This is a genomic window from Algoriphagus kandeliae (genome assembly GCF_004571135.1).
GTDB lineage: Bacteria > Bacteroidota > Bacteroidia > Cytophagales > Cyclobacteriaceae > Algoriphagus > Algoriphagus kandeliae.
This window is the reverse complement of sequence record NZ_SPSB01000004.1, coordinates 747588-805258: the sequence shown is the minus strand read 5'-3', so window position 1 is coordinate 805258 and position 57671 is coordinate 747588. Positions and strand designations below refer to the sequence as shown.

The following is a 57671-nucleotide window of genomic DNA, read 5'->3' as shown; positions in this document are numbered from 1 at the left end:
GTAGGAAACTATTCAGGTAATCTCTTGGCTGCAAAAGTAGACTAACAGGAGTGACAGATGCTATAAATGCATAGGCCAAAAGCAGGAAAATCCAGGCTTTATAATCCAAAGCAAAAGGAATGAGCATCCCCAAGTAAACCGAAAAATACATCAAGACTACCCCTATGACAGAGATAATCAAAAAGGCTTTTTTTCGATTACCAACCAGTCGGTTGACAAATCCAAAAGCTACTGCAAGGAGAATAAATAAGAAGGAAGCCGATGCTACACTCGGGTTGGTGATGAAGGTCTTAGCGATAATGTCTGCAAAAACCCCAATTACCAGAATTAATGTCGAGAAGCTGAAGATGACGAATAGCTGTTTTCCCTGAAGGCCTATTTGATTTCGGATTATGACCCCAATAGATTTTCCTTCTGTGCGAAGTGATGCAGCCATACTTCCCAAGTCATGGACTGCTCCAAAAAATATTCCCCCCACCAAAATCCAAAGAATGGCAGGAATCCATCCAAATGTCACGGCTATGATCGGTCCAACAATTGGTCCTGCACCAGCAATCGAGGCAAAGTGATGCCCCAAGACTACAATTGGTTTGCTAGGCTCATAATCAACCCCGTCCCGGAGCTTATGGGCTGGAGAAGGGTTTTTGTCATTCAATCCAAATTTCCGGTACACGAAATTTCCATAAAATCTGTAAGCCAGAATCAGGATGATGGCAGAAAGGACAATAATAATGGTGTAGCTCATGGGCTAGGTGATTTTGGGTCTATGCGAAGCTTGCCAGAATGCCTGAAATTAAGAAAATATTTAGGATTTTGTGGGTAAAAATCACCGGGTTAGAAGCCAGTTTGAATTACATAAAGGGTCATCGCTTGATAAGTTCTGTTTTCATTTCATGGATTTAAGGTCTAAATTTGTTTCTTTAACTTTTCTAACCCAGAAAAAACGAATATGGCGTGGTTTAAACGAACTGATAAAGGGATTAAAACCTCAACCGCTGAGAAAAAGGATGCTCCTGATGGGCTTTGGTTTAAAACCCCGAAAGGAAATATCATTCATACGCGGGAGCTTAAGAATAATTCCTATGTGTGCCCGGATGATGATTATCACGTGAAAATCGGTTCAGCCGAGTATTTTGAAATCCTTTTTGACGATAACAAATTCATCGAGCTAGATGCAAATATGACTTCAGGGGACCCTTTGAAGTTTACTGATACCAAGCCTTACCCGGTTCGAATCAAAAGCAGTATCGAAAAAACCGAATTGAAAGATGCTGTGCGAACAGCCCATGGTAAAATGAATGGGTTGAATATCGTCATTGCCTGTATGGATTTTAATTTCATCGGTGGATCCATGGGTTCTGTGGTTGGAGAAAAAATTGCCCGAGCGATTGATTACGCATTGAAACACAAAGTTCCGTTCTTGATGATTTCCAAATCAGGAGGAGCCCGAATGATGGAAGCCGGGTTTTCCTTGATGCAGATGGCAAAGACCTCTGCGAAACTGGCTTTATTGGATCAGGCAGGGATTCCTTACATTTCACTTTTGACGGATCCCACTACCGGAGGAGTTACCGCTTCTTATGCAATGTTGGGCGATTTTAATATTGCCGAGCCTGGTGCTTTGATTGGATTTGCGGGACCTCGTGTTATTCGAGAGACGATCGGTAAAGATCTTCCAAAAGGTTTTCAAAGTTCCGAGTTTGTATTGGAACACGGATTTTTGGATTTCATTGTCGATAGACGGCAGTTGAAAAACAGACTTACAACTTTGCTAAACCTCTTGAACAATTAATCAGTTATGATCTTATAAAAAAGCAGAATACCCCCTCAATTTTATTGGAAGGGTTGAATGCTTTTGATGATTAATAAATATATTTGTGCGCCTATAAAAAAGGCATTTAATCCATAAGAATAGAAAAACCAAAATTTCATGGGTTCAGTAATTATCACGTCAATCGTAGCATTTACCCTGATCATCTTGTTGCTGGTTTTTATCCTCCTTTTTGCTCAGTCCAAACTGGTCAACTCTGGAGATGTGAAAATCGTCATCAACGGAGATGAAGGCAGCCCTATCATCGCTTCGGCGGGTACTAGCTTGCTTTCAACTTTGGGTAATCAGAAGATTTTCCTTCCTTCAGCATGTGGAGGGGGTGGTACTTGTGCGATGTGCAAGTGCGTAGTAGAAGAAGGAGGCGGTGAAGTCCTTCCAACCGAAGTTGGTCACCTTAGCCGAGCAGAGCAGCAAGGAAATGTCCGATTGGCTTGCCAGGTGAAGGTAAAGCAGGATATGAAAATCCGCGTTCCGGAAGAAATTTTCGGAATCAAGAAGTGGGAATGCGAAGTTATCTCCAACTATAACGTTTCTACCTTTATCAAGGAATTTAAGGTAAAACTTCCTGAAGGCGAGACACTCGACTTCGAATCCGGAGGTTATATCCAAATTGACGTTCCACCAATCACGGTTAATTTCAAAGATATCGACATCACTCCGCATCCTGAGTTGGGTCACCCAGCAGATGTATACAAGAGTGATTGGGATAAATTCGGATTGTGGGATTTGGTAATGAAAAATGACGAGGAGCTTTTCCGAGCTTACTCCATGGCCAACCACCCAGCTGAAGGGAACATCATCATGTTGACTATTCGTATCGCTACTCCACCATGGGATAGAGCGAATAACAAGTGGATGGATGTGAATCCAGGGGTATGTTCCTCTTACGTATTCTCTAGAAAGCCAGGTGATAAAGTAACTATTTCTGGTCCTTACGGTGAATTCCACATCAATCCAACTCAGCGTGAAATGATCTATATCGGTGGTGGTGCTGGTATGGCTCCATTGAGATCTCATATCTTCCACCTATTCCATACTGAGAAAACTCATCGTAAGGTTTCTTACTGGTACGGAGGACGTTCTAAGAAAGAACTATTCTACGTACCTCATTTCCGAGCGATCGAAAAAGACTTCCCTAATTTCAAATTCTACATCGGACTTTCTGAGCCCCTTCCAGAAGACAATTGGAAGATCAAGAAATCCCTCGATGATGAAGAAGGTGACGGTTATGTAGGATTCATTCACCAGGTATTGTATGACAACTATCTGAAGAATCATCCAGAGCCAGATGAGATCGAATACTACCTTTGCGGACCTCCTTTGATGAACGCAGCGGTATTAAAAATGCTCGATGATCTAGGAATTCCGGATGAGAACATCCGATTCGATGACTTCGGAGGATAAAACAAAAAAGTCTGTCTCAAAAACTGAGACAGACTTTTTTTATTATATAAAAGGATGATAAGCCTTTTTAAAGAAGCAGTCTTCGGTGGATGCTTCTTTTTGATTATTTTTAAAATCTAACACACCCGTATGAGTATTCAGTCTTTTTTTGAACCAGTTGCCGAATTTCTTTGGCAGAAAAAATATCCAGATAACTCTTTTTTCAAACAGATCCATTGGTATGGCGAGGAATTCCCCGATTTAAAGGGAATTCAAATAGCTCTTGTTGGATTAAAAGAAACAAGAGGAGTCCAGCATTCAAAAAGTGCCGAAAGAGGTGCTTCAGAAATTCGGGAAAAACTTTACTCGCTGAAAAGAGGAATTGGACCTTATCGGGTGGCAGATTTGGGTGATTTGATCCCTGGAGAAAATCTTCAGGAAACCTATGAGAGAATCCAAAAAGTCGGGGATTACCTAATGAAAAAACAAGTATTGCCAATTTATCTGGGAGGAACGCATGATCTAGATATTGGTCAATATTTGTCCTATGAGAAAATGAAAAAATTGGTCAGCCTTCTGACTGTTGATGCCAAATTGGACATGGAAGAGGAAGGGCCAATGGCCGATAAACATACCCAAGAAATCATTCTTCACCAGCCTAATTTTCTTTTTACTTATTCCCATTTAGCCTATCAAAGCTATTTAGTAGATCCCACACTAATTAACGTCATTGAGAAGTTGTATTTCGACCATATGCGATTGGGTATGGTTCGAAAGGAGTTTAAGGAAATTGAGCCTATAATTCGAAATGCGGATTTATTGAGTTTTGATCTGTCAGCCATCCAATCTTCAGATGCTCCGGGTGTGTTCGAGGCGAATCCTTTTGGCTTAACCGCGGAAGAAGCATGTCAAATCTGTTGGTTTGCCGGGATGAATGAAAAATTGAGTTCATTCGGTCTCTATGGATACGAACCTTACTATGATGATGCCCAAAATAAAACAGCCATGGTGGCTGCAGTGATGATTTGGTATTTTATCGAAGGGTTTTATTCAAGAAAGGACAGCTTGTCATTTAAAAGCAGTGACTACATCAAGTACACGGTTTCTCTTGATTCCAAGCCAAATACCTTGGTTTTTTACAAAAGTAAGCGAAGCGGAAAATGGTGGATGGAAATTCCCCATGGAGATAAAGATCATTTTGAGCGTGGGAGTTCTACCGTTCCTTGTAGCTATTCCGATTACCAAACTGCCCAAAAAGGAGAGATTCCTGAGCGTTGGATTAATGCCCAGATCAAATTGCTTTAATGAAAACCTATACAAGGCAGCAGCTTGCCCTTCGAAATGGGCAAGACAAACCAGAGGTATGGATTGCTTTTCGCGGAGTGATTTATGATGTGACTGATTCCCGACTTTGGAAAACCGGAAAACATTATGAGCACTGGGCTGGGCAAGACCTTACAGAGGAATTAAATGATGCGCCTCATACGGAACAGGTTTTTGAGCGATTCAAACCTATTGGAAGATTGATTTAATATGATATTAATAGCAGATAGCGGTTCCAGTAAAACAGACTGGAGAGTAATTCATGCCAATGGCCAGATTTCTCAATTTCGTGGAGTGGGATTTAATCCTTACTACCAGACTTCAGAGCAGATGGCTTCTCAAATGCAGGTTGACTTTTTATTGAATCTTAAGGAGGAAATTAGGGAAATCCACTATTACGGAGCGGGTTGTTCAACACCGGAACGCAAAGGTGAAGTGGCAAAAGCCTTATCCACTGTTTTCCCAACAGCATCAATCGAAGTAGATCATGACTTAGCAGCTGCGGCTCGGGCTACCTGTGGCCATGATGCGGGAATTGCCTGTATTCTAGGAACTGGATCCAATAGTTGTGATTATGATGGAAATAAAATCATAGCCAATAGACCGGCTCCAGGCTATATCTTAGGGGATGAAGGAGGTGGAGGCTACATAGGCAGAAAACTTCTTCAGGATTTTATTTATGAGGATATGCCTCAGGAAATCAGGAAAGATCTAGTTGGTCAATTTCAATTGACTCAAGCCATTATTCAAGAAAATGTTTATCGAAAACCTTTTCCCAACAGATATATGGCAAGTTTTTGCCGGTTCATTACCGAGCATAAAAGCCACCCTTATTGTTATCGGCTTTATTATGACTCATTTATGGAGTTCTTTGAAAAGCATATTTGCCGATATGATAATTTCCAAAATAAACCTGTCAACTTTGTAGGCTCTATTGCCTATTACAACAGCGATATTCTTCGCAAAGCTGCTTCTGATAAAGGTCTTCATGTAAAATTAATAATCGAAAGCCCAATCGCAGGTCTCACACTATACCACCAAGAAATGCTATGAAGGTAACTGAAACGAGTTCTTTATACGATAATTTGGAGCAAATGTCCATCGAGGAATTGCTTCGAAATATCAATCAGGAAGACCATAAGGTGCCCAAAGCGGTCAAAGAGGTAATTCCGAAAATTACTGCTTTGGTGGAAAAGATTGTTCCTAAAATGCGAGAAGGGGGAAGGCTTTTCTACATAGGAGCAGGGACCTCTGGGAGATTAGGAATTTTGGATGCTTCTGAATGTCCTCCTACCTATGGAGTTCCTGATGATTGGGTGATCGGATTAATTGCAGGAGGAGATGCCGCAATTCGAAAAGCGGTAGAAAATGCTGAGGATGACCCAAATCAGGCTTGGCATGACATTCAGGAATACGGTTTCAATGAATTGGATACTGTCATTGGAATTGCAGCTTCAGGTACTACTCCTTATGTAATCGGTGGGGTAAAGAAGGCGAAAGAGAAAGGATTGCTGACAGGCTGCATTACCTGTAATCCAGATTCTCCATTAAGTAAAGAAGTTGAGCATCCTATTGAAGTCATCGTTGGGCCAGAATTTGTGACAGGAAGTACCCGTATGAAAGCAGGGACAGCTCAGAAGTTGGTTTTAAATATGATCTCCACCACGACAATGATCAAATTGGGAAGAGTCAAAGGTAATAAAATGGTGGATATGCAGCTTTCTAATGCCAAATTGGTGGAGCGGGGTACACGAATGATTATGGAGGCCACAGGTTTGGATGCTGATCAAGCAAAAGAATTATTGTTAAAGGAAGGGTCTGTTAGAAAAGCTACCCAAGCTTATTATCTAGGAAAGAAGTAAATCTTTTGCAACTTATTTGATAAAAAGCCTGTATCTTTGCGGGCTATTTAAGCCATTGAATTTCAATTGCTTATTTTAAAAATTAAATACAGCAGTGATGCTGCATACTTATGAGAAAAAACAATTCGAGAAAGCCTTTTTTCAATCAAGAAAAGGAAGGTAAAAAAGAAGAGAAATCTCAGGATTTCTCAGGATTTGAGTCCAAAAAAAGATTCTTTGGATCCTCTGAAAAAAAGGGCGGTCCAAAAGGAGGTAAATTCGAAAAGAAAGGCGGAAAGCCTTCTTTCAAAAAGAAATTTGAGGAAGACGACCGACCAAAATTTTCAAAAGATTCCAAGCCAGGTAAGCGATTTTTTGGAGAAGAGGAATCCGGTAAAGGAAGACCTCAACCGAAGGAATCCAAGTCTTCGGGGCGAGTTTATTTGGGAAGGGGAAAAGATCAAAAGCCTATTTATGGCGATAAATCCGAAGGTTTTTCCGGAAATAAACCTACCAAAAAGGGCTTCGGCAAGAACAGACCTTCTAGAATCCAAAATCAGGATTTAATAAGGCCAGAATACCAATTCGAAAATGTTCCCAAGGGTAAAAAGAATCAAGATCAGGACGAAATTCGCCTGAATAAATACATTGCAAATTCTGGAATTTGTTCTCGAAGAGAGGCAGATGAGTTGATCGCCCAAGGTCTTGTTTCTGTGAATGGCAAGGTGGTGACCGAATTGGGATTGAAAGTCCATCGAAATGATCGGGTTGTTTATAACGGCAAACGAATCAATCCTGAAAAGCCGGTTTATTTGCTATTAAATAAACCAAAGGATTTCATCACCACAACGGATGATCCTATGGAACGGAAAACGGTTATGAATCTGGTAGAGAATGCATGTGAGGAGCGAATTTTTCCTGTTGGAAGGCTGGACCGAAATACCACTGGGTTATTGCTTTTTACCAATGACGGGGAATTGGCTGCCAAGCTTTCGCATCCTTCAAATGAGATTAAAAAGATATATCAGGTTACCTTGGACAAGCCTTTGACTAAAAATGATGAAGAGGCGATTCGGGAAGGTTTAACCCTTGAGGATGGCCCCGCTCCAGTTGGTGACTTGCAGGTACTTTCTTTGGATAGGAAGATTTTGGGGTTGGAAATCCACATTGGAAGAAACCGTATCGTGAGAAGAATATTTGCTCACCTAGGTTATGATGTGACTGCTCTTGACCGTGTATTATATGCAGGTTTGGATAAAAAAGACCTCAAGCGTGGACATTACCGCTTCCTGACTGAAAAGGAAGTCATGCGATTGAAATATTTCACCTAATGAAAAAGCTCCTTTTAAAGGAGCTTTTTTTATGAATGAATTATTAAAATTTGAGTCGTTCTTTAAACAGTCGGTCTTCTTCTTCCAGCAGGAATCGATTCGGATGAAGTTTTAGCAAAACCCTTTTAGAGCTTGAACCAAATCTTTTTTTGTCATGATTCCAGCTTTTCGCCATAGGATTTTTCCTCTTTTGAAAAGTACATAATGGGGAATGGATCGAATCCCGAATTGCTGAGAAAGCTGTGGGTGTTTATCGACATTAATTTTGAGTAATTTGATCTTCCCACCCAATTCGTCTAAAGCCATATCCAAGACTGGATTCATGGTCTGACAGGGCCCACACCAGTCAGCATAAAAATCCACCAAGATGGTATCTTGACTTTTTTGGATCAGTTCTTTCGGATTTTTTTTAGGCATAGGTGAAATAAAAAAGCCGGCTCATGAATAACAAGAACCGGCTAAAATTAAGGTTCAAATTTGATTAGTTTCCAGCTGGAGGAGTAGGTAATTGGATTCCCAATTTCGCCAATACCAATTCAGTGAATTTGTCTTCCTCTTTGGTGTAAAGCAAGATAGGTGCTTGACCCGCTGTCTCAGCAAATACATGTGTATAATTGTTTTCAGCGGCAACGGCATTGATCGCATTGATTACTTTAGTTTGTACTGGCTCAAGCAATTCCTGCAATTTTCTCTGGTAAGAGATCTCAGCATCTTGCTGATACTTTTGAACATCCTCCTGTAGTTTTGTCAATTCTGCTTCCTTGGCTGCACGTGCATCGTCAGTCATAGTAGGAGCAGCTTGCTGATAAGACTGTACTTGGCGCTGGAAATCAGCAACTTTTGTTTGGATATTAGTTTGAAGCTGAGTTTGGTAATCTTGAAGGTCAGCTCCGATTTGTTCCATTTCTGGCATCAAATCCATAATAAACTCCACATTGGTATACCCAATTTTCAATTCTTGTGCCTGAGCGGCGAATCCTACGCAAAGCAAAGCGATTGCAGAAAGGATAACTTTTACTTTCATCATTTGTGTTCTATTTAATTGTTGTCTTCAATTCCCAGTTCATCCAGGACAAATTCTGAGTAATCATGTCGTGGATCGGTATAAATAATGCCCGAAGGTACGGAAGCTTTGTCAAATAATACAGCCAAGTTGTTTTTTCGGGATACCCGCTCGATGGCATCGTATATTTTTGACTGCAAAGGCTGTAGAAGTTCGGCCTGCTTTTGGAAATACTGACCGTTTATTCCAAATATGCGGCTGCTGAATTCCTGAGATTGCTTTTCTTTTTCCCAGATTTCACCAAGTCGCTTTTGGTACATTTCTTCTGTCAGGAGGACTTCTTCCGCCTTCAGCTGTACGTACATTTCTTTTATTTCAGCGTCCAAATCCTGTGCCTCTTTCTTCCAGGCATTGCTTAGCTTTTCAAGCTCTTGTTGTACGATTTTATAGTCCGGATGTTTATTTAGAATATATTCCGAATCGATATATCCGAACTTTTGAGCCATTAACTGGCTAGAAATCAGCGTGAATCCAAATAAAAGGGCTATGGTCAGGAATCTTTTCATGTTCAAGTTATTTTATAGAGCCATGATAAAACGAACCAAGGTCTCCGAAAATTTTGACATAAATTAACCAATACACGCCATATTCCTACTATCTGAATTGCTGCCCGATAGTAAAGTGAAACTGTGGACCGCTTCTTCGTGTCTGTCCTGGAATCGCATCAAAGCCATAGCCCCAGTCAACTCCAAGCAAACCAAAGGCTGGCATAAAGATCCTAGCACCAACCCCAGCTGATTTTTTCAAATCGTATGGATTGAATTCTTTATAAGATCCCCAGTTGTTTCCAGCTTCAGCAAAACCAAGTACAAAGATGGTAGCTGATGGATTTGGAGAAACTAGGAATCGAAGTTCCATCACATATTTATTATAGACTATACCACCGTAAGGATCGGGATTTTCAGTTCCCCGGGTATCTCTACCTGGAGTAATAGATTGGTTTTCGTAACCTCTCAAACCTATGATTTCTTGACCTAAAGCAAAGTTATTAAAGGTCATACCATCACCACCCATCACAAAACGCTCCAAAGGAATGATTCCGATTCGGTCACCATAGGATCCCAAGAATCCCATGTGGGCACGAGCACTAGCTACTAGCTTGTTTGATCCGAATAATGGAGTATAAATACTTGCATCAAACATCCACTTGTGATATTCTAGCCACTTGTATTTTTCCTCATCCGGAGACTCCGCATCGATGTTTTTATTCAAGGAAGTGTATGGTGGAGTCAGTGCAGTAGACAACATGATATTGGATCCAAATCGTGGATAGATCGGGTTGTCTACGTTATTTCGAGCAATGGTATTATTAAATGTAATACTATTGGAACGACCTGTTGGATAGCTTAGACCGAAGGAAGTTCCGAATCGATCAAACTCATAAACCTGGAACTGTAGTGAATTTGAAATACTGAAATAATCATCCGGCCAAGTCACTCTTCTAGCCAAACCTATGGTTGCTCCGGTAATTTTGAAGAAACCTAATTCGTTTCCAAAGTTGGCAGAGTTAAAGAAGTCTACCTGTCGCTGTACAGAGTGGTTAAAGCTAATGCTCAGGGCGTTTGGCTTTCTTCCTCCAAACCAAGGTTCAGTAAGGGAAACGGAATAGTTCTGGAATGTTCGTCCGTTTGCTTGAACACGCAACGATAGTTTTTGACCATCACCTACTGGAAGCGGATCCCATTTGTCGAAATTACCGATGTTTTTGATGGAGAAGTTGTTGAATACAAGTCCAACTGTACCTACGAAGCCGTAGAATCCACCCCAACCACCGGAGAGTTCAATCTGGTCATTTGGTCTTTCTTCCAGCTCAAAAGTGATATCTACTGTAGCTGCCTCAAAGTTTGGTCTAAGGTCTGGATTGATCTTTTCCGGGTCAAAATAACCCAATTGGGAAAGTTCACGAATGGTTCGAACTAACAAGGCTCTGTTGAATTTCTGTCCAGGAAGAATTCGGATTTCCCGCATTACCACGTGGTCAGAAGTCCGCTCATTTCCTTTGATATTGACGGAGTTAACTGTAACCTGAGGTCCTTCAAAAATCCGCATCTCCAAATCAATGGAGTCTCCAACTACGTTAACTTCAACCGGTTGAATATTGAAGAAGAGGTATCCGTCATCTTGGTAAAGGGAGCTGACATCGTCTCCTTTTTGAGGGTCATAATTCAAACGCTTATCTAAGCGTTCTTTATCGTAAACATCACCTTTTTGAATGCCTAATTTGGCTCTCAGAACCTCATCCGGATGGATGAAGTTTCCAGTAAATTCAATGTTTCGATAGTAATATTTTCTGCCTTCCTCTAGCTCCAAATCAATGTTGATCTCGTCCTTTCCAAAGGCATAGACTGAATCCGATACAATTTTTGCATCGCGGAATCCTTTGGTTTGGTAAAAGTTGATCACATTGTCCTTGTCATTTCGGTATTCCTTTGGAATGTACTTAGAGCCGGCAAAGAAGTTCAGCTTGAAGTTTTTATTGATGTAAGTTTTTACATCCTCTCTTGAAGCAGAGTCAGTGTATCGAAGTGTATTTGCAACATCAGAAGGGGAAGCCTCAGTCATTCTGGAATAAAAGTCTCTGAATACGCTAACTCGTGCATGTTCCTTGGTCTTTTTCAATTTACCTTTGACCTTGGAATCGGGGATTTCCTCATTTCCAAATATTCGGATTTCATTGATTTTAACCTTGCTTTTTGGATCCACATCGAATCGAAGCAAAACACTGTTAGGCAAGGTGGTGTCTCGGACCTGATTGACTTTTACTTCAGTGTTCAAGTAGCCTTTGTCCACAAAATATTTTTGAATATTTCGTTCTGCCGTATTCAATACATCTTCACGGACCACTCGTCCCCGGATGTTGACTTTATCCCGAAGTTCACTTTCCTGGGTTTTGTTGATTCCAGTGAATTCTACCCTGGAGAATCTTGGACGTTCGGTCAGTTCCAAAAGCAAGTAGATATCTTCTCCCTCGATTTTGGTCACTAAAATTTTTACATCTCCGATAATTCCTTGATTCCAAAGCTTCTTCAATGCATTGGAAATGGCGTCACCCGGAACCTCAATTCGGTCATCGACTTTGATACCTGCAAGAGAAATAATGGCGTTTTCATCCAGAGTGGAAAGTCCCACTGCCTTGATTTCGGCAACTCGAAAAGTCTGGGGTTTGGAATAATTCAATTCCAAAATATCTACTGGCTTGGCTGTGGCAAAGCGGGATTGTCCCAGTCGAATCTGTGACATCGCCGTACTTGCCCAAATCAGACAAAACAGAATCAGTAAACTTCTTTTCATCAAAACTTAAGATTTAATCTGCTCACCAGTTTTACCAAATCTACGCTCTCGTTGTTGATAGTCTAGAATGGCTGCGACTAGGTGTTCTCTTCTGAAATCCGGCCATAGCACAGGAGTAAAATGCAACTCCGTGTAGGCCAATTGCCAAAGCAGAAAATTGCTGATACGAAACTCACCACTTGTCCGAATCATTAATTCTGGATCCGGAATTCCGGCAGTTTCTAAATGGTCGGCAACAACCTGTTGGTTGATATCTTCCACTTTCAATTTTCCTTCAGAGATTTTTTGAGCAATGCGCTTGGTCGCTTGGGTAATTTCCCACTGTCCACTATAGCTCAAAGCCAAGATCACTGTGAGACCATCATTTTGGCCTGTAGTTCTTTTAGCTTCCATGAGTTTTTCATAGGCAGCGGAAGGAAGGCTGTCTAGGTCTCCGATGCTTTCCAGACGAATATTGTTTTTCATCATCATGGGTACTTCATCGGTAATGGTCTTGACCAAAAGCTCCATCAAACCATTGATTTCTTCCTGTGGGCGGGACCAGTTTTCGGTAGAAAATGAAAAGAGGGTAAGGAATTTTACACCCAAGTTTTCAGCACCTTCGATGGCGTCCTTTACTGCTTGGATGGCATTTCGGTGACCGAAGATCCGCATGGCGCCTTTTTTCTTCGCCCAGCGGCCGTTGCCGTCCATGATAATTGCAATATGTTTTGGGATTCGCTTTAGGTCTAAAACTTCCTTCATTACTTCCGATCCGGGTGCCTTCAATTTTGGAGGTACAAAAATGCTATTTCTTTTCCAATTATTTAGCCTAAGGATCAAATAATTAATAGGCGTAGCATTTTGTACTTTGGATCGTGTAGCTCAAGCTAACTCCCAAAAAATAGTACCAATCCTTGTCATAGGGGTTTCCAAAGTTGATCCCGAAAGGAATATCGGGATTTGCCGGATCTTGAAAACGGGGAATAGGGGGCGAACTTCCATCGATCTTGTCGATGTAATCTGTAAATGTGGCTCGAATCCCAGCTTCAACCTGTAAAGTCCAGCGGTCATCTAGCCGATACTTGATTCCACCACCAAAAGGGATGACTACCGAGCCTAGATTGTAGCGTTCGGATGCATTGTAGGCAAAGGTATTTCCCTTCATAAAGAAATGGGAATAACCGATTCCAAAGAATGCATACGGAGACCAGAAGAATTCGGAGTCATTTCTCAGGAAATCTAGGAAATTGAATTCCATTATCGCAGTTCCTTCTAAAACGCCTCCTCTAAATCTAGCATCCCGACGCTCAGCAGGTAAATCCAAAGGACGGACACTATCAGTTGCCCGAAGTGTTCCAGCGGTAATTCCTACCCGAAGTGACCAGACATTGTCAAAATTTCTCTTGCCAAACAACGTGCCGTGAAGACCTAAATGGTCCAGGTCAATATTCCGTAGGATATCCCCGGTGTAAGCCGTTGTACCCAATCCTCCTCCGACTTCATATTTCTGAGCATGAGCTTGGGAAAAAATCCCCAACCCAAAAATCCAGAAAAGGAATAAAAAGGAAGAAATCTGAAAATTGACCTTTTTCAAGACGATGCAAGTTATGAAGTACCTAACGTTTAAAAAACGCCGTTTGGTATCTACTGGGTTAATCTTTGTTAAGCTATTTTTTAAGATTTATTTGAACTGGAAATCAATTTCTCATGTCAAATCCCCAATTCAATTTATGCCTTAAGGTATCAAAAAAATCGTAATTGGGGAGCTTGACCAACTTGGCGAAGAATTTTTCCTTTCGGATTTTAAATTTCATTTCTGAAGAAACTGAGGTGGATCGCGAGTCTAATGAGATTAGAAAACGCTCTGCTCTTCCTTCAATTTCAAAGCTAATTTCACTTTCATCCGAAACGATGATAGGCCTCACATTCAAATTATGGGGACTTACCGGAGTAATGACAAAATTTTTAGCCGAAGGCGAAATCAAAGGGCCCCCGCAGCTAAGGGAGTATCCTGTAGAACCTGTTGGAGTTGCTACAATCAGTCCATCTGCCCAATAACTGTTCAGGTAGCGTCCATCAATGTAGGTATGGACCGTAATCATGGAAGAGGTGTCTCGTTTGTGAATGGTGAATTCATTCAAACCGAAATTCAAGCCATCAAACAATCGCCTTTTGGTTTTTAGTGAAACCAAACTTCGGTTTTCAATCTGAAAGTTTTCAGTGGCTAAGTGTTCTACAGCTTCATCGATTTTATCGGTGGAGACAGTTGCCAAAAAGCCCAATCGGCCTGTATTTAATCCCAAAATCGGCGTTTCTAATTCTCCAACTTGACATACCGAATCCAGCAATGTCCCGTCGCCACCAATTGAAATCAAAAACTTCATGGCATCCATGTCTTTTGGATTTTCCAAGACTTCGAACTTCAGTCCAGTCTTGCCATGCATTCGAAGATTTCGATCAAATTGCTGAGTAACAAAGATTTCGAATCCGTGATTTTCTAAAGATTTAAATAGAGCCCGTACGTCTTTTAAGAATTCATGCTTTAAGGACAGGCCATGCAGCGCGATTTTCATACGCTAAATATCTAAAAATCTCAGCAAGTTACCGATTCGGTCTTCTTCACTGCTGATTTGGGTTTCTTCTTGGTAATGGTCTAAAATTTTGTAGCCAAAGCGCTCTAAGGTGGCTTTAATATACCGCAACTCAGGCTTGTCAAGCTTGAGGGTCAATTTGATTTTGTTTTCATCAAGCGGGTCACTGCTGATGAAAGAACTCAAAATTTTAGTGTTCTCGGTTTCAGCCAAACGGGCAATCTCAGCTAAGCTGTAGTCTGTCATATTCATGGACAAAACCAAAACAGATCCCTGGGATTGGATAGAAAGACTGTCAGCGATAGCAGCAATGGCATCTTCCATGGTGACTACTCCCATGTAAGCCATTTCCCGATCCAAGACTGCTACGATATTGGAATCTTGCTCGGAGCTTACCCGCAGCACATCGTAAATATGCTGATCTGAATACACCCAGCAAGCTGGCATATCCAAGGAAATTTCTTCAACCTTTGCATCAGGATTATTCAAGTCGAAGATGGTCTCTTCACTCAAAAAACCTAGGAATTTTCCTTTGTCAACCACAGGCAGAAAGTTGGTACGAATCTCCTGCATCCAGCCCAAAGCCATCTTAGCCTGATCGCTTAGCTTGAGTGGAGGGATGAGATTATTGATGAATTCGTAGGCCTGCATGAAGGAAAGATAGGAAATGATTTGAAATGTTAAAACGTACTGAAGCTTAATCTTGTTCCCCAGACCGAAATTCTGAGTTGATTAAAACAGCCAATTATTAAGGATTCCAAGCAAAATTCCGCCCAAAATGATCCAGGGAGAGGAGATTTTGGTGAATTGTAAAAGAGAATAGGCGCCTAGGATCATGAGAATGTTCAAAAAATTGGCTTCCAAAGGCTCGAAAAGCAAATACGCCGCAGCGATTAGCATTCCGCATGAAACGGCATTGATTCCCTCCAAGGCAGCTCGTACGGGCCGATATTTTTTAAGTTGATCCCAAAACCGGATCACAAAGAATATCATGAAAATCCCCGGAAGAAAGATCCCCGCCGCAGCAATTAAGCCTCCTGTTAAGAATCCGATTAGACCATATTCCCTCATGGAAAGAGCTCCCACGAAAGAAGAAATACTAAAGGTTGGGCCAGGGATTCCCTGAGAAATTGCATAACCTGTCAAAAATTCTTCCGAAGAAAGGAAGTTTTTGAAATCTACAAATTCGGCATACAGGTACGGTACTAAGACTTGTCCTCCTCCGAAAATCAAACTTCCATTTCGATAGAAATTCTCAAAAAGCAATACGGGTTGGTATCGGGTCAAGGCACCCAAAACAGCAGCAAGAATCAATACTCCTCCCCATAAATAAAAATTTGCCCATTGAATTCTTAGAGGCTCATCTTGTTCTAGTTTAGGCTGTTTTTTATACTTGATGGAAGTGCTCAGTCCGCCGATCACCAAGAGCACTGGGAAAACAAATGGGGAACTGTAGAAAAATGCCACAAAGGTGGAAATCAAAACCAAAACCATGGCTTCGGTGGTTTGAACCATTTTACTGATGGTTTTTTGCGCAGCAAAAATGATAAAACCAATCGCCATAGGTTGAATGAATTTGGCGAAGTTGAGGGCATCCGGGCTGGCTTCCTGCAAAAAATAAATCAAAGCAGCTGCCGCTATCATGATCAAGGTAGCTGGAATGATCCAAACCAAAAGTGCCAAATAAGCTAGATTTGGTCCTCCCACTCGAAAACCGATAGCCGAAATCAATTGAGTGGATGATGGGCCGGGGAGCATATTACAGAGTGCATTGAGCTCCCAGAGCTCATCTTCGGTGATGTAGTTACGGACCTTTACCATTCGCTCGAGAAGCATGGCTAAAAATGCTTGAGGTCCACCAAAAGCAGTAAGAGAAAGGGCCAGAATGTCCTTCAGAAATAAGTAATATCTGACCCTTTTTATTGACATCGCTTATTTTCTCAGTCCCAATTCACGAAGTCGCTCCTCTAAGAATTCTCCTGCTGTTGCATCTGTAAACTGCTTCGGGTTTTCATCGCTGATGCAGCTTTCCAAGCAGGTCAAATCCATTTCTGAACGTGGATGCATAAAGAATGGGATTGAAAATCGACTGGTATTCATCAATTCACGCGGTGGGTTGACTACGCGGTGAATCGTGGATTTCAGTTTTTTATTTGTCAATCGCTCTAACATATCTCCTACATTCACCACCAACTGATCGGGGAGGGCGGTAATTGGAATCCATTTTCCGTCTTTACGTAGCACCTGTAATCCATCAGCACTTGCTCCCATCAATAAGGTGATCAAGTTGATGTCCCCATGCTCGGCGGCACGTACTGCATCCTCAGGAACCTCCTCAGGGTTTTCGATAGGGAAATAGTGGATTTGGCGAAGAATGGAATTTCCATAGGCAACTTTATCCTCAAAGTAATCCTGAGGTAGGTCCAAGCTTATTGCAATTGCCTGCAACATGGATTTTCCTGCTTTTTCAAGCGTTTGATAAGCTTCAATTGCCACATCTTTGAACTCAGGGACTTCTTCCGGCCAAACATTCTCCGGATATTCCTTTTTCACGGGATCTTCATCGGGGATGAAGGAAAGTTCCTGTCCAACATGATAGAATTCTTTCAAATCTCCGGTATTTCTACCTTTAGCATGCTCTTTTCCTTTTCCGGTATAGCCTCTTTGATAACCGATTTCAGGTCTTTCATATTTAGATTTTACTTCATCAGGAAGAGCAAAATATTTCTTAATGGCAGCATAAAGTCTGTCCTGTAAGTCTTGGCTTAGTCCGTGGTTTTTGATCGCTACAAAACCAATATTTTCGTAGGCTGCGCTCAATTTCTTGACAAAAGCCGCTTTCTGTTCGGGTGTGCCCGAGGTGAAATCCGCTAAGTCTAGGCTTGGAATTTCATCGAAAAGGATGGACATATTTTAGTTGATTTAGATGATAATGAGCATAATTTTTGTCCAAAAATAATACCTTTAGTTTCAAATCCCTCACTATGAAAAAAAACCTGTTTGCACTTTCCATATTGGGCTTAGTATTATTTTCTTGTTCAGAAAATCGCAAGAAGATCAATGAACAGGTCGTTGGACCAGCCCAAGTTGATTCAGCTACGGTAGTCAGCACGAGTCCAAATGTAGCCTTTTTTCAATACGAGGAATTGCCGGACTATCCGGATGCTATCTTGGAATTGTTTACTCCTTTGGGCAATCAGATTTTCAAGCCTGGAAAAGTCCCATTTGAGTTCAATATCAAAAATTACCCTTTTGAAGAAGAAGCTTCAAATCGATTCAAGCTTTTTATGGTCTTGAATAATAATGATCCAATTGGCTACCGAAGCCCAATCTTTCAGCAAGAATTAGAGGAAGGAACTTATCGGGTAGTTGCTTTTTTGGTAGATGAATCAGGATTTGCCTTGAAGAATTTTGGGAATTACGTAGACCGTGATTTTCAGGTGGGTGATTCTAGACCCTTTCCCTATTCTGCTGAGCCGTATTTGGCAGTGAATTATCCAAGAAATCAAGAATTGATTGAAGATGGAGAAGAATTGGTGGTGGACTTTTTGGTTTTGGGTGGAGATATGAAACTTGATGATCTCGAAGTGAAAATCGAAGTAGGTGACTATCATTATGAGATTGATCATATGGCACCTGTTCGTGTGGATAATCTTCCCTCAGGTGAATATCAGGTGAAAATTTCTCTTTTAAGAAAAGATGGAACCGAGCTGGAAGGACCATTCTCTTCGGTTTCTAAGACGGTCCTTGTCCGATAAGTCCTTATCTTTGTGCCTCAAAAATTCCAAAAGTATTCATGCTATTAGTTAATCATATTCGTGATCAATTTGATGTGGTTTTGGCTGGCTTGCAAAAGCGGAATTTCCCTGATGCATTGGCGGTATTGAATCAGGTGCTTGCACTCGATGATCAGCGAAAAACTACTCAAACCCAACGGGATCAGCTTCAGGCCGAATCCAATAGCATTTCCAAGGAAATCGGAATGCTCATGAAGTCTGGAAAACGAGAAGAAGCAGAGCAAATAAAAGCCCGAACTGCCCAGCTCAAGCAGGAAATCAAGGACTTGGATGATCAAAACTCCAAAGCTGAGGAAGAATTAAAAGCCCTTCTATATACAATTCCGAATATTCCTCATTCTTCTGTTGCTTCAGGAAAATCTGCAGAAGACAATGAAGTTGTTTTGGAGCATGGTGTTATCCCGAACCTTGGTGAGGATAAATTGCCTCATTGGGAGCTGATCAAAAAATATGACATCATTGACTTTGATCTAGGGGTGAAAATCACCGGTGCAGGCTTCCCTGTCTACAAAGGAAAGGGAGCAAGATTACAGCGAGCTTTGATCAATTTCTTCTTGGATGAAGCCTTGAAAGCTGGGTTTTTGGAAGTACAGCCGCCTATTTTGGTAAATGAAGACTCTGGCTATGGGACAGGCCAACTTCCGGATAAAGAAGGGCAGATGTATCATGCTACTGCTGATAATTTATATCTGATTCCAACGGCGGAAGTACCTATTACCAATTTGTATCGGGATGTGATTCTTTCGGAGGAGGATTTACCGATTCGAAATGTAGGCTACACGCCATGTTTCCGACGGGAAGCCGGAAGTTGGGGCGCGCATGTTCGGGGTTTGAATCGATTGCATCAATTCGACAAAGTAGAAATCGTACAAATCACGCATCCCGATAAATCCTATCAGGCATTGGAAGAGATGATTTCCTATGTACAGGGATTATTGCAAAAGCTGGAGCTCCCATATCGAGTGCTTCGACTTTGTGGAGGAGATATGGGCTTTACTTCTGCTTTGACTTACGATATGGAAGTATTCTCAGCGGCTCAGGAGCGATGGTTGGAGGTGAGTTCTGTTTCCAATTTTGAAACTTACCAAACCAATCGTCTAAAATTGCGATTCAGAGGCGAGGATAAGAAAACCCAATTGGCTCACTCGCTGAATGGATCAGCTTTGGCTCTTCCACGAATTGTAGCTGCTATTTTGGAAAATAACCATGGACCGGATGGTATTCAAATGCCAAAAGTCTTGCACCCATATTTGGGATTTGATAAGATTTAATTGACGATTTGGGCTGGCAGCACATTATAATTTAAAACCACATAGAAACATAAGTAGCATAGTAGATACTGGCTGGAAATAAGAGGTTTAAGCTTTAGTTTTCGGTCAAGAACGGATATCAAAAAGCTATGTGCCCTATGATTCTATGTGGTGAAAAAAAAGACATAGCGACATAGAAAATAGAGTTGATTAGGGCTGGGATTGAGCGTTCTCCATTTAACCATTTCAAACAATGAAAAATATCCTTGTTCTATTTTTTCTGATCCTTATCTCGGGTAGTGTTTTTGCCCAAGAGCAAACAGATCGGGAATTGATTCAAGCTACGGTTCAAAACTACTTTGATGGGATGATTCAGCGAGACCGATCCAAATTGGAAAAGGCTTTTTTGCCGGAGGCAAGATTGATAGGATATAGAGGAGAAAATCTGACTATCACGGATTTTGAAACTTGGGCAGAAGGAACTGCTAAAGGAGATCCTCGCGATCCAGCTGCACATAAAAATGAAATCGTATCCATTCGAGTACAAGGGAATACTGCTTCAGTTGAAACTGAATTGTATTGGCCAGGAATCTATTATTATGATTTTCTTACACTTATTAAGGTAGAAGGCAAGTGGAAGATTGTACACAAAAGCTGGTACGAGCGAAAACTTTAAACTTTAGCTTGCCTCTTTTAGGTAAAACTCTCCCGCAGATACTTCGGCAGTGTAATTTTACATTTACCGTATTAGCTATCTCGAAAATAATTTAATGGGTACTTTCTAAAGTAGCAGTGAATAATGAAATTAAAAGTTCAAAAATTTATCAAGAAATTCCTTTTAAACTGAATTAAATTACTTAAACAATAAAACTGGGTTGCTTAAAGTAAAATTTATACCATATATCATATTGTTTTCATCAATAGTAAAGTCGGAAATATAATTATCTAAAATTAACTTTTCCAAGGACTGTGTTTTTGTATCGAATACATGAATTTCATTGCCCAATAAAACTATTTCCTCGTCTTTGATATTTGTTCCAGAATAAAGTAAATAGAATTTCCCATCTTTTTCTTTTATGCTGATATACTGGAAGTTTCTTTCCTTATCCCATCTAAATCTACCCGTTGACTCTATAAACTCATCTTTATATTTTGGTTCTAGGTAGTTGAAGAATTCTTTTCTGTTTAATGTTTCTAAATTATATAAGGATATTCTTTGTTCATATAAATTACCTTTCAATAAATATTTTTTGTTAGTTGATATTCCAAATTTCCCTTCAAGTTGTATTCCAAAGAATTTACTAGGTAGGTTTGGGAATTCAACTTTTTCTGAATAATAAAAAAGAGTGTCTATTACATTGGAATTTTTAAAATTGATTAACTCCATATCTTTATCAAGTGATATTCCAATAAAAGATGATTTAAAAGGAAATATAGGGAAAATCCTTTGGCCGTTCGATGGTAACGTTTCGGTAATTAATTTTAGTTCTTTAAAATTAGACCTTTTGAAGTCAACCAAATTAAAATATTTTACAGAATTTGAACCTCCGTCCTGTATATAAAGATTTGAAGTAGTATGATCTAGATAGAGGCTTATTGGTATTTGAATTTCTTCTGGACCATCTCCAAAATTAATTCCTTTATAAACTGTTTCTCCAGTGGATTTATCAATTATTTGAATTACATGTTCATTTCTAAAATTTAATAGAATTAGATAATCTTCAAAAGATTCTACAAGATAAGCGTAATTGATTAATTGATTCTTCAATAAAGGTGTTCCATATTTATAAGTAATTTCACTTGTAACAAAAATATTCCTTTCTTTAGATGATTTTGTACATCCGAAAACAACTAATAGAATGATAATAAATTTTTTCATAATTTATAAAGAATAGGGAACAAATAAAATTTGTTCCCTATTTAAAATTTTAATTTAACTTTCTCTTCTACCCCAAATTGTTACAATATCCTGGGCATAAATAAAGGAACAAGCCACATTTATTTTTTCTGTACAATTTTTATCCCTGCAACTTTCGAAATTTTTATTGGGTCCTGCATCACAAGGGTTTTCTTCTCCTGCTAAAGATTGAGCTATATTTTCAACTGGGGAAATAAAAAGACATAGTAGTCCTAAAGCTGTCACGCCTATTAATTTTTTCATTTTTCTAAGAATTAGATTTAAAATTTGATTTTCAAAAGTTTAGGCCTAAAACTATTTTCTCCTCCAAGATAAAAAAATGAAACTTAGTTGTCAAGAAAAAAAACGAGTAAAAAATTAAATTTAGTTATAACTTTTTGAAAAACAGGAAAATAAAATTTTAATCCGGAGGTAATTTTTTTGAATTTAGCCAAGGATTTAATCTAATTCCTCTTAGGCTAATCCTTCTCTTAGATACTTAGCGGTATAATTTCCCTCTTCCTTTGCCAAATCTTCTGGGCTTCCTGCAAAAGTCAAATGTCCTTGCCTCAGGTACTAAATCAATGACTTAACTTTTTTCTTATTTATCCGATAATTTTTCGCTTATTGATTTCAATTGAGGAATAAGCTTCGAAATATAATCTTTGTAATAAGCTAAATCTTTCTCCTCAGGAATTAATCTTTTTCCAGAGTTGGCTTGAAACTGTTCGTAAAGGCTGATTTTTGAGCCTAGATCCCTTTTAATTTGATTTAATAAATTAGGATTCACCAAAGCATGGGAATACCAATATTCGGGATCATAAGCAACCATGCTTTCCAATCCCACAAAACCAAATCCTTTTTCCAGCGACGCTAAATCTTGTTTGGACTGAACAAACTGAAAGTCCTCGAAAAGAATTTTCTCCACAATCGTGACTTCCCTTCCTTTTCGATAAGGTCTTGGATTTCCGATATTGATGGGACCGAAAAGTTTAGCTTTTAATTCTACCTCGCTCACAAAGACTTTGTCACTAGAATTTTCAAAAATGACTGAAAGACAACCTCCCATCTGCCGTTCTCGCCCATTTCGGTTTTTCGGAAAGGCGATGTAGTTATACTTGGAGAAGTTGATAGAGATACTTTCTACAGATTCTCCTGCATCATCCAAAACGATTTTTCCTTCTCCTATGAGGAATAGGTCTGAATTTGCCTTTACGCGCTCCTCGTCTTTTGATTTAAACAGGATGATTTCTTTTCCATTTTCCAAGTCATACTGGAAATCGTAGAATTTGAGATTTGAAGAGGATAAAGGCCAAGAATATTCAAAAGCATGCAATAATTCTCTCGCATAAAAAGGCTTTATAAAATACTGATCTGACCTTTCTGTGCTGGGTAAGGTATTCCTTGCAGGAATCGTATCTCCTATCGTCCAGTCCCAATGATGACTTCTCCTCAGTTCTAGGGGCACTAGAAATTGGTAAGCGCTGCCTCCTTCCCACCCTGCTTGGACAAATTCATAGGGCTTCCATTTTTGACTCTGATAGTTTAGAGAAATGCCACTCGCTTCGAAAAAATCCACATACTTTTCATGCTGTTGGACAGCATAATAACCCCTGAAATTTGATAGGAATGCCTCCTTGTTAAAAGCAGGCTCAAAGCTTTTATTAAGGTTTTTGAGCTGATCGATAGGGTTATGAAAGGATCGGATTTCAATACTTTCCAGTTCAATTTCGACCCTTTCTAGAAGAATTACTATTTCTGCATTTGGCTCGACCTTGAAGGCCTTGTCTTGGTAAAATAAACTTCGGATAAAAAATGTGATCCCTTCCTCCAAGGTGATATTTCCAATGCTATCGGTTATTCCGTAAACAGTTCCATTCTCAGTAAATATGGGTAAAAAAGGAACGGGGCTTCTTTTTTCATTTTCACCCTTTTCCAGTATGGAATACTGATGCTTCTTTTGCCCAGATTCTTGACCATACAAGGATTGTGAACCCAGAAGTAAGGCTGTAAAAGTTGCAAAAGTTGACAAAAGAAGGGTTGACGTTTTCATTCTGATAATTTCAATCTATAGACGACAATCTTTTCTTCCCGTTCAAATTGCTTATTGTATGAGCCGTAGAGGTATGGTTCCTTGTATCCGAAGTAATTAAAACCCTTCGGAACAGCTTGGTCCAAAAGCAAGGTATCATTTCTGTAAAGCTGAATCCCATCTTCTATCGCGCTGTTTTTAGTATAACCTCGTACCAATAGCTCTCGCTCCTCAATAAAATCTAAAGTAGTATAGTAGTTGACTTTTGGGCGAAGTTCTTCCCGGCCTAGATCAAACTCAGTCACATCCAAAGCGTTCAGATCAGGGTAGTTGGTCATCATGTCTTTACCAGAATGACCAAATGCATACTGAAGCATGCCATCAGCTGTAAACTTGTACAACAGGCTGTCTGCCTCAAAACCCTGAACAAAAAAACGGTTTTCAATCGGAGCAACCGCAGTTCCCATCAAATAGGATATAAAATTACTTTCTGAATAAATAGGTGGATAGCCTCCTGAGATTTGTATTTTCCCATTGCTCAAATCAAGTATTCCTAGGTTTTTGGCTTCCTCAAAGTAACTTTTATTTAGAATGTAATTGTAATCGGGATGGGTAGAGGATATCTGAATTATCACTCTCTCCTCTCCAAACCAGGAAGGTTTTTGAAATTCATAATGGAGTTCGTAAATGCCTGAGTATTCCGGTTTGGGGTTTTTCAACAATTCATCATAAGGAGTATTTTCATGGTAAAAGTCCAAGTTGCCTGTTTGGGAAATAGTCCAGTTCTTATCGACGACATAATAGTCATAACTACCGCCTAAAAGGAAAAGCCCCTGATCTCCAGGAGCCATTGCGACAAGTCCTCCCTTGATTTGATTTGGTCCTTCTCCGGTACCCATTTGTGTTTCTTTTAGGCTCAGATCGTCTGAAAAAACATAAAATATTCCAGTTTTTTTATCTGCGAGAATAATCTGGCCATTAAAAATTTTCCAAATTCCACTTCCTGAAAAAATGACCTCTTTATTCTCAAGAGAATCAATATCTAAGGAAATATTGCCGATATCAGCACTTCGATGATATTCGATCTCTTCTCCATTAAATTTCACAATTTCAGATGGAGTACAGGATAATGACATACTGAAAATAAAAGCCCCGATCAAAAACTGCTGTTTTGATAAAATTGACATTAAAGAAGCAAAATCGAGGCTTTTCATAACTTTAACAATTAATAGAATATAAACCGCAAATACCCTGTCCGGATTCAAACTCTGCACATTTTGGTCTTAGTGAAATATGATTTCCTGATCCACAAATTTTGTTTCCGTCATCATCATTTTTACACCGACATTTTAGAGTATTTGAATCAGGTATTTCTGGTAAATCTATATCACCTATACTTTGTGCCATGGTAGAGACCTGAAATAGATTGGAACCAAGCTGAAAAAGAGGACTTTCAGAAGAAATGTTAAATGGTATTCCAAAAGTGAATAATACCACAATGGAAAACATGAAAATTCGAGATTTTTTGACGAGTTCCTTTTTCATTTTTCTCTGTTTTAAGTAAGAAAATTGATTAATCGAGAAAGTTTAGGCCTAAAACTATTTTCTCCTCTAAGAAAAAAAATGATGCTTAGTTGTCAAGAAAAAAAACGACAAAAAATTAAATTTAGTTATAACTTTTTGAAAAACAGGAAAATAAAATTTTAATCCGGAGGTAATTTTTTTGAATTTAGCCAAGGATTTAATCTAATTCCTCTTAGGCTAATCCTTCTCTTAGATACTTAGCGGTATAATTTCCCTCTTCCTTTGCCAAATCTTCTGGGGTTCCTGCAAAAGTCAAATGACCTCCTTTGTTTCCCCCCTCTGGACCCAAATCGATCACCCAATCGGCAGAACGGATCACTTCTGTATTATGCTCAATGATAATTACCGAATGACCCTGATCGATCAATGCATTGATGCTGTGTAAGAGCTTGCTGATATCGTGGAAGTGAAGTCCAGTAGTCGGTTCGTCAAAAATAAAGAGCACCTGATCACCGGATTTGGTACCACCTTTTCCAAGGAATGAAGCTAATTTCACGCGTTGAGCTTCCCCTCCGGAAAGGGTATTGGAGCTTTGTCCCATCCCGATATAGCCTAATCCAACTTCCTGCAAAGGTTGAAGCCGATTGATTATTTGGGTTTTTCCCTGAAAGAATTCCATCGCTTCGTCTATGGTCATTCCCAAGACCTCGGAAATATCCTTGTCCTTGTATTTCACATCGAGGATTTCATTCTTGAAGCGTTTTCCCTTGCAGGATTCACAGGTTAGGTGGATATCTGCCATAAACTGCATCTCCACAGTAATCGTCCCCTCTCCCTGACAAGCTTCACATCGGCCTCCGTCTACATTGAAAGAGAAAAATGCAGGTTTGTATCCTCGTTGCTTAGAAAGTGGCTGATCTGCAAAAAGTGCCCGAATGGCATCGTATGCCTTGACATAGGTGACAGGATTGGATCTGGATGATTTTCCAATCGGATTTTGATCCACAAATTCCACTTGGGTAATCCGCTTGTAATCCCCTTCAATTCGGTCGTATTTTCCACTCTCATCAATGACGGTTCCGAGCATTTTGCCTAAAGCAGGATAAAGAACTTTTTTGATCAGCGTAGATTTTCCAGAACCGGAAACACCTGTCACGACGGTTAAGGTGTTTAGCGGGAATTGTACGGTGAGATTTTTCAAATTATTCTCTCGAGCCCCTTTGACGATAATGGAGTCTTTCCACTTTCGGTTGCCATTCTTTTTCCAGATTTGCTCTTCTCCACGAAGGTATTTGGCGGTATGCGTTTGGGCCGAGGCCATCAAATCCTGAATCGATCCTTGGAATAATAATTCCCCGCCGTGTACTCCGGCATCAGGTCCGATGTCGATGATTTGATTGGCAGCTTTCATGACTTTTTCCTCATGCTCCACCACAATAACGGTATTTCCCATATCCCGAAGGGACTTAAGTACTCCTACCAATCGATCCGTGTCCCGTGGGTGCAACCCAATACTCGGTTCGTCCAAAATGTACATGGAGCCAACCAATGCAGAGCCTAGGGAAGTTGCCAGTTTGATACGTTGATACTCCCCACCGGAAAGGGTAGAAGTCAATCGATTCAGCGTCAAATATCCAAGTCCAACCTGATCCATAAATTCCAATCGACTGACAATTTCCTTTAGCAGCCGGTTGGCCACTTTAGTCTCATGATCACTCAGCTTTAGATTTTGAAAAAATTCCAAAGCCTCATCAATAGGCATCAAAACTAAGTCTGTAATTGACTTTCCATCGATTTTGACATACGCAGCATCCTTACGCAAGCGAGTGCCACGACATTCCGGACAGGTAGTTCGGCCACGGAATCGGGAGAGCATCACCCGATATTGGATTTTATGGGTTTTGGTTTCGAGTTCTTTGAAAAAGTCATTCAAGCCCCGGAAATAGGAATTTCCTGTCCAGAGTAATTCTTGATCCTTTTCTGTCAGTTCATTATAAGGACGATGAATTGGGAAATCAAATTCGATTCCTTTTTTCAATAGCGGTTCCACCCAAGAGCGTGAAGTCTCTCCCCGCCAAGGAGCGATCGCTCCCTCGTAAACGGAAAGTTCCTTGTCTGGAATTACCAAGTCCGGATCAATTCCTAATACACTTCCAAAACCTTCGCAGCGCTTGCAGGCACCATAAGGATTATTGAAAGAGAAGAAGTTGACCGAGGGAAGCTCGAAGCTCATCCCGTCCAACTCGAATCGGTCGGAAAATTCACGGGTTTCTTGGTCTGGGATTGTGATTTTACAATCTCCATGTCCTTCGAAAAGAGCCGTTTGTACCGAGTCAGCTATCCGGAACTGATTGTCCTCATCGTCTTTTCTCACAGAGGCTCGGTCGATCAGAATTTCATAATTTCCCTTCGGGATTTTTTTCTCTTCCAAAAGATCTTCCACAAAATAAGCATCTCCATCAATCAGGATTCGGGTATAGCCTTTTTGTAAAAGTAATTCCAGCTCCTGTTCGATTTTCCTTCCCTTGGCTACTTGGAGCGGACAGGAAATCATGACCTTGGAACCTTCCTCAAAGGATAAAATAAAGTCCACAATATCCGTGACGGTATGGTGCTTGACTTCATTTCCTGAAATGGGCGAAAAGGTCTTTCCCACGCGGGCAAAAAGTAATTTCAAATAGTCGTAGATCTCGGTAGTCGTACCAACTGTGGAGCGCGGATTTTTGGTAGTGACTTTTTGTTGGATTGCTATAGCTGGAGCTACTCCCTTGATGTATTCGACCTCGGGTTTTTCCATTCTTCCGAGAAACTGACGGGCATAGCTGCTCAAGCTTTCCACGTACATGCGCTGGCCTTCTGCAAAAAGGGTGTCAAAAGCCAGGGAAGATTTACCTGAACCAGAAAGTCCGGTGATAACCACAAAGTTGTTTCTCGGTATTGCAACACTCAGGTTTTTTAGGTTATTGACCCGGGCGTTTTTGATAATGATGAATTTCTTTGGATCGAGAGATTCGAGGTCTTTTGTATCAGTCAAGGTACTCAAAGTCATAGCTGGCAAAGTTAATGAGGAAACCCAAGAAGTCATGGGAAAGTTTGATACACTGTATTCGCATTGCAAGTAATAAATACTAAACAATCTTAATTCGTTTCCTTCACTGCGAGACCTGCAGGGCGAAGCAGTCTCCCAGATTTAGAGGTAACTTTCAAGAGATTGCTTCGTTGTCGTTCCTCTTACTCGCAATGACGGCCAACTTTGACTTTCCTCAAAACTCCCACCTTGTAAACACCCCAAAGTTTTGGGCAGTCTGCCTTTCTGTTCCGTATGCATCCCAATTAGCGCCGATTCCAAATCCGAGTGGCCCTTTTTTCAATCCCGCTCTTAGGTAAAGAAAGCTTCGCTTATGTGCAGTTTCAGAGATACCCTGAATGTACATCAACTGTATTCTCGAGTAAATAGACCAAGTGTCATTTAATCGGGGTTTGTATTCATAAATTCCAAAAATTTGTCCATTGGCCCCCTGATTTGATAGCATATTGACAAAAGTCAATGCAAGGACTTCACGATTGGCAAAGACATGTTGAACACCGGCCATTGGCATGAATCCTACTTTTGAATTGGCTTCTGCCCCTGCAGCCAAGCTAAAACCACTTTTCCCGAGCTTGTAAGTTACCTGTACGGGTGCCACGATAGAGTTTCCCAGCGTTCGTTCCCGATCATAGTTTTGTGCAAAAATACTGATTGCTACCAAACTGAACTTGCTTGTTGGGCTGAAGCTCCGCTTGACGATCAGTTGAAAATCCAGTCGCTCATTTCCAAACATGATTTCAGCTGGAATTGGGGTATGGGAGGTTTGAGCTTTTGCTAGTTTAGAAGAAGAAACAAAGACGGCTAGGTAAATGAGGGCTTTTAGAATGGGCTTTAGTTTCATTTTGGATGTTTTTAATATAGAATCCAAAACTACTGGAGCTGTGCCTCCCAAACATTGCTCTAGATCAATGTTTTAGCTAGAGTTCAGCTTTTAGCCTACTCAGAGTAAAAGGTGTAATTCCTAAATAAGAAGCAATCAACTTACTCGGTAGTCGAGACAGAATTTTCGGGTATTGTTCGAGTAGCCACTTTAATCTTTCAAGTGCACTGTAGCTTTGAAAATTATATATTCTCTTCTGAGAAGTGATGTAAGCATTCTCAAGCATATTTCGATAAACTCGGTTGATAGGAGGAAGGCTTTCGACCAAATCTAAAAAAATGGATTTGGGGATATATAAGAGTTCGGTTTTTTCATTTGCCTGAATATACTCTTCGGATGGCATACCGGTAATGAAACTGGTAAGATTGGTGGCAAATTTGTTTTCAAACGCAAAGTAGCGGATCATTTCTTCTCCTTTCGGATCCACTTTGAAAAGTCTTAGGGAGCCTTTCAGCACAAAATAATTGAATTTGCATATTTCTCCTTCTTGGAGCAAAAACTCATTTTTTTTGACTTTTTTGAAATTGAATGAATGCTCAATTTGGTCCTTTACCTCTTTGTCCAAAGGATGAAGATTTTCGATGTATAAATGAAGAGGGCTAAATTCGTTCATTTTTAAGATAGCGTGACGATGGAAAGGGGGTATGCCCCTTCCTACAAGATATTCACCTTTACTGGATTCACCTAAATTAAACTCTGGCAAAATTTTACCCTACTTTACCACTTTCACACTTTCACACTTTCCAACTTTTATCCTTTTCTTCGCAACATGGATTTTCAATTTTTCATCGATGGACTGTCCGAAGGCCTTAAAGCTATGACTTGGCTGGAAGGGATAGCTGTATTTTTTGGAATTGCTTCGGTTTTTTATTCCATGCGGGAAAATATTTTGGTGTATCCGACTGGCATAGTTTCCACACTGATTTATGTATGGATTTGCCTTCAGTACAAGCTCTATGCGGACATGGGAATCAATGCCTATTATTTCAGTATGTCCATCTATGGTTGGTATGTGTGGACTCATCCTAAAGAAGATCAGCAAGTTCTTCCTGTCACTTGGCTCAAACCTTCAGGCTGGGTTACTTCTGCTTTGATTTTTGTGGCTTCCTATGGGATTCTTTCTTTTGTACTCAGCAATTTTACAGATTCAGACGTGCCTTATTGGGATTCATTCACCACTTCCTCTGCTTTTGTTGGGATGTGGCTGATGGCAAGAAAAAAAGTAGAAAACTGGATTTTTTGGATCATAACTGATTTGGTTTCTGTTCCTCTTTATTTTTACAAAGGGCTGATTTTAACGTCTTTTCAGTTTTTATTTTTTACCGTTTTGGCAATAATGGGCTTATTTACCTGGATCAAATCAGCTAAACACTATGCCGAATCCTAAACGCGTACTCATTTTAGGACCGGAGTCCACCGGGAAAAGTACCTTGGCCTCTGATTTGGCGGTTCATTATGATGAGCCCTGGGTGCCGGAATTTGCGCGAGAATATCTCGATATGCTGGATCGGGAATATGATTTTGGAGACCTTTTGCGAATTGGGAAAGGTCAAATGGCTTTGGAGGATGAGAAAGCGAAAACAGCCCAAAAGTTGCTCTTTTGTGATACGGATTTGCGGGTTATACAAGTCTGGTCTCAGCATAAATTCGGAGAAGTTCATTCTTGGATTTTGGAGGAATTGGAAAAACGTGCCTATGATTTGATTTTGCTGACAGATATTGATTTGCCTTGGGAGCCTGATCCTTTACGGGAGCATCCCGAACCTGAAATGCGGGAATATTTTTTGAATTGGTATGCAGATATCGCAGCGAAAAGTGGTTTTCCTTGGGAAAAAATCAGTGGTTCGCGTAGCCAACGCCTGGAAAAATCCATAGATTTAATCCAAACCCACCTCTTAAATTAATTCACTATGACCGCACGATTTCTTCTCGCGTTTTTGTTTTTGGGACTTTTTTCTTGCGAAAAAGCCGAACAAAAACCTCAAAAACCCAATATTGTCCTGATTCTTGCCGATGATCTAGGATATGGAGAAGTAGGATTCAACGGTCAAAAACTGATCAAAACGCCAAATATGGATGCTTTGGCAGCGAGCGGAAGGATTTTCACTAATCATTATACTGCGGCTCCAGTTTGCGCTCCTGCGAGGGGGATGATTTTAACAGGTTTGCACAGTGGGCATGCTTACATTCGGGGCAATGATGAGTGGCGAGAGAGAGGAGAAGTTTGGGATTATGCCAAAGCTGCTACAGATCCAAATTTGGAAGGGCAACGACCACTGCCAGCTGAGACTTTGACGATTGCCAAAGTGCTTCAGCAAAATGGATATAAAACTGGAATTGTGGGTAAATGGGGTTTGGGAGCTCCTTTGAGCGAAGGAATCCCAACCAATTTGGGTTTTGACTACTTCTTTGGATACAATTGTCAGCGGCAAGCTCACAATCTCTATCCGCCGCATTTGTGGGAGAATGAAGCAAAGGTCTCACTAAACAATGAGATTGTCGTTCCAGGGACGAAATTGGATGAAGGTGCAGACCCCATGGATCCAACTTCCTATGCTCGCTATCAGCAAGAGGAATATGCTCCTGAAGTGATGCATGAAAAGGCTTTGACTTTTTTAGAGGAAAATTCAGATCAGCCTTTTTTCCTCTATTATGCGTCTCCATTACCGCATTTGCCTTTGCAGGCCCCACAAGATTTGGTGGAGGAATATGTGGAGATTTTTGGGGAAGAAGCTCCTTATGATGGTTCGAAAGGCTATTTCCCAAACCGCTATCCTCGGGCCACTTATGCTGCCATGATTACCTTGCTCGATCAGCAAATTGGAGAACTTCGTCAAAAGGTGGAGGAATTGGGGCAGACTGAAAATACCATTTTTATCCTAACGAGTGACAATGGCCCTACCTACACGGGAGGAGTGGATTTTGACTTTTTTGAAAGTTCTCAGCCATTTAGCAATGGTTATGGGCGGACCAAAGGCTTTATTTATGAAGGTGGAATTCGGGTTCCTATGGTGGTGAATTGGCCTGGAAAAGTTCAGTCCGGTTCTTATTCCGATCATATTTCTGCTTTTTATGACCTCTTCCCAACACTCTGCGATTTGATTGGTGTTGATACTCCTGAAAATCTTGATGGGATGAGCTTTTTGCCTGCGATCTTGGGAAAGGAACAAAAACCGCATGAATTTTTGTATTGGGAATTTCCTGAATATGGAGGGCAGCAGGCTGTTCGGATGGGGAAATGGAAGGCTGTTCGCCAAAAGCTGAAGGAAGGGATTGTCAAAACAGAATTGTATGACTTATCACTTGATCCTTTGGAGGAAAATGATCTAGCAGAAAGTTACCCTGATATTGTTGCCCAGCTGGAAGAAATCATGGTAAAAGAACATCAAGAGTCTTCCATTGATCGTTTTAAATTGGAAGCGCTAGGTGATCAACTCAATGCTGATTCAGGAAGTTAAGGGGAAGAAATTCCAATTTACTTTTTCTCAAAAACCAGCGTATCTCCATCAGAGGGGATATGACCTGTTTTATCTAAAATCCCTTCCATCAGCAAATTGGCAATAGAAACGCCCTCTTCATCCACTGTCACCCAAAGGAAATGATCCATGGATCTTCCGAGGGAGTTGTTTTGAACTCCTCCGGTAGTTGCCAGATTGATATAATCCATTCCATTACGCTCAAGGTATCGGAATGTGTGAGTATGCCCATTGAAAACGGTATAATTTCTTCCCTCCAGTGCTTGTTCCAATTCGAAAAAACGCACGTTTTCTGGATTTTCCCACATGGGTTTATGCATCATTAGAAAAGTCCATTTTACATCCGGGTTTTTCTGAAGCACTTCTAGAAAGTAATTCATCTGATCTTCACTGATGTTTCCAAAACTTCTTTCAGGTAGGTTGGCGTATTCGGTTTGGGCATAAGCTTCCCGACCTTGTTCATCCAAGACCCTTATTCCCTCATTTCTGATTTTTTCAATCTCATCATTTCGCTCTTTTCCATGGTCCTCACTGTCTAGAACTAGGAAAAGAGTGTTTTTATAAATGAAGTGATAGTAATTTTTTCCATACCGTTCCTTCCAAATCCCCTGAGCAAAATTTCCTGTCAAGTCATGATTTCCTCCGGTGTAAAAAACCGGGGCTTTGGCGGCTTCAGTACGGGCATCAAAAGAATCCCATTGCTGATCCCAACTTGCAGAATCCGGTGCTCCGCCTTCAATCAAGTCCCCTACATTGACTATCAATTCTGGCCTCATCAGATTCAGTTGAGCGATGGCTACCTCATAGATTCTCGGCCTTTCTCCACCCGTTAAATCACTGTGTACAGCGAAAGAGAATTTCTCCGAATCATTATCAAATGTCTCTTTAGTCCAAGGTGTATTTCCGGTATCGACATCATGGGTGAAAATCGGGGGAGGAGTATTTTCTTTTTCCTGGCAAGAGAAAAAGGATGTCAATCCAACGATTGTGAGAAGGATGAGGATTTTAGGACTGTGCTTTGTGGAGAACGTTTTCATAGGAAAAGAGGAGAATTTGGTGGTAAAAAGGTTTTACCATTTGTAGAGTGAAAGGGTGGCGGCTTCTACCAATTTCATTTGATCAGGATGGTAATTATTGTTGAGGACGATGATGGTTTTATTTTCTTCAATGAAACGCACAATAATGGTTTTATAGCCTGGGTTGTCTCCTGTGTGCATGACCATCTTTCCAAATGGGCTTTTGGGTTCGATATCCCAACCGAAACCGTAATAGCTCCGCGTCCCATCATTCAATCTGAAAGGTTCAAAGGCTTCCTGAAGGGTTTTCTGACTGATTAATTTTTCACTATAAAGCGCCTGATCCCATAACAACAAGTCTTGGGCTGTGCTGCTGACTCTTCCCGGTCCTTTTCGATTGCCAAGCCAAACGGTGTAATCCGAAGAATGGAAGCGATTGGCATTGATGTAGTTTCCATTTTCATCCTTCAGATGACCTGCTGCGAAATTGGGAACTTGAGCTTTTTCTTCCAGACTTCGAATACTTGTGTTTTTCATTCCAAGTGGCTCAAAAATCCAATCTTTAGAAAGCTCTACAAAGTCTTGCCCAATCGCTTTTTCCACTATGCTTCCTAAAAGCACATACCCGGTATTACTGTATTGGTATTTTTCTCCGGGTTCAAAAAGTTTGGGAGGACTATACTTTCGCAGGTATTCCAAAATTTCCGGATTTCCGGCCACTTTGCTTTTATCCCAATGTTCATCCATGATAGCTTGGTAATCCGGCAATCCAGAAGTATGCGTCAATAAATGCCTTATGCTGATTCCTTTGTAGGGAATGTCCAGGTATTTCTCTACCGGATCATCAAAATCCAACAAGCCCTTTTCCTTGCAAAGCATGATCATCATTGCGGTGAACTGCTTGGAAACGGAAGCCATTTCAAAAATATCATTAGTCTCTAAGGGAATGTTTTCCTCGAAACTCCGCATACCAGTTGCTTTTTCAAATAGGATTTCTCCATTTTCGGCGACCAATACAACTCCCGAAAATCCATCGGTGGAAGCCCGCTCAAATGCATCCTCGAGCAGTCGCTTTTGCGCAAAAACGGAGAGTGCCGAAAAAAAGGCTAGGATTAATAATATCTGTTTTCTCATGCTTGGATTTGTCTTTTAATAAATTCGATGGCGGCTTCATAGGCTTTCACCCAATTGCGGTGAAGAATGAAAGAATGCACTTCATCAGGGAAGACTAACTGCTCGACGGTAACCCCCTGCTTCCTAAGGACCTCAGCTAATTCCACCGATTCAGAAAAAAGTACATTTCTATCATCGTCACCGTGAATCAGCAAAACGGGATCCTCCCAATTTTCGACATAAGCCATAGGGGAAGATTGAAAAGCCAATTCGGCCATTTCAGGGAATTTTTCAGGTTCGTACCAAGGAGCGAAAACAGGAATATCCTGATTCCAATTATGAACACCATGAATATCCACTCCGGCTAAGAATTTCTCCGGTGCCTGGGCCAAGCCATGCGCAGTCAAAAAGCCTCCATAACTTCCACCCCAAGGAATGATTTTTTGGGAATCCACATCAGGTCTAGCTGCGAGGTAATCCGCTGCAGCAAGCAAGTCTAATACTTCACTGGCTCCTCCTGCTCCATAATTTTCTTCTTCTCGAAAATCCATCCCATAACCTATCCCACTTCGATAGTTCAGAGTCAAAGCGATAAACCCATTCGCAGCGAAATATTGCTGTAAGGCATAGGCATTGCTATAATATTGGGAGTAATTAAATCCCAAAAGCATCTGTCTTCGACTTCCTCCATGAAGGAAAATAACTGCGGGATATATTTTATTTGGGTCGTAATTGGGTGGAAGGAAGAGCTGGGCTCTGCTTTTAAACCCATCGGAAGCTTGGATATCAAGGCCGATAGGAGTCACTAGATTTTTGGGGAAATTTTCTGGGAATAGTTCCTCCGCCAATAGCTTATCCTGATTGTAATACCGAATCACCGGCCAAGCAGGTCGGGTGGCAGTCGCTGAAAGATAAGCTAAGCCATTTTCTATCCGGACAGGAGTCCAGTTGATGTTTCCTTTTTCTGAAAGATCCTCCAGATTGTAAGAAGTTAAATCGAGTCTATAGATTTTTCTCCGTTCGATGTCTCCGATATTGCTGGTAATCAGTAGCTCATTTTTCGTAAAGGAAGTATTCACCTTTTCCACAAACCCTTGTCCTTTTGTCAAGTGTTGAACTTCCCCATTGGAAGGATTGACAGCATACAATTGAACCCAGCCATTTTTTTCCCAAGGGAAAACCAAGGAGCCGCTTGGTGTCCACCAAATTCGATCTGATTCAGCAGGAATGTCCCGAACCACGACCGAGCCTTTTCCGGGATCAGCTCGCCAAACCTCTTCAGCCAACATAGTTTCAATATTTAAAACCCGAATGCTCCAAGGATTGGCTTCCTTGTGAGAAGTGAAAGGAAGTTTGTTGTTAACATTCGGTATGCGCAAGTAGGCAAGTTTTTTCCCATCTGGTGACCAAGCCGGATAGCGGTCATGATCAAGGCTGGTTTCTGGGTAGCTGAGTGTTTGTTTTTCTTTATTCCAAAGCCCGATGTAAGAGTGATCTCCGCGATTGGAAACGAAAGAAATCCACTTTCCATCCGGCGAAAAAGCATAGGAGCCAATCGAACCTCTAGCCTGAAAAACCTTAGAAGAAGCATTCTCTGAACCTATTTGCAATTGATGTAAATCCTGCCCTTTTCGGAAAATAATAAGTTTGGAATCCGGCGAAAATACGGGTCCGCTTCCCTCGGATAAAAGCTTTTCTTGCCCGCTTTGGAGGTCAATCATATGAATTTTAAAATCCGTGTTTTCCTGAAGTTGTGCAGGATTAGCTGCTTCACCCGCAGAGTTTTTTGAATTTCCCCGAACGTAAACCAGGTATTTTCCATCAGGAGAAAAAGTCAAGGGACCGATTCCGACCCCAATATCTCCGGAATAGGAAGTTAAGGCTTCAGCTTTGAAATCTGGGGCTTTGGCAAAAAAGATATTCCGCTCACCTTCGGAATTAAATATCCAAGCGACTGCTTTTCCATCTGGGCTTGCGGTTAGATCTGTGGGGAATGGGGCTGCGAGGTATTCGGAAATGTTTTGTGATTTTCCAGAGATAGTCAGAGACAGGAAAACCAGTGCGAGGAAAAAGATTTTCTTCATAGTGCTAAGTGTTTCAGACAATTTAGCGATCTGTGGAGGGCTTTCAAAGTCCAAGTGATTCAGAAACTTCCACTGATCAAATCTTTTGTTTTTTTCAAGCCAAAAAATGTAGATTCCCTATTCAAAACAATAAACCCATGAGTAGAATTATCACCATTTTTTGCCTTTTCATAGGAATTTCTTGGGGGACTCAGGCGCAGTTTTCCCAAGCGAGTCGAGATTCAATTCAAAAGCTGAGTCGGGCAGATCATCAATTGATGATGGAAATGCTCGGCATAGAAAGTCTTCGACCCGGACCTTCGGGGAACCCTTCAGCTCCCAATGCAGCAAACTCGGATGAAAGCAAGGCTAAAACTTATGAATCTGTACCCGATCCTCTGATTTTTGAGAATGGGGATCCAGTAAAGTCAGTGTCAGATTGGGAGAAGCGAAGGGAAGAACTATTTGAACTCTTTGACCGGGAAATGTATGGGCGAAATCCCGAGAATTTGCCTTCCGTGACTTGGGAATTGATATCGGAAAAAGATAGTCTAATAGGAGATGTGGAGGTAACCTATAAAAATCTTAAAGGCTGGGTGGATAACTCCTCTTTTCCTTCCATTTCCGTTGCCATCGATTTTGAATATGCACTTCCAAAAAACAGTACTGAAAAAGTTCCTTTGGTTATGGAGTTTGGATGGAGGTGGCCTCCTGGAATGCGTAGACCTCCTGCTCCTCCCGGGCCAAGTTGGCAAGAATTGGTGTTGAAGGCTGGATGGGGTTTTGGAATCATTATTCCAACTAGCTATCAGGCCGATAATGGAGCTGGACTTCGTACTGGGATGATTGGCTTGGTGAATCAAGGCAATCCCCGAAAATTGGATGATTGGGGCACCCTCAAAGCTTGGGCTTGGGGAGCGAGTAGAGCTTTGGATTATTTAGAAACCGATCTCTCAGTAAATTCCGAAAAGGTGGTCATCGAGGGACTTTCCCGTTACGGAAAAGCTGCTTTGGTGACGATGGCTTATGACCCCCGCTTTGCAGTTGGGTTGATTGGATCCTCTGGGGCCGGCGGTGCCAAATTACTTCGTAGAACTTTTGGTGAGCAAGTAGAAAACTTAGCCAGTTCAGGTGAATATCATTGGTTTGCTCCCAATTTTATCAAATATGCAGGACCTTTGACTCCTAATGATTTGCCCGTGGATGCCCATGAGTTAATTGCGCTTTGTGCTCCTCGACCAGTATTTATTTCGGTCGGTTCTCCCGAAGTAGAAGGGCAATGGATAGATGCAAAAGGGATGTTTGAGGCGGAAGTATTAGCTGGACCTGTCTATGAATTATTGGGTAAAAAGCCGCTTCCGACGGAGCAGTTTCCTTCGATACAAACATTTTTAAAAGAAGGGGACTTGGCTTTCCGTCAGCATGAGGGAGGACATACTGTGGGACCTAATTGGCCTTATTTTATTGAATGGGCGAGGAAGTATTTGGACAATTAGTATAGGTTTAAGTATCAAATATCTGGTATCAAGTATCAAGAAAATGGAGGTTTAGTTTGAGTCGCCTATTTATTTTAGAAGTAAACCGATTATATCCATGGAAGCTCGAGTTTTCATTGTTTTTCTGATTTGTCTTTTACCTGTTTTTGGATTTTCTCAGGGAAAGAAGGTAGTATTTATCATTTTGGATGGCATTCCGGCGCCAGAATTGGAAGGTGTAGAAACCCTCAATATGGATGAGATCGCAAAAATGGGAGGTTATGCCCGTGCCTTTACCGGAGGTGAAAAGGGTGGTATATCCGAGACTCCAACTATCTCTGCTGTAGGATATAATTCACTGCTTACAGGTACTTGGGCGAATAAACACAATGTTTGGGATAATGATATTGAATCTCCGGATTATGCCTATTGGTCCATTTTTAGGCTAATGCGTGAAGCTAGTCCAAAATCAAAACTAGCCATATTTTCTACCTGGGAAGACAATCGAACCAAGCTCCTTGGAGAGGGAATGAGTGAGACGGGTAATTTGAAATTGGATTTTGTTTTTGATGGTTTTGAAAAGGATACTATGCGCTTCCCACATGATACGGAGAAGAGCTATATCCAGAAAATTGATAATCTTGTCTCCTATGAGGCAGCTCATATCTTGAAGAATCAAGCCCCCGATCTTTCCTGGGTATATCTGGAATTTACAGATGATATGGGGCATCGCTATGGGAAAAGCCCGCAGTTGACTTCAGCCATCGCATTGGCGGATCGCCAGGTAGGTAGAATCTGGGAAGCTATTCAGTTTCGGGAGAAAAACTTCGGAGAGGAATGGCTGATTTGGATTACCACCGATCATGGCCGAAGGGCTCCCAATTACAAAGATCATGGGGGACAAAGTGATTCAGAAAGGGAAATCTGGATGCTAACAAACGTCTCCAATCTCAATGAAAAATTCTATTCAGGAAATGCCTCCATGGTGGATATCTTACCTACTATGGTTGATTTTTTGGAAATACCTGTACCGGAAAATCAACGGCAAAATTGGGATGGGACTTCCTTATTGCAGAAAAAATAAAGGCTCGAGAATCAGTCCCGAGCCTTTGGATTATTAATCCATTCCCCCTTTTCTCGTAGGGGAGCGCTGTGCAGGCCAGCTAGTAGGGTTACCATCTCTACCGATAGGAATTCTTCGCTCACGGGATACCATTTCAGGTTCCTCACTTGCCATGTACACCATGATTGCAGCGAGAATCACATTGTTTTGGACATCATCAAAGACGATTTTGTCGTAGGTGTCCAAGTTCGTATGCCAGGTGTAATTGAAATAAGACCAGCTAAGTGAACTTAAAGAAAAGGCCGGTACTCCTGCTGCAACGAATGAAGCATAATCGGAACCTCCGCCACCTGGATTTCCTGGGAAAGTAGTTTCGATATCTCGGGTGATTTCTCTTGGAACTTTAGACATCCATCTTCCCAAGTATTCATAACTGTGGATGAATCCTTGTCCGGAAACATTGGCAACTCTACCCGTACCATTGTCTTGGTTGAAAAGGGCCTGAATTTTACCCATCATTTCTGGATGATCTTCTACAAAAGCACGGGAACCATTCAAACCTTGCTCTTCAGAACCCCAATGTCCCACTAAGATGGTTCGCTTGGGATTTGGATAAACTTCTTTCAAAATCCTCATCACCTCCATCATCATGATGGTGCCCGTTCCGTTATCAGTTGCTCCGGTGCCTCCATCCCAAGAGTCAAAGTGTGCAGAAAGCATTACATACTCATCTGGTTTTTCAGTTCCTTTGATTTCTGCGATTGTGTTGAAGGTAGGCTGAACGCCGGTTTCTTTAGATTGTGCATTTAGATGAATCATCGGTTTTTTACCGCTATCAGCCAACCTGTATAGCATCCCGTAATCCTCCAAGGACAGATCCACGGTAGGGACTTTTTTAGTGTATGCTGAGAAGATTTTATTGGCACCAAATCCTCTAGACCAATAGCTAGTCAGGATTCCCAATGCTCCTGCATCTTCCAATGCTTGAGGTAATTCCCGACGGCCTAGTCCTGTTTTTTGAATTCTTCCTTGCCAAGCCCGTTCAAAAATTGTCCGTTCAGCTTTCATTTTTTCAAAAGACTCTTCCGTTGCCCATTCTTCCCAATTATAGTCTGGGCGACCAGTAAGCTGAGGAGCAGAAATCATCACATATTTTCCTTTTACATTAGGAAGCCAGGCTTGAAATGCGGCTGAATCCTGCAAGTCAGGAAGGATGATCACTTCTCCACTTGCTCCGCCTACGGGAGAAGCAGGTGACCAGGCCAGTTGAGTTCCGGCGAGCGACTTGACCCAAGGCTCCATCATATCGATGTGAGTTATACCTCGATCCCATCCGCGCCATTCACCCCATTGTTCATTCCGGGCTTCAATACCCCAAGATTGGTATTTTTCAACAGCCCAATCGTGGGCTTCTTGCATCTGAGGGGAGCCTACTAATCGAGGACCGATTCCATCCATTAATTCATGGGCAATTTCTTTCAGCTGGGAATTCTCCCGAGCTTCTTGGATGATTTTTTCAATAACCTCATCCTGTTGGGCTTGTGCCTGCATGCCGAATAGCAGCAGAAGCACCATTCCAAAAAGGTAGCGTTTTTTCATATTTCAAGGAGTTTAGAACTTAAAAGTATAGGAAGCTATTGAGAATTCTAAAACCACTGGTGGAAATGCCTGGAAGAATGAGTTTTTATGATTTTTTTCAGAAAGTCTCTTTTTCGCCCTCCATTCCTTGAAAAGGAGGTGGATTTTTTGTTGGGATTGAGTTTATTTACCTATTCGGAAAAAACGACCAACAATGAACCCAAAATCAGAGCTTTTAGCCTTTTTGAAAGAAATCATACAGAAGGAAGCAGATGAAAAGTCCATGAATTGGCTGGACGAAAAGTCTCAGAAAATTCAGGATTCAGGCTCAAAAAATGCATTCTACCTAGCATTCTCTCAGGCTTCACGGTTCTTTTCTAAAGACAAGCTTCTACTAAACCCTGAAACAAAGATAAAAGCAAATGCCCTTATTGATGGCTTTCAGCCTGAGTTTTGGAATGTGCTTCAAACAGCCAGAGCCTATCTGCTTCTTCATTTCTCCTTAGAAAAAGAGGAATGGTTAAAAGCCATCAATCAGCTTTTTGAAACAGGAGATTTGTATGAGCAGCAGGCACTTTATGCTTCATTGAATTTGATGCCTTTTTCCGAAGAAATGCTTCCAAGAGCGATTGAAGGTTGCCGGACCAATATGACCTTGGTCTTCGACGCCATCGCCTTGAATAATCCTTATGCCCCATCCCATTTCCCTGAATTAAATTGGAATCAAATGGTCCTGAAGGCTGTATTTATGCAGCGGCCACTTTACCGAATCCAGCAATTGGATCAGCGAAGGAATCCCGCCTTGGCAGAAATCGCCTCAGATTTTGCACATGAGCGTTGGGCCGCAGGTCGCAATGTGATGCCCGAGCTTTGGAGGTTGGTTTCTCCTTTCATAAATGAAAAGTTTATGGGGGATTTAGAGAAAGTGATGAGCTCCGAAGATTTGCTGGAAAAAAAAGGAGGTGCTTTGGCACTTCACCATTCAGATTTTGCCCCCGCGAAGGAATTGTTGAAAAAATACCCGGAATTTATTCATGGGATTGAAAAAGGAGCAATTTCTTGGGAAGAAATCGGTCAGGAATATCAAGAAACTAGAGTCTAAAGGTAGACTTCAAAAAAATTATTAACTCAAATCAGTAACAAGATGCCCATGTATATAGACCCCCATATTCACTTAGTCTCCCGAACTACGGATGATTATGAAGCCATGCACAAGGCGGGGATAGTTGCCACGATCGAGCCTGCCTTTTGGTTGGGTCAACCTCGTACGGAAGTTGGAAGTTTCAAGGATTATTTCAGCACTTTGGTTGGTTGGGAGCGTTTTCGAGCTAGTCAGTTTGGGATCGTTCATTATTGCACCATGGGTTTGAATAGTAAAGAGGCGAATAATATCCCCTTGGCAGAGCAGGTGATGGAATTGCTTCCCCTTTATGTTGGAAAAGAAGGGGTTGTTGCCATCGGCGAAATCGGATATGATGATCAAACAGAGGCAGAGGATCGATTTTACCGAGAGCAATTAGAATTAGCTAAAGAGGTGGATTTGCCAGTCCTTATCCATACGCCCCACCGGGATAAGAAGCGCGGAACAACTCGCTCCATGGACGTAGCTGAAGAACATGGAATGGATCCAGGATGGATTATTGTAGACCATAACAATGAAGAAACAGTGAAGGAAGTGTTGGACCGAGGATATTGGGCTGGGTTCACTATTTATCCTCACACCAAAATGGGTTCTGAGCGAATGGTTGAAATCGTCAAGCAGTACGGCCCGGAGCGCATCATTGTCAATTCAGCCGCAGATTGGGGAATTTCAGATCCGTTGGCAGTTCCTAAGACAGCCGATTTGATGCGAAAAATGGGTATTCCTGAGGAGCATGTTCAAATGGTAACCTACAAAAATGCGCTAACAGCTTTTTCACTTTCAGGCCAAATGCATGAGGATGACTGGTTGAAAGCTCCGCCTATCGATCAAACCAAAAAAATGAGTGGGAATTCTGTGCTTCGTGGAGGCCAAGTACCACGGGTAGAGGGACCGTCAGATCGAGTAGAAAATTAACCCATGAGAGGGAAGCTTTTTGCTTACTTGCAAATTACCCGTCCAGCCAATGTAGTCACTGCCGTGGCTGATGTCTGGGCGGGTTTTGCTATTGCCGGAGGATGGAGCTATTTAATTGCGACTTGGAAAGATGATTCAGGCTTTTGGCTTAATCTCTTGTGGCTTTCCATCAGTACGATTGGTTTGTATGGTGGAGGAGTTGCATTTAACGATATCGCAGATGCGGAATTGGATGCGGTAGAGCGTCCGGAACGCCCCATTCCCAGCGGTCGAGCAAAAAAATCCACAGCTATTTTAGTAGCTAGTATTCTCTTGATTTTTGGTGTATTAGCAGCTTTTCAGGTAAATCAACTTGCAGGGATTTTGGCTATTGCGATTAGCTTTTGCGCCCTAACCTATGATTACTGGGGAAAGCATCAGAATATTTTTGGTCCCATTAACATGGGGCTATGCCGGGCTGGGAATCTATTGCTTGGAGTGGCCGTGGCACCGGAAGTTTTGGAGAAAGTATGGCCCATTGGAATACTTCCTTTGATTTATGTCGCGGCGATTACCATGGTGAGTCGGGGAGAAGTGCATGGGAAAAATAGACGAGCTCTCTTCGCTGGCTTGGGGATGTATGCCTTTATTGTTGCCGGTATTTTTCTCTTAGCAAAAATTCAGGGACCAAATTATTGGCAGGTGATCCCCTTTTTAGCCTTGCTTTCTTACATGATTTTTCCACCGCTTATCAGAGCTATTCAAACTGAATCCCCACAATTAATCGGAAAATCGGTCAAAGCTGCCGTAATTTCTCTCATTATCGTGAATGCTTCATTAGCTGCCGCTTTTGAAAGCTGGGAGATAGGATTGGTTGTTTTGGCCTTATTACCCTTATCTTTGAGTCTAGCCAAAGCCTTTGCTGTAACCTAGATTTTGGCTTAAAAAGAAACTTTCACGGCCAAAGACCAATTATTTCCATATGGATACCATTCTTCAGCAGTCCTTTTCGGTTTCTTTCAATTATCCGGTTTGCTTTACAGAAAAACTCTTTTCTGCTGAAAATCCAGTTTTTGTAAATGTCTTGGAAAAAGGGAAGAAGGTAAAGACCTTTTTTGTGGTTGACAGTGGAGTTGTGGAGGCTTTTCCAAATTTGTTGGGAGAAATCAAAAATTACGCTTCCTATCATAAAGAGCGATTCTATTTGTGTGCTGAGCCGCTTGTAGTTCCGGGTGGAGAAGCTTGTAAAAATGATCCTGCGATTTATCAACAAGTCGTTCAAGCCACCAATGACTTTGGGATTGATCGGCATTCATACATCGTGGCGATTGGTGGAGGGGCTGTTTTGGATATGGTTGGCTTTGCCGCTGCCATTTCCCATCGGGGAATTAGACTGATTCGAATTCCAACGACTGTTTTATCCCAAAATGACTCAGGTGTAGGTGTAAAAAACAGCATCAATTACTTTGGGAAGAAAAACTACCTCGGAACTTTCACCACACCGATTGCAGTATTAAATGATTTTAATTTCCTCCAAACGCTTGATGATCGGGATTGGAGATCGGGGATATCTGAAGCTTTGAAAGTAGCTTTGATCAAGGATCTGGACTTTTTCGAATTGCTGGAGGCTAATGCTTCTGCCATGGCAAGGCGAGAAATCGAGCCGATGAAAACCCAAATAATCCGCTGTGCCCAAATGCATATGGATCATATCGCAGGAAAGGATCCATTTGAGTTTGGTTCCTCCCGTCCCTTGGATTTTGGCCACTGGGCAGCCCATAAATTGGAGCATCTCAGCAATTATCGAGTTCGGCATGGGGAGGCAGTTGCCATTGGAATTGCATTGGATTCTACCTATTCCCACCTCTTGGGTTGGATTAGTGAAGAGGATTTGAATCGAATTTTACAGGTTATTCAAACCTTGGGCTTTTCACTTTACGAGCCAGAGCTTTCAGGAGAAAATTTAATTCAGGGGCTTCGGGAATTTCAGGAGCATCTAGGTGGAGAATTGACCATTATGTTGCTCGAAAAGCTTGGAAAAGGAGTTGAGGTGCATGAAATGGATGAGCAGTTAATTCGGAAGGCGATTGAATTTTTACAGGTAAAAAGCCAAGAACCAAAGCTGATTTAAGCATGCAAGTCGGAAACTTTCAATTCAGCTATTGCAGTAACATACATCCAGGTGAAAGTTGGGAAGAGACTTTCGAAAATTTAAAATCCTATATTCCAAGAATTCGTGAAAATCTTCAATGTAAGGGAGCATTTGGGATAGGGTTAAGACTTTCTAATCAAGCGAGTTTGGAGCTGGAAAAGGAAGATCAATTAGCGGCTTTTAAATCTTGGCTCACTCAAGAGAATGCCTATGTTTTTACACTGAATGGCTTTCCTTATGGAGATTTTCATCATACCCGGGTAAAAGATCAGGTTCACTTTCCTGATTGGACAACTGATGATCGAAAAAATTATACAATCCGCTCTTTTCATATTCTAGCCCAATTGCTGCCTGATGGGATGAGTGGAGGGATTTCAACCTCCCCCATATCCTATCGACATTGGTTTAAAACTCAGGAGGAAAAGAATCAAGGCATGCAGGCAGCTACAGCTAATTTGATGGAGGTTGTTGCTGAACTTGCAAAAATCCATTCAGAAACCGGGAAATTCCTGCATTTGGATATAGAGCCAGAGCCGGATGGGATTCTAGAGAATTCTGATGAGATGATTTGGCTTTTTGATTCCTGGCTAATTCCTAAAGGTGCTCCGCTTCTTTCTGAAAAGCTTGGGATTTCCCTTTCTGAAGCGGAAAAATTGATTCGGAAGCATATTCAGGTATGCTATGACGTCTGCCACTTCGCGATTGTTTATGAGCATCCGGCTAACACTTTTGCCAAATTCACAAAGGCAGGAATAAAAATAGGCAAGATTCAAATTTCCGCTGCTTTGAAATTGGATTTGGGAAAGAATCGATCTGAAATTCACCAAAAGCTACTTCCATTCGCAGAATCGACTTACTTGCATCAAGTGGTGGGTAGAAAGGCTGATGGCAACCTTGTTTCCTATTCAGATTTGCCTGAGGCACTTAATGCAATTCAAGATGCGGAAGAAAAGGAATGGCGAATTCACTTTCACGTACCGCTGTTTGTAGAGTCCTATGGACAGTTTTTTTCGACTCAGAGCAGTATCTTAAATGTCTTAGCGGAGTTGAAAAATCATCCTGAATTGACAGAGCATTTGGAGGTGGAAACTTACACTTGGGAGGTTTTGCCGGATGAGATGCGTTTGGAATTAGGCGAGTCAATAAGTCGGGAATTGGAATGGATTCTTCAACGATTGGGATAAGATGAAAAAAACAGTTGTTCTTAATATCGTAGCATTGTCATCCAGAGTGATTGGGGAGCATACACCTTTTCTCAGTCAGTGGATTGCCAAGCATCAAAAGGCTATCGTCGAACCTGTTTTGCCAGCAGTAACCTGTTCGGCTCAATCTGTTTACCTAACCGGGAAAATGCCTTCCGAAAATGGAATTGTCGGGAATGGCTGGTATTTCCGGGATGAATGTGAAATTAAATTCTGGAGACAATCCAATCGCTTAGTTCGGGCTCCCAAGATTTGGGATAAGTTAAAAACTGAAAATCCCGACTTCACTTGTGCCAACATGTTTTGGTGGTACAACATGTATTCTTCGGTGGATATTGCGGTGACGCCGCGCCCACTTTATCCTTCAGATGGGCGGAAATTACCCGATTGTCACTCCCAACCGATGGAATTACGGGATAGACTTCAAAAAGAGTTAGGGCAGTTCCCTTTATTTTCCTTTTGGGGACCAAATGCTAATATTTCCTCTACCCAATGGATAGCAGAAGCCACAAAGAAGGTGGATCAATGGTATAATCCAACGCTGAATTTGGTTTATTTACCTCATCTCGATTATGGGCTGCAGAAATATGGATTAGATTTTTCAAAAATCGGTTCGCTTTTGAAAGAAGTGGATAAAGTAGCCGAGGATCTAATTACCTATTTTGAAAGTAAAGGAACACAAGTTCTGCTTCTTTCTGAATATGGCATTACCAATGTGTCTCAACCTATCCATATCAACCGATTGTTGCGATCAGCAGGCTGGATTCAGGTAAAGGATGAATTGGGCTTGGAAACTTTAGATGCCGGGACTTCTCAGGCATTTGCAATCGCTGATCATCAGATTGCGCATGTGCATATCCAAGATCCGAACGTTTTTGGTCAGGTTAAAAGTTTATTGGAGAATACTCCGGGGATTGAACTGGTACTAGACAAAAAGGCTCAGGCAAATTATGGTTTGGATCACCCTCGTTCGGGGGATTTGGTGGTTGTTGCGGATAAGGATTCCTGGTTTACCTATTATTTCTGGCTAGATGATAATAAAGCGCCTGATTATGCGCGCTGTGTGGATATTCATCGGAAACCCGGCTATGATCCAGTGGAATTATTTTTAGATCCAGAGATTAAAATTCCATTGCTAAAAGTGGGGTCAAAGGTTTTGAAGAAAAAGTTGGGATTCCGATACCTTATGGATGTGATTTCATTAGATGCCTCGCTGGTAAAAGGCTCTCATGGAAGAATTCCCGAAGATGATGCGGATAAACCGATTTTCGTTGGATATGAAAATCTTGTGAATTCAGAGAAAATTCAACCGACAGAAGTTTTTGATCTAATTTATCAGGCTGTTAAAAGTTAGAGAACCTTTAATTTTTCTTTAACAGACTCGATGTTTTCCTGTTTTTTGGGCTCTCTATATTTTTTGCAGTAATCTGTATGATAATGGTGTTTTTCTAAAAAAGTCAGTTGTAATTCATTCCAAGCTTGTTCTGAAAGGGAAGAGTTAAAATGAAGTAATTCTTCATACAAGGCATTTCCTTGTCGCTCAAAATCATCAGTTCCTAAATACTCCAAATCGGCATCAGCCATGATTCGCTCGAGCTGATTGGTTGGAGATTGTGGGATTTTTGTGGCCATAATCATCCCATGGATTTTTTTCAAATCATCTTTTGAAACCAAATCTTTGAGATATTCAGTGGCAATGCCACATCCAATTTCCTCATGGTTTTTAGGATTTTCGATAAATCCTGTATCGTGAAAAAGTGCAGCTAGCTGAAGAAGTTCCACTTCTCCTTTACTAATTTTTTCGATTCCGGCTAAAAATAGGGCCTTTTCGGTCACGTATTGGGTATGAGCCGGATTGTGGTATGTCAGGTAAGCTGGAAGTTGTTCCAGGATTTCCCGATAAACGCGTTCTTTTATTTGATTAAAGTCAATCATATGTGCTTTTTCCCCACTTTTTTGATGACACCACCCTTGACTTCCTTAATTGTCTGGACGTAAAAGAAAGCTTTCGGGTCTATTTCTTGAATCGCCAATTTCAGCCGGTGGACTTCCAATCGAGTAACTACCGTCATGATAATATCTACCGGATGATGGATGTGAAAGGTCTCTGGAAGATACCCTCTTTCACCCTTATATACTGAAATTGCCTTCTTAAAATCTTTTACTATCAATTCTTTGACCAATTCGTCTTCTTTTGAAATAATTGTTAGGGCAGTGTACTCTTCAAAGCCCTCCACGACATAGTCAGTAGTCTTAATAGCTGTAAAATACGTTAAAATTGAATACATAGCAGGCTCTATCCCAAAAACAAAGGCTGCGGATAGCATAATCAATGAATTCAGAAATACCGTGATCTCGCTTGCAGTCAAGGCGGAGTTCTTGTGAAAATACTCTGTAATGACTTCGAATCCATCAATTAATCCACCTCCTCGGATTATAAGACCAATGCCAGTTCCCATTAAAAATCCTCCAAAAACCGCAATCAAAACTTTATCCTCGGTAACCGTAGGAACTTCCAAAAAATGGAGGACAATAGTCAAAAGAAAAATGGACATACCGCTTTGAATGGCAAATGTTCTGCCTATCATTCGCCAAGCCATAAATAAGAATGGAAGGTTAAGCAGCACCAATAATAAGTTAAGGTCTATTCCAAAGCCTAGATTCACCAGAATGGCAATACCCGTAACTCCTCCGTCCAAAAAACTGTTGGGGAGCATGAATGCCTCCAAGGCAATAGCTGCCAAAGCAACGCCTGCAATGGTATAGGCAAGAGAGTGAGGTGAAAGGATGGATTTCCAATCGATAGGTTGTTTCGAAAGTTTTGTCATCCTTTAATTAGTTGATAAAATCCTCACGGGTATTTGAATAAATCCTTTTCAAAAGGGTGGTTTTCAATAAAGTAGATTTAAGAAAATAATAATTTAGTAGTTTCCCAAGAAAGAATTCAAATATTTTATGGAAAAGCATAAATTATTGGATTGAAACTAATCAGCCATCCTGAATTTTCAGGATGGCTGAATAATATTAATGCTCTAAGCTGGTAGTGACTTTTGGTGCCTCCTTGGTCCAAGAACTTACATCCAATTTCCGTGGAGTAGGAAGAATTTCATCCAACGTATTTCCATCGTAAACTCTTCCATCTTTCACTACATGTGTGATGGTGTTGGTGTTTCGGATATTCTCAAGTGGATTTTCGGATAAGATGACTAAGTCAGCTAATTTTCCGTTTTCGATACTTCCGAGCTCTTTGTCCAATCCCAGTGCTTCAGCGCCAAGGATAGTGGCCGTACGAAGTGCATCCATATTACTCATGCCGCCACTTGCCACGGACCAAAGTTCCCAATGATATCCTAGACCCTGCAATTGGCCATGGGAACCAATACCTGCCAATCCACCTCGTTTCACAATATCATTGATTCCTCTTGCATGATCCTCAAAGACATGGTCCTCAGGGGCAAACCAACCTCCAAGTCCTCCCACTCTTCTACGGGCTTTGGAGTTCATTTCATTGTATGGAGTAAATCGGTTCAGTTTTGGATCGTGAAGTGGACTTTCCGTAGTGTAGTAATAATTCTCTGCCCAAGGACCACCATAAGCCACTAATAGGGTAGGAGTCACAGCCATTTTACTTTCAGCAATAGTGTGAGTCACATCCGAATAAAGTGGATAGATCGGAATCGCATGCTCATGACCCGGATATCCATCAAATAATTGAGTCATGTTGAGTTTGAAATCCAAGCCACCTTCAGTAGTAGGCATCAGCTTTTGCTCTTTGGCGGCCATGATGACCCATTGTCTATGTTGTCTGTTACCCACCAAATACATTTTGATGTATTGGGTATTGTAGTACTTGGAGTATTGCTTCAGCACGTTTTTGGTCTGCTCTAGAGACTTCAGATTGTACATCCAATAACCTACACCTGGTCCGGTGGAATATACTCTCGGTCCAGGAATCATACCTGCTTCAACCATATCCGCATAGGTTAACACATCAGTGGTTGCTGTCTGTGGATCTCTCGTGGTGGTTACTCCATAGGCTAGGTTGGCAGCATAGATCCAAACTGTATTTTTATGAAGATTCCATGTTGGCCACATGTGAGCATGGGTATCAACAAATCCAGGCGTTACTGTTTTCCCAGATAAGTCAACGACTTCTGCTCCTGCTGCATCAAGTGTTCCGGTTGCTCCAACTGCTTTGATTCGGTTGTTCTCTATCAGGATGTCACCTCTTTCAATGACCTCATCATCCTTCATAGTGATGATTCGAGCATTTTGAAGTAGGATTTTTCCGCTAGGAATATCCTTCGCGAAGTAAACCTTCACCTGGTACTCTTCAGGTTTGTAGGTTTCTTTCTCTTTTTGCTGTGCTTTGTAAATACTATCAGCCTTTGCTAATTCTTTATCTGCTTTGAATAGAGAATCAATTCGTTGTTTTTCAGCTTTTGCTAGTGAGTCAGCCAATTTTACAGCTTCCTCGCCTTGGGCTTTTAAAGCTGATACGCTGTCTGCTGCTAGCATTTTTGCTTTTTCAGCGCTTTCTACTGAATCTTCCACAAATTCAGCTCTAGCGATATCATAGACCCAATGACCATTTCCTAATGACCAATGGACTTTTTCTCCATTGGCTTCCCAAGCTGGCCATTCGCCTCCGATTTCTGTGAGTTGTCGGGAAGGAAAGCTGCTGGATTTAGGATCGGCTACATTAATGCTCGGAGTCTTTCCTACTTGAGGGATGGTCACTACATAGACATTATTATTTACCTGAGCCAAAGCCTTGTTTCCTTTCGGAGCCATCAAAATGGTACTTGCACTTGCTGGACTCATTTGAGGTTCCTGTGCAGAAACTCCTTCAGGAAGCATACAATAATTCAATGAGCTGGCATTTGAAAAAGGCTTGCCCATGACGTAGCGATAGTCTGCAAGTTCCGCGTGCTCGTGATCATCATGAGAATCCAATACAGAACCAAAAGGAGTGATTCCGGTGATTTTAGCATGGGTTTTCTCATCTGTTCCATCCCATTGTATACTGAGAAGGGTGCCTCCCGGTCCGTTCAAATAAATTCTCGAAGTATCTTGAGTAAAGTGCGCATTTCCAATACCTCGAGCATCACGGATTTTCCGAACCGTTCCTCCTGAAGCAGGAATCCAAGCTAAAATGGATTCTGCACCACTGATCCCAGGTCCTTCCGAATCTTCCATCAAGCGCTTATCTCCTTTGAAAACCACGATTTTTCCATTTGGTCCCCAAACTGGACCCATGTAAAGTGCACTTTCCTGGGTCAACTTAGTTACCGCACCACCTCTTCCAAAGCTTGCTTTGTATAGATGCCCTCCTTCTTTTTCATCCCAAGTGGTAAATACCAATTGGGTTCCATCAGGGCTCCAAGAAGGCATGGCTTCGGTAAAATCATGATTACTTACCCGCTTAGGCTCTCCGTTAGGGAAGTCCATGACGTATAGTCGATTCAAAGCTGTAAATGCGAGTTTTTTTCCATCAGGAGAAGGTACTCCATCGCGGATTTGTGTGGCAAGTTTGGCGGTGGTGTCTTTTACTTCATAATTGAAATAGAGGCGAGGCCCCATAGCCAATTTTACATCTGCCTCAAATGGGATTTCTACCGCAGAACTTCCGTCAACAGGGATCCTCCAGATTTTTCCACCGTAGGAAGCAATGACATTTTTACTATCTGGTGTAAAGGCCATTGCTGGCAGAACACCTTGTGGTGCGATGGATTCCTGTTCATCTCGCTGCACAGGGTAGGCGAGCCATTTTTCTTCGCCAGAATTCAAATCACGAATCACTAAGCCGGTCTTATCATCCCATCTCGAACCATAAACCAACCAATTTCCATCGGCGGAAAGAGTTGGGGTAAATGCTGATCCGTAACGGGAAGTGATGCTGGTAATTTTACCTTCTTCCAGATCATAAGTTCCGACCTGATACTGTGGAAGCATAGCATTGTAATTCCAGGAACCTGTTCGATGGGAGAAATAGATTTTTTTTCCATCTGGGCTGACAAATGGATCGATGGTCTTCATGGAGCTTGGATCCGGATTAAGTTGGATTCCTCCGCCACCATCTTTGTGATACATCCAAAGTTTAGTGATTCTACGGCCTTTGGCTACCACAATGTAATCCCCATCTGGAGTCCAATCAGCTCCCGGCACATCACCGTTTTTGTCTTTGGTGATTTGGACGGTGTCTTTTTTGACTAGGTCTATGTACCAAAGATTATCGTTTCCAGCCCGGTCAGATGTGAAAAGTATTTTTTCTCCATCTGGTGAAAATCGGGGGTGTGTCTCATAAGCTATCCCTGTGGTGATAGGAGTAGCTTTTCCTCCTTCGATTGGAATGGTGTAGATGTCTCCCATCAAGTCAAAGGCAATAGTTTTTCCGTCTGGACTGACATCCAAACTCATCCAAGTCCCTTCTTGGGTAGTGAATTTTACTTCCCGCTCAGGTTTGAGAGGAAGATCCTTGAATTTAGGATAGTCAAGAGAATCTTTTTTGGTGCTGTCACTTTGGAGGATTTTTTCCAAAATTTGAGGTGCGTTTTCGGTTTTTGGGACAATAGCAGCGAAACTTATCGTAGCTCCTAAAGCCACCAAAAAAGCTGGTTGGGTGATTTTTTTCATATTGATTTGGGTTTTCGGCTGGATAATCTACTAGGAAAATTTCTAATTCTATGGAAATCTGAGTAGTGTACTCGAAATACCAAAGATTCATTCAATTTATCCATCAGTTTGTGAATCTAGGATTTCTTCATCTCCCTGTCTTATTAATTCTCTTTCAATTAATCCGATAAGGTTATCTAAAGCAGGAATTAAATTTTCAATCCTGCTTTTAAATATAAATGTGCTGTTTTTTTGAATTTGGATCAGATGCAAAAACTCATCTTTGTAGATCACCTTGGGATCAGAAATTTTATTCTGTATCGATTGCTCATTGTTGCTAAGCGTAACGATCATTCTGGAAGTGATTTGTTCCACCAAATCATTTTCCACAGATTCATCTGAGTTAATTCTTTCGAAAATTTTTTCCGTTCTGGGGATAATAAATTCATACAAATCTGCCATCTGAGAGCGGATGGAGTCATTGGATATTTTATCGATGCCACCCGATTTTATAGAGCCGTAGGTTCCTGAGTTATATTGAAAAAGAACCTCATAACGAAGTGCTGAAAAATACTGGTTTAGGGTATCCAAGTTTTCTTCCTTGGTTTGGCGAAACTCCAAAAGTCGGTTTGCTGCGTTTTGTTTATTGTTTAATCTTGGGATTTGATTAGAAAAGTATCGCTTATCTTTTTCCAGAGTATTTCTTAGCTCATGGAGCATTTTCAATTCATAATTCTTGAGTTTCCGCTCCTCATTCCAAGTGTTGATCTGTAAAGCGATTAAGATTCCAACCACAACCAAGAAAATTTCACCTACTGCATAGGCGAGGTACTTGGTAATCTGATTTTTTTGGACCAGAGACATTCGGAATTTTCGAAAGAAGGAAACCATCCAGACTATTTAATTTCAGAAAGTACCTCTAGTACTTTTACCGGTTGGGCTTTGTTCTTGAGCTTAAGTTCACCGATTTCTTGGAAAGAGAATTCGGTCATTACTGAATTGGCGTATTTTTCTAAAAGTAAAATCTGTCCTGGGTTTGCGGCAGATTGAAGTCGGGCAGCGACATTGACGGCATCTCCAATTACTGTATAATCCAAACGTTTCAAGGATTTGGATCCGATGTTTCCAGAAACCATTTCGCCGGTGTTGATCCCTATGGAAACTTCCGGTTTGAATTTGTTTTCCTTCGAAAATGCCGGCATTTCTTCCATTTTTTCTCGAATTGCCAAGGAGGTTCGAATGGCCCGAGCAAAGTGGTTTTCACCCTGAAAAACTGCCATTACCGCATCTCCAATGAATTTGTCCACGCTTCCCTGCTCATTGATGATTTCCTTGACCATCAAATCAAAGTAATCGTTCAAGAGGTTGACAACTACGTTGGGTTCTTCATTTTCGGAGATTTTGGTGAAGGCTACTAAATCAATGAAAACAACGGTGGCTTCAATGATTTCATTTTCCATGAGGCTGGATTCCAGTTCCTTATTTCCCATGAAATTTAGAACCGTCTCATCCACATACATTTTTAGAATATTGTTTTCACGTAGGGCTTTGAGTGTGGATTTAATTTGATTTCTATACTGAATGGTTTTGTCTAGAGTGATTTCCAGGTCTCTAAAGTCTACCGGTTTGGTGATAAAGTCAAAGGCACCAAGGTTCATGGCTGTTCGAATATTTTCCATATCTCCATAGGCAGAGATGATGACGGTTTTCAACAGGGAATTTTTCTCTTTCACCTTGGAAAGCAGAGTCAATCCGTCCATCTCGGGCATGTTGATGTCACTCAGGATCAAATCAACATCCGGATTCTCCTCGATTACTTCCAGGGCTATTCTTCCATTGAGGGCAAAAAGAAATTCCAGCTCCCCGCCTTTAATCCGCTTTCGGAACTTTTGTTTGATCAGGATTTCTAAATCCGCCTCATCATCGACTACCAGGATTTTAACCATAGCACGTTTATTTTTGACTTTCGATCAGCTTATTGACTTCCACTTTTAAGGATTCAAAATCAATAGGTTTGGTAAAAAATTCTTTAGCTCCGGATTGCATGGCCTTTTCATAATTCTGTGAATCCCCATAGGCCGAAATCATGCTGACCTGAATTTCTGGGAAATGGGATTTAACTTGGTTCAGCAATTCAAGACCACTCATCCCGGGCATATTAATGTCCGAAAACACATAGACCACCTTGGGCGGATGTTCCGAATCTAAAACTTTCAAAGCTTCTTCTCCTGAAAAGGCAAAAGCCAATTCCAATACACCGCTTTTTACTTCTTTTCGGAATTTCTGTCGAAAAAGAAGTTCTACATCTTTTTCGTCGTCTACAATTAAAATTTTCATGATTTTGTCGTTTGGGGGATGATAATTTCAAATTCGGTGAATTCTCCCGGTTTACTCTTTACTTTTAGATCGCCTCCATGCCCGTTTGTTATGATATCATAACTCATGGACAATCCTAACCCTGTTCCTTTACCAGTCGGTTTGGTTGTAAAAAAGGGTTGGAAGATTTTGGACTTGATCTCATCAGGTATGCCGTTACCGTTGTCCCGAACTGTAATTTTCACCCCGTTTTGGATTTTCTGGGTTTTGACCCAGACCGTCGGCATAAAGTCCGTTTGGCCTGCCTTTTCCAGTTCTTTTTTCTTCTCGTCTGCTGCATAAAAGCCATTATTGATCAAGTTCAATAAGACTCTACCGATATCACCAGGGACTATTTCAACTGGCTCGACATTTTCATCAAGTTCAATTTTAAAGTCCGCCGTAAAACTCTTGTCTTTTGCTCTCAACCCGTGGTAGGATAGCCGAAGGTACTCGTCCGTCAGAGCATTGATGTCTGATTTTTCCTTTTGACCCGAGTTGCTTCTACTATGGAGTAACATTCCTTTAACAATGGAATCTGCCCGCTTTCCATGGTGGAGGATTTTTTGAAGGTTTGCCTTCAAATCCTCTAGAATTTCCTTAGCATCTTCCTGATTTCCAGAATCCAGTTCTTCCTTAGCTTCGTCTATCAACTCTGCACTCACCTCTGAAAAATTGTTCACGAAGTTGAGTGGGTTTTGAATTTCATGGGCTATTCCAGCGGTTAGCTCTCCCAAGGATGCCATTTTTTCTGAATGAATCAGCTGATCCTGAGCGGATTTAAGTTCCTGAAGAGCTTTTTCCAATTCATTCTTTTTCTGGGTAATTTCTTTGGTTCGTTCCTGTACTTGCTTTTCCAATTGGGCCTTGAGGGCTTCGGTGACCTTGTATTCCCGTTCTTTTTGGAGGGTTTTCAAGCGCTCTTGCTCAAGCGCTTTTCGCTGTTTAGTGTTGTTGATCCACATCACAACGGCCCAAACAATCGCAAAGAAGGTGGCTGTGCTGTGATAAACCTCTATAGAATTGAAAAATGAAGGACTGATAAGTTCTAGAAACTCCTGTATAACGATCAGTCCCATCAAAGGTAACCAAGCATAGATCATCCCTTTTCTATGCTGAAGTTCTGGATTGCGAAGCGTCAAATAGACAATCAATGCTCCCAATCCAAAATTCAAGAATAGAGCAACCTGGGAAATGATCGGAATTCCTGAATTAGAAAATGCCCATAGGACGAAAGCCGCTATCATCCCCCCGTTGATAATCCGCTTCCACTCAGCAGAAACCTCAATAGGCCCCATTGGACGCCTGAGGTAGAACAATAAAATCAACAGGATGACTCCTAGATTCATAGCACTTCTGGTTTTTGGGTTGAGTTTAAAGGTAGGAATATAGTGAAAGTGGTATAAGAATCCGACCCCGTTTTGCTTTCTGCTGTTAATTCACCCTGATAGGACTTGACCGTATCGTAGCTTAAAGAGAGTCCTAGACCTGTTCCAAAACCAGTTGGTTTGGTTGTAAAGAAGGGCTGGAATATCTTCCCAATAATGTCTTGAGGGATTCCTGTTCCATTATCTGTGATCTTAATTTCGATTCCTTTCTTTGTTCGATGGGTACTGATTTTTACCCGTGGAATGTAATTAGGATCCTCGGTTTCCTTTGATTTTTCATGAACCGCATAGAAGGCATTGTTACAAATATTGATCAGAATCCGTCCGATTTCTTTTCGAATGACCTCTACTTCCGGAAGATTTGGTTCTAATTCCGTACTGTAATCAGCTTTAAAATCGGGTTCTTTTGCCCGAACACCATGGTAACTCAATCGGAGACATTCATCAGCCAGGGCATTGATATCGGTTGGCTCTTTGTTTCCTACACTGGCTTTTGAGTGTTGCAGCATGGCCTTTACAATGGCATCAGCTCGCATGCTATGTAGTGAAATCCGATCTAGGTTTTCCTTGATTTCTTGTGCTAAAGATTTAGCTTCATCATAATCCCCGCTTTGAATTTCTTCATTCATTTCATCCATCAGTTCATGGCTGACTTCGGAAAAGTTTTTGACAAAATTGAGTGGATTTTGAATTTCATGAGCAATTCCAGCGGTTAGCTCTCCCAAGGATGCCATTTTTTCAGCCTGTATCAATTGAGATTGAGTGGCTTTTAGGTTTTCATGGGTTTGGTTGAGCTCCTGATATGCTTTCTCGATTTCTTTGGCATGTGCCAGTTCTCGTTCTTTTGCTCTTTCCCTTTCTGCTTTCAGCAGTCGGTTTTTCTGGAAAAGGTGCATGGGATAAATCAGGGAAAGAAACAGCACCAAATAGAACGCATAAGCCCACCAGCTTCTATACCAAGGAGGAAGGATGGTGAAAGAAAAAGTAACAACATCACTCCACTCTGATGGCTGATCTATACTGTTTCCCGCATAGC

Annotated in this window: 52 protein-coding genes (2 of these 52 cut by a window edge); 21 read left to right on the top strand and 31 right to left on the bottom strand. The window is 41.3% G+C overall.

Annotated elements, in window-relative coordinates:
- On the bottom strand, positions 1-745 hold the start of the coding sequence (locus tag E4S40_RS15800; RefSeq protein WP_135076384.1) for a carbon starvation CstA family protein. The gene continues 890 nt to the left of window position 1, outside the view; the window shows 745 of its 1635 coding nt (coding positions 1-745); its start codon is at positions 743-745; its stop codon lies beyond the left edge, outside the window.
- 204 nt (positions 746-949) lie between these two features.
- Between E4S40_RS15800 and accD the strand changes: the two genes are divergently transcribed.
- From accD to E4S40_RS15765, 7 genes are all read left to right on the top strand, one after another.
- A complete protein-coding gene (accD, locus tag E4S40_RS15795; RefSeq protein ID WP_135076381.1) occupies positions 950-1792 on the top strand; it encodes an acetyl-CoA carboxylase, carboxyltransferase subunit beta in 843 nt (280 codons plus the stop codon).
- A 138-nt stretch (positions 1793-1930) separates the two neighbouring features.
- Positions 1931-3235 carry an NADH:ubiquinone reductase (Na(+)-transporting) subunit F gene (gene nqrF, locus E4S40_RS15790; RefSeq protein WP_135076378.1) on the top strand — a complete coding sequence of 435 codons (1305 nt, stop codon included), beginning with the start codon at positions 1931-1933 and terminating at the stop codon, positions 3233-3235.
- Between the two features lie 129 nt (positions 3236-3364).
- On the top strand, positions 3365-4519 hold the full coding sequence (locus tag E4S40_RS15785) for a formimidoylglutamase (protein ID WP_135076375.1): 1155 nt from the start codon (positions 3365-3367) through the stop codon (positions 4517-4519).
- Positions 4519-4746 (top strand): cytochrome b5 domain-containing protein, encoded by a 228-nt coding sequence (locus E4S40_RS15780; RefSeq protein WP_135076372.1) that lies wholly within the window; start codon positions 4519-4521, stop codon positions 4744-4746. Before E4S40_RS15785 ends, E4S40_RS15780 begins: the two co-directional genes overlap by 1 nt.
- A gap of 1 nt (position 4747) precedes the next feature.
- Positions 4748-5590, top strand: a complete 843-nt coding sequence (locus E4S40_RS15775; protein ID WP_135076369.1) for an N-acetylglucosamine kinase — start codon at positions 4748-4750, stop codon at positions 5588-5590.
- The gene (gene murQ, locus E4S40_RS15770) at positions 5587-6399 is read left to right on the top strand and encodes an N-acetylmuramic acid 6-phosphate etherase (protein ID WP_135076366.1); all 813 of its coding nucleotides are present in this window, start codon (positions 5587-5589) and stop codon (positions 6397-6399) included. The genes E4S40_RS15775 and murQ overlap by 4 nt, the downstream gene beginning before the upstream one ends.
- Before the next feature lie 110 nt (positions 6400-6509).
- On the top strand, positions 6510-7709 hold the full coding sequence (locus E4S40_RS15765) for a pseudouridine synthase (RefSeq protein ID WP_135076363.1): 1200 nt from the start codon (positions 6510-6512) through the stop codon (positions 7707-7709).
- A 111-nt stretch (positions 7710-7820) separates the two neighbouring features.
- Here E4S40_RS15765 and trxA read toward each other — a convergent pair whose 3' ends face one another.
- From trxA to E4S40_RS15715, 10 genes are all read right to left on the bottom strand, one after another.
- Complete coding sequence (trxA, locus tag E4S40_RS15760) at positions 7821-8126, bottom strand: thioredoxin (protein ID WP_135076360.1); 306 nt, start codon at positions 8124-8126, stop codon at positions 7821-7823.
- A 64-nt stretch (positions 8127-8190) separates the two neighbouring features.
- Positions 8191-8736 (bottom strand): OmpH family outer membrane protein, encoded by a 546-nt coding sequence (locus E4S40_RS15755; RefSeq protein ID WP_135076357.1) that lies wholly within the window; start codon positions 8734-8736, stop codon positions 8191-8193.
- 11 nt (positions 8737-8747) lie between these two features.
- Entirely contained in the window at positions 8748-9278 is a 531-nt protein-coding gene (locus E4S40_RS15750) for an OmpH family outer membrane protein (protein ID WP_135076354.1), read from the bottom strand.
- Between the two features lie 88 nt (positions 9279-9366).
- Complete coding sequence (locus tag E4S40_RS15745) at positions 9367-12063, bottom strand: BamA/OMP85 family outer membrane protein (protein WP_135076351.1); 2697 nt, start codon at positions 12061-12063, stop codon at positions 9367-9369.
- Between the two features lie 6 nt (positions 12064-12069).
- Positions 12070-12807 carry an isoprenyl transferase gene (locus E4S40_RS15740; protein WP_135076510.1) on the bottom strand — a complete coding sequence of 246 codons (738 nt, stop codon included), beginning with the start codon at positions 12805-12807 and terminating at the stop codon, positions 12070-12072.
- A gap of 82 nt (positions 12808-12889) precedes the next feature.
- Positions 12890-13639: a type IX secretion system protein PorG gene (gene porG / locus E4S40_RS15735; RefSeq protein ID WP_135076348.1), complete on the bottom strand. Its 750-nt coding sequence runs from the start codon at positions 13637-13639 to the stop codon at positions 12890-12892.
- A 103-nt stretch (positions 13640-13742) separates the two neighbouring features.
- Complete coding sequence (locus E4S40_RS15730; RefSeq protein WP_135076345.1) at positions 13743-14618, bottom strand: NAD kinase; 876 nt, start codon at positions 14616-14618, stop codon at positions 13743-13745.
- 3 nt (positions 14619-14621) lie between these two features.
- Complete coding sequence (locus tag E4S40_RS15725) at positions 14622-15287, bottom strand: CBS domain-containing protein (RefSeq protein WP_135076342.1); 666 nt, start codon at positions 15285-15287, stop codon at positions 14622-14624.
- An 81-nt stretch (positions 15288-15368) separates the two neighbouring features.
- Positions 15369-16565, bottom strand: coding sequence for a chromate efflux transporter (chrA, locus tag E4S40_RS15720; RefSeq protein ID WP_135076339.1), 1197 nt, complete (start codon positions 16563-16565; stop codon positions 15369-15371).
- A gap of 3 nt (positions 16566-16568) precedes the next feature.
- Complete coding sequence (locus E4S40_RS15715) at positions 16569-17546, bottom strand: isopenicillin N synthase family dioxygenase (protein WP_135076335.1); 978 nt, start codon at positions 17544-17546, stop codon at positions 16569-16571.
- Positions 17547-17620: 74 nt separating this feature from the next.
- Between E4S40_RS15715 and E4S40_RS15710 the strand changes: the two genes are divergently transcribed.
- The 3 genes from E4S40_RS15710 to E4S40_RS15700 all read left to right on the top strand — a co-directional run bounded on the left by E4S40_RS15710 (position 17621) and on the right by E4S40_RS15700 (position 20359).
- Positions 17621-18394, top strand: a complete 774-nt coding sequence (locus E4S40_RS15710; RefSeq protein ID WP_135076332.1) for a hypothetical protein — start codon at positions 17621-17623, stop codon at positions 18392-18394.
- A gap of 38 nt (positions 18395-18432) precedes the next feature.
- Positions 18433-19704, top strand: coding sequence for a serine--tRNA ligase (gene serS, locus E4S40_RS15705; protein WP_135076329.1), 1272 nt, complete (start codon positions 18433-18435; stop codon positions 19702-19704).
- Positions 19705-19936: 232 nt separating this feature from the next.
- A complete protein-coding gene (locus tag E4S40_RS15700) occupies positions 19937-20359 on the top strand; it encodes a nuclear transport factor 2 family protein (RefSeq protein WP_135076326.1) in 423 nt (140 codons plus the stop codon).
- A 177-nt stretch (positions 20360-20536) separates the two neighbouring features.
- Here E4S40_RS15700 and E4S40_RS15695 read toward each other — a convergent pair whose 3' ends face one another.
- The 8 genes from E4S40_RS15695 to E4S40_RS15660 form a co-directional block, all read right to left on the bottom strand.
- The gene (locus E4S40_RS15695; RefSeq protein WP_135076323.1) at positions 20537-21562 is read right to left on the bottom strand and encodes a BF3164 family lipoprotein; all 1026 of its coding nucleotides are present in this window, start codon (positions 21560-21562) and stop codon (positions 20537-20539) included.
- A gap of 54 nt (positions 21563-21616) precedes the next feature.
- Positions 21617-21844 (bottom strand): hypothetical protein, encoded by a 228-nt coding sequence (locus E4S40_RS15690; RefSeq protein WP_135076320.1) that lies wholly within the window; start codon positions 21842-21844, stop codon positions 21617-21619.
- Between the two features lie 337 nt (positions 21845-22181).
- Positions 22182-23633: a hypothetical protein gene (locus E4S40_RS15685; RefSeq protein WP_135076317.1), complete on the bottom strand. Its 1452-nt coding sequence runs from the start codon at positions 23631-23633 to the stop codon at positions 22182-22184.
- A complete protein-coding gene (locus E4S40_RS15680) occupies positions 23630-24826 on the bottom strand; it encodes a hypothetical protein (protein WP_135076314.1) in 1197 nt (398 codons plus the stop codon). The genes E4S40_RS15685 and E4S40_RS15680 overlap by 4 nt, the downstream gene beginning before the upstream one ends.
- Before the next feature lie 4 nt (positions 24827-24830).
- Complete coding sequence (locus E4S40_RS15675) at positions 24831-25157, bottom strand: hypothetical protein (RefSeq protein WP_135076311.1); 327 nt, start codon at positions 25155-25157, stop codon at positions 24831-24833.
- Positions 25158-25368: 211 nt separating this feature from the next.
- Entirely contained in the window at positions 25369-28185 is a 2817-nt protein-coding gene (gene uvrA / locus E4S40_RS15670; RefSeq protein ID WP_135076507.1) for an excinuclease ABC subunit UvrA, read from the bottom strand.
- Positions 28186-28399: 214 nt separating this feature from the next.
- Positions 28400-29065, bottom strand: a complete 666-nt coding sequence (locus tag E4S40_RS15665) for a hypothetical protein (RefSeq protein ID WP_135076308.1) — start codon at positions 29063-29065, stop codon at positions 28400-28402.
- Positions 29066-29141: 76 nt separating this feature from the next.
- Entirely contained in the window at positions 29142-29717 is a 576-nt protein-coding gene (locus E4S40_RS15660; protein WP_135076305.1) for a Crp/Fnr family transcriptional regulator, read from the bottom strand.
- Positions 29718-29873: 156 nt separating this feature from the next.
- Here E4S40_RS15660 and pnuC point away from each other — a divergent pair, with 156 nt between their 5' ends.
- From pnuC to E4S40_RS15645, 3 genes are read left to right on the top strand one after another with little or no spacing between them, the layout of a single operon-like run.
- On the top strand, positions 29874-30491 hold the full coding sequence (gene pnuC / locus E4S40_RS15655; RefSeq protein ID WP_135076302.1) for a nicotinamide riboside transporter PnuC: 618 nt from the start codon (positions 29874-29876) through the stop codon (positions 30489-30491).
- Positions 30478-31008 (top strand): AAA family ATPase, encoded by a 531-nt coding sequence (locus E4S40_RS15650; protein ID WP_135076299.1) that lies wholly within the window; start codon positions 30478-30480, stop codon positions 31006-31008. Before pnuC ends, E4S40_RS15650 begins: the two co-directional genes overlap by 14 nt.
- Positions 31009-31014: 6 nt before the next feature.
- Entirely contained in the window at positions 31015-32562 is a 1548-nt protein-coding gene (locus E4S40_RS15645; protein ID WP_135076296.1) for an arylsulfatase, read from the top strand.
- Positions 32563-32579: 17 nt separating this feature from the next.
- On the opposite strand, the gene E4S40_RS15640 is transcribed toward E4S40_RS15645, so the two are convergent.
- From E4S40_RS15640 to E4S40_RS15630, 3 genes are read right to left on the bottom strand one after another with little or no spacing between them, the layout of a single operon-like run.
- Positions 32580-33617: a metallophosphoesterase family protein gene (locus tag E4S40_RS15640; protein WP_135076293.1), complete on the bottom strand. Its 1038-nt coding sequence runs from the start codon at positions 33615-33617 to the stop codon at positions 32580-32582.
- Positions 33618-33650: 33 nt separating this feature from the next.
- On the bottom strand, positions 33651-34730 hold the full coding sequence (locus tag E4S40_RS15635) for a serine hydrolase domain-containing protein (protein WP_135076290.1): 1080 nt from the start codon (positions 34728-34730) through the stop codon (positions 33651-33653).
- Positions 34727-36793: a S9 family peptidase gene (locus tag E4S40_RS15630; protein ID WP_135076287.1), complete on the bottom strand. Its 2067-nt coding sequence runs from the start codon at positions 36791-36793 to the stop codon at positions 34727-34729. The genes E4S40_RS15635 and E4S40_RS15630 overlap by 4 nt, the downstream gene beginning before the upstream one ends.
- A gap of 137 nt (positions 36794-36930) precedes the next feature.
- Between E4S40_RS15630 and E4S40_RS15625 the strand changes: the two genes are divergently transcribed.
- Both E4S40_RS15625 and E4S40_RS15620 read left to right on the top strand, forming a co-directional pair.
- On the top strand, positions 36931-38268 hold the full coding sequence (locus tag E4S40_RS15625; protein WP_135076284.1) for a glucuronyl esterase domain-containing protein: 1338 nt from the start codon (positions 36931-36933) through the stop codon (positions 38266-38268).
- A gap of 97 nt (positions 38269-38365) precedes the next feature.
- A complete protein-coding gene (locus E4S40_RS15620; RefSeq protein WP_135076282.1) occupies positions 38366-39331 on the top strand; it encodes an alkaline phosphatase family protein in 966 nt (321 codons plus the stop codon).
- A 33-nt stretch (positions 39332-39364) separates the two neighbouring features.
- On the opposite strand, the gene E4S40_RS15615 is transcribed toward E4S40_RS15620, so the two are convergent.
- Complete coding sequence (locus tag E4S40_RS15615) at positions 39365-40909, bottom strand: M20/M25/M40 family metallo-hydrolase (protein ID WP_135076279.1); 1545 nt, start codon at positions 40907-40909, stop codon at positions 39365-39367.
- Between the two features lie 193 nt (positions 40910-41102).
- Between E4S40_RS15615 and E4S40_RS15610 the strand changes: the two genes are divergently transcribed.
- The 6 genes from E4S40_RS15610 to E4S40_RS15585 are packed head-to-tail and all read left to right on the top strand — an operon-like array spanning position 41103 to position 47631.
- Positions 41103-41990, top strand: a complete 888-nt coding sequence (locus E4S40_RS15610) for an EboA domain-containing protein (RefSeq protein ID WP_135076276.1) — start codon at positions 41103-41105, stop codon at positions 41988-41990.
- 42 nt (positions 41991-42032) lie between these two features.
- A complete protein-coding gene (locus E4S40_RS15605) occupies positions 42033-42944 on the top strand; it encodes a TatD family hydrolase (RefSeq protein ID WP_135076273.1) in 912 nt (303 codons plus the stop codon).
- Positions 42945-42947: 3 nt separating this feature from the next.
- The gene (gene eboC, locus E4S40_RS15600) at positions 42948-43856 is read left to right on the top strand and encodes a UbiA-like protein EboC (protein ID WP_135076270.1); all 909 of its coding nucleotides are present in this window, start codon (positions 42948-42950) and stop codon (positions 43854-43856) included.
- 49 nt (positions 43857-43905) lie between these two features.
- Entirely contained in the window at positions 43906-45054 is a 1149-nt protein-coding gene (locus E4S40_RS15595) for a 3-dehydroquinate synthase (protein WP_135076267.1), read from the top strand.
- Positions 45055-45056: 2 nt separating this feature from the next.
- Positions 45057-46259, top strand: a complete 1203-nt coding sequence (gene eboE / locus E4S40_RS15590; RefSeq protein WP_135076264.1) for a metabolite traffic protein EboE — start codon at positions 45057-45059, stop codon at positions 46257-46259.
- A gap of 1 nt (position 46260) precedes the next feature.
- Positions 46261-47631 carry an alkaline phosphatase family protein gene (locus E4S40_RS15585; RefSeq protein ID WP_135076261.1) on the top strand — a complete coding sequence of 457 codons (1371 nt, stop codon included), beginning with the start codon at positions 46261-46263 and terminating at the stop codon, positions 47629-47631.
- Here E4S40_RS15585 and E4S40_RS15580 read toward each other — a convergent pair.
- The 8 genes from E4S40_RS15580 to E4S40_RS15545 all read right to left on the bottom strand — a co-directional run.
- Positions 47628-48212, bottom strand: a complete 585-nt coding sequence (locus E4S40_RS15580; RefSeq protein ID WP_135076258.1) for an HD domain-containing protein — start codon at positions 48210-48212, stop codon at positions 47628-47630. The genes E4S40_RS15585 and E4S40_RS15580 overlap by 4 nt on opposite strands.
- A complete protein-coding gene (locus tag E4S40_RS15575) occupies positions 48209-49105 on the bottom strand; it encodes a YitT family protein (protein WP_135076255.1) in 897 nt (298 codons plus the stop codon). The genes E4S40_RS15580 and E4S40_RS15575 overlap by 4 nt, the downstream gene beginning before the upstream one ends.
- A 196-nt stretch (positions 49106-49301) precedes the next feature.
- Positions 49302-52913 (bottom strand): amidohydrolase family protein, encoded by a 3612-nt coding sequence (locus E4S40_RS15570; protein ID WP_135076252.1) that lies wholly within the window; start codon positions 52911-52913, stop codon positions 49302-49304.
- A gap of 96 nt (positions 52914-53009) precedes the next feature.
- Positions 53010-53756: a DUF6090 family protein gene (locus tag E4S40_RS15565; RefSeq protein ID WP_135076249.1), complete on the bottom strand. Its 747-nt coding sequence runs from the start codon at positions 53754-53756 to the stop codon at positions 53010-53012.
- Positions 53757-53788: 32 nt separating this feature from the next.
- Positions 53789-54838, bottom strand: coding sequence for an adenylate/guanylate cyclase domain-containing protein (locus tag E4S40_RS15560; RefSeq protein ID WP_135076246.1), 1050 nt, complete (start codon positions 54836-54838; stop codon positions 53789-53791).
- A gap of 7 nt (positions 54839-54845) precedes the next feature.
- Positions 54846-55229, bottom strand: coding sequence for a response regulator (locus E4S40_RS15555; protein WP_135076243.1), 384 nt, complete (start codon positions 55227-55229; stop codon positions 54846-54848).
- Entirely contained in the window at positions 55226-56596 is a 1371-nt protein-coding gene (locus tag E4S40_RS15550) for an ATP-binding protein (RefSeq protein WP_135076240.1), read from the bottom strand. Before E4S40_RS15550 ends, E4S40_RS15555 begins: the two co-directional genes overlap by 4 nt.
- Positions 56593-57671, bottom strand: partial view of a two-component regulator propeller domain-containing protein gene (locus E4S40_RS15545; protein ID WP_161971818.1) — the 3' end only. The gene runs 2509 nt beyond the window's last position; only the last 1079 of its 3588 coding nucleotides appear in the window; its start codon lies beyond the right edge, outside the window; its stop codon occupies positions 56593-56595. Before E4S40_RS15545 ends, E4S40_RS15550 begins: the two co-directional genes overlap by 4 nt.

What these genes read in the sequence shown, in the direction of transcription:
- accD (WP_135076381.1), top strand. Translation starts at nt 950, where the DNA reads ATGGCGTGGTTTAAACGAACTGATAAAGGGATTAAAACCTCAACCGCT.
- nqrF (WP_135076378.1), top strand. Translation starts at nt 1,931, where the DNA reads ATGGGTTCAGTAATTATCACGTCAATCGTAGCATTTACCCTGATCATC.
- E4S40_RS15785 (WP_135076375.1), top strand. Translation starts at nt 3,365, where the DNA reads ATGAGTATTCAGTCTTTTTTTGAACCAGTTGCCGAATTTCTTTGGCAG.
- E4S40_RS15780 (WP_135076372.1), top strand. Translation starts at nt 4,519, where the DNA reads ATGAAAACCTATACAAGGCAGCAGCTTGCCCTTCGAAATGGGCAAGAC.
- E4S40_RS15775 (WP_135076369.1), top strand. Translation starts at nt 4,748, where the DNA reads ATGATATTAATAGCAGATAGCGGTTCCAGTAAAACAGACTGGAGAGTA.
- murQ (WP_135076366.1), top strand. Translation starts at nt 5,587, where the DNA reads ATGAAGGTAACTGAAACGAGTTCTTTATACGATAATTTGGAGCAAATG.
- E4S40_RS15765 (WP_135076363.1), top strand. Translation starts at nt 6,510, where the DNA reads ATGAGAAAAAACAATTCGAGAAAGCCTTTTTTCAATCAAGAAAAGGAA.
- trxA (WP_135076360.1), bottom strand. Translation starts at nt 8,126, where the DNA reads ATGCCTAAAAAAAATCCGAAAGAACTGATCCAAAAAAGTCAAGATACC.
- E4S40_RS15755 (WP_135076357.1), bottom strand. Translation starts at nt 8,736, where the DNA reads ATGATGAAAGTAAAAGTTATCCTTTCTGCAATCGCTTTGCTTTGCGTA.
- E4S40_RS15750 (WP_135076354.1), bottom strand. Translation starts at nt 9,278, where the DNA reads ATGAAAAGATTCCTGACCATAGCCCTTTTATTTGGATTCACGCTGATT.
- E4S40_RS15745 (WP_135076351.1), bottom strand. Translation starts at nt 12,063, where the DNA reads ATGAAAAGAAGTTTACTGATTCTGTTTTGTCTGATTTGGGCAAGTACG.
- E4S40_RS15740 (WP_135076510.1), bottom strand. Translation starts at nt 12,807, where the DNA reads ATGAAGGAAGTTTTAGACCTAAAGCGAATCCCAAAACATATTGCAATT.
- E4S40_RS15730 (WP_135076345.1), bottom strand. Translation starts at nt 14,618, where the DNA reads ATGAAAATCGCGCTGCATGGCCTGTCCTTAAAGCATGAATTCTTAAAA.
- E4S40_RS15725 (WP_135076342.1), bottom strand. Translation starts at nt 15,287, where the DNA reads ATGCAGGCCTACGAATTCATCAATAATCTCATCCCTCCACTCAAGCTA.
- chrA (WP_135076339.1), bottom strand. Translation starts at nt 16,565, where the DNA reads ATGTCAATAAAAAGGGTCAGATATTACTTATTTCTGAAGGACATTCTG.
- E4S40_RS15715 (WP_135076335.1), bottom strand. Translation starts at nt 17,546, where the DNA reads ATGTCCATCCTTTTCGATGAAATTCCAAGCCTAGACTTAGCGGATTTC.
- E4S40_RS15710 (WP_135076332.1), top strand. Translation starts at nt 17,621, where the DNA reads ATGAAAAAAAACCTGTTTGCACTTTCCATATTGGGCTTAGTATTATTT.
- serS (WP_135076329.1), top strand. Translation starts at nt 18,433, where the DNA reads ATGCTATTAGTTAATCATATTCGTGATCAATTTGATGTGGTTTTGGCT.
- E4S40_RS15700 (WP_135076326.1), top strand. Translation starts at nt 19,937, where the DNA reads ATGAAAAATATCCTTGTTCTATTTTTTCTGATCCTTATCTCGGGTAGT.
- E4S40_RS15695 (WP_135076323.1), bottom strand. Translation starts at nt 21,562, where the DNA reads ATGAAAAAATTTATTATCATTCTATTAGTTGTTTTCGGATGTACAAAA.
- E4S40_RS15690 (WP_135076320.1), bottom strand. Translation starts at nt 21,844, where the DNA reads ATGAAAAAATTAATAGGCGTGACAGCTTTAGGACTACTATGTCTTTTT.
- E4S40_RS15685 (WP_135076317.1), bottom strand. Translation starts at nt 23,633, where the DNA reads ATGAAAACGTCAACCCTTCTTTTGTCAACTTTTGCAACTTTTACAGCC.
- E4S40_RS15680 (WP_135076314.1), bottom strand. Translation starts at nt 24,826, where the DNA reads ATGAAAAGCCTCGATTTTGCTTCTTTAATGTCAATTTTATCAAAACAG.
- E4S40_RS15675 (WP_135076311.1), bottom strand. Translation starts at nt 25,157, where the DNA reads ATGAAAAAGGAACTCGTCAAAAAATCTCGAATTTTCATGTTTTCCATT.
- uvrA (WP_135076507.1), bottom strand. Translation starts at nt 28,185, where the DNA reads ATGACTTTGAGTACCTTGACTGATACAAAAGACCTCGAATCTCTCGAT.
- E4S40_RS15665 (WP_135076308.1), bottom strand. Translation starts at nt 29,065, where the DNA reads ATGAAACTAAAGCCCATTCTAAAAGCCCTCATTTACCTAGCCGTCTTT.
- E4S40_RS15660 (WP_135076305.1), bottom strand. Translation starts at nt 29,717, where the DNA reads ATGAACGAATTTAGCCCTCTTCATTTATACATCGAAAATCTTCATCCT.
- pnuC (WP_135076302.1), top strand. Translation starts at nt 29,874, where the DNA reads ATGGATTTTCAATTTTTCATCGATGGACTGTCCGAAGGCCTTAAAGCT.
- E4S40_RS15650 (WP_135076299.1), top strand. Translation starts at nt 30,478, where the DNA reads ATGCCGAATCCTAAACGCGTACTCATTTTAGGACCGGAGTCCACCGGG.
- E4S40_RS15645 (WP_135076296.1), top strand. Translation starts at nt 31,015, where the DNA reads ATGACCGCACGATTTCTTCTCGCGTTTTTGTTTTTGGGACTTTTTTCT.
- E4S40_RS15640 (WP_135076293.1), bottom strand. Translation starts at nt 33,617, where the DNA reads ATGAAAACGTTCTCCACAAAGCACAGTCCTAAAATCCTCATCCTTCTC.
- E4S40_RS15635 (WP_135076290.1), bottom strand. Translation starts at nt 34,730, where the DNA reads ATGAGAAAACAGATATTATTAATCCTAGCCTTTTTTTCGGCACTCTCC.
- E4S40_RS15630 (WP_135076287.1), bottom strand. Translation starts at nt 36,793, where the DNA reads ATGAAGAAAATCTTTTTCCTCGCACTGGTTTTCCTGTCTCTGACTATC.
- E4S40_RS15625 (WP_135076284.1), top strand. Translation starts at nt 36,931, where the DNA reads ATGAGTAGAATTATCACCATTTTTTGCCTTTTCATAGGAATTTCTTGG.
- E4S40_RS15620 (WP_135076282.1), top strand. Translation starts at nt 38,366, where the DNA reads ATGGAAGCTCGAGTTTTCATTGTTTTTCTGATTTGTCTTTTACCTGTT.
- E4S40_RS15615 (WP_135076279.1), bottom strand. Translation starts at nt 40,909, where the DNA reads ATGAAAAAACGCTACCTTTTTGGAATGGTGCTTCTGCTGCTATTCGGC.
- E4S40_RS15610 (WP_135076276.1), top strand. Translation starts at nt 41,103, where the DNA reads ATGAACCCAAAATCAGAGCTTTTAGCCTTTTTGAAAGAAATCATACAG.
- E4S40_RS15605 (WP_135076273.1), top strand. Translation starts at nt 42,033, where the DNA reads ATGCCCATGTATATAGACCCCCATATTCACTTAGTCTCCCGAACTACG.
- eboC (WP_135076270.1), top strand. Translation starts at nt 42,948, where the DNA reads ATGAGAGGGAAGCTTTTTGCTTACTTGCAAATTACCCGTCCAGCCAAT.
- E4S40_RS15595 (WP_135076267.1), top strand. Translation starts at nt 43,906, where the DNA reads ATGGATACCATTCTTCAGCAGTCCTTTTCGGTTTCTTTCAATTATCCG.
- eboE (WP_135076264.1), top strand. Translation starts at nt 45,057, where the DNA reads ATGCAAGTCGGAAACTTTCAATTCAGCTATTGCAGTAACATACATCCA.
- E4S40_RS15585 (WP_135076261.1), top strand. Translation starts at nt 46,261, where the DNA reads ATGAAAAAAACAGTTGTTCTTAATATCGTAGCATTGTCATCCAGAGTG.
- E4S40_RS15580 (WP_135076258.1), bottom strand. Translation starts at nt 48,212, where the DNA reads ATGATTGACTTTAATCAAATAAAAGAACGCGTTTATCGGGAAATCCTG.
- E4S40_RS15575 (WP_135076255.1), bottom strand. Translation starts at nt 49,105, where the DNA reads ATGACAAAACTTTCGAAACAACCTATCGATTGGAAATCCATCCTTTCA.
- E4S40_RS15570 (WP_135076252.1), bottom strand. Translation starts at nt 52,913, where the DNA reads ATGAAAAAAATCACCCAACCAGCTTTTTTGGTGGCTTTAGGAGCTACG.
- E4S40_RS15565 (WP_135076249.1), bottom strand. Translation starts at nt 53,756, where the DNA reads ATGTCTCTGGTCCAAAAAAATCAGATTACCAAGTACCTCGCCTATGCA.
- E4S40_RS15560 (WP_135076246.1), bottom strand. Translation starts at nt 54,838, where the DNA reads ATGGTTAAAATCCTGGTAGTCGATGATGAGGCGGATTTAGAAATCCTG.
- E4S40_RS15555 (WP_135076243.1), bottom strand. Translation starts at nt 55,229, where the DNA reads ATGAAAATTTTAATTGTAGACGACGAAAAAGATGTAGAACTTCTTTTT.
- E4S40_RS15550 (WP_135076240.1), bottom strand. Translation starts at nt 56,596, where the DNA reads ATGAATCTAGGAGTCATCCTGTTGATTTTATTGTTCTACCTCAGGCGT.